The sequence below is a fragment of the Vibrio frigidus genome (genome assembly GCF_042465995.1).
In the GTDB taxonomy this organism is placed as follows: domain Bacteria; phylum Pseudomonadota; class Gammaproteobacteria; order Enterobacterales; family Vibrionaceae; genus Vibrio.
Genome location: NZ_JBCDMC010000002.1, coordinates 1 through 57,671, shown reverse-complemented (window position 1 = coordinate 57,671; position 57,671 = coordinate 1). Strand labels below are relative to the sequence as shown.

The 57,671-nt window shown below is 42.6% G+C and carries 56 protein-coding genes, 1 riboswitch and 1 other annotated feature (1 of these 58 running past the window's edge); of the genes, 37 read left to right on the top strand and 19 right to left on the bottom strand.

The features are described 5' to 3' along the window. A protein-coding gene (dinG, locus tag AACW90_RS03700) for an ATP-dependent DNA helicase DinG (protein WP_390231009.1) crosses the window boundary here: on the bottom strand, window positions 1-1,979 show its 5' portion. Its footprint begins 94 nt before the window's first position; the window shows 1,979 of its 2,073 coding nt (coding positions 1-1,979); it begins with the start codon at window positions 1,977-1,979; its stop codon lies off the left edge, out of view. Window positions 1,980-2,619: 640 nt separating this feature from the next. Between dinG and AACW90_RS03695 the strand changes: the two genes are divergently transcribed. The 3 genes from AACW90_RS03695 to AACW90_RS03685 all read left to right on the top strand — a co-directional run bounded on the left by AACW90_RS03695 (window position 2,620) and on the right by AACW90_RS03685 (window position 5,824). Then, complete coding sequence (locus tag AACW90_RS03695; RefSeq protein ID WP_390231006.1) at window positions 2,620-3,528, top strand: porin; 909 nt, start codon at window positions 2,620-2,622, stop codon at window positions 3,526-3,528. A 159-nt stretch (window positions 3,529-3,687) separates the two neighbouring features. Next, window positions 3,688-4,356 carry a DUF2057 family protein gene (locus AACW90_RS03690; protein ID WP_390231003.1) on the top strand — a complete coding sequence of 223 codons (669 nt, stop codon included), beginning with the start codon at window positions 3,688-3,690 and terminating at the stop codon, window positions 4,354-4,356. Window positions 4,357-4,519: 163 nt separating this feature from the next. Continuing rightward, window positions 4,520-5,824, top strand: a complete 1,305-nt coding sequence (locus AACW90_RS03685; protein ID WP_390231000.1) for an inosine/guanosine kinase — start codon at window positions 4,520-4,522, stop codon at window positions 5,822-5,824. A gap of 75 nt (window positions 5,825-5,899) precedes the next feature. Here the strand turns inward: AACW90_RS03685 and AACW90_RS03680 are convergent, their stop codons facing one another. After that, complete coding sequence (locus AACW90_RS03680) at window positions 5,900-6,307, bottom strand: H-NS family histone-like protein (protein WP_390230997.1); 408 nt, start codon at window positions 6,305-6,307, stop codon at window positions 5,900-5,902. Window positions 6,308-6,672: 365 nt separating this feature from the next. After that, a riboswitch (Lysine riboswitch) is annotated at window positions 6,673-6,852 on the top strand. Between the two features lie 96 nt (window positions 6,853-6,948). On the opposite strand from AACW90_RS03680, the gene AACW90_RS03675 reads away from it, so the two are divergent. The 9 genes from AACW90_RS03675 (at window position 6,949) to hisIE (ending at window position 16,023) form a co-directional block, all read left to right on the top strand. After that, complete coding sequence (locus tag AACW90_RS03675; RefSeq protein WP_390230994.1) at window positions 6,949-8,544, top strand: Na+/H+ antiporter NhaC family protein; 1,596 nt, start codon at window positions 6,949-6,951, stop codon at window positions 8,542-8,544. Between the two features lie 97 nt (window positions 8,545-8,641). Beyond that, window positions 8,642-8,763: a sequence feature (His leader region), on the top strand. A 109-nt stretch (window positions 8,764-8,872) separates the two neighbouring features. Next, the gene (gene hisG / locus AACW90_RS03670) at window positions 8,873-9,769 is read left to right on the top strand and encodes an ATP phosphoribosyltransferase (RefSeq protein ID WP_195703729.1); all 897 of its coding nucleotides are present in this window, start codon (window positions 8,873-8,875) and stop codon (window positions 9,767-9,769) included. Window positions 9,770-9,772: 3 nt separating this feature from the next. Next, window positions 9,773-11,068: a histidinol dehydrogenase gene (gene hisD / locus AACW90_RS03665; protein ID WP_390230990.1), complete on the top strand. Its 1,296-nt coding sequence runs from the start codon at window positions 9,773-9,775 to the stop codon at window positions 11,066-11,068. Window positions 11,069-11,071: 3 nt separating this feature from the next. Then, window positions 11,072-12,124 carry a histidinol-phosphate transaminase gene (hisC, locus tag AACW90_RS03660; protein ID WP_390230987.1) on the top strand — a complete coding sequence of 351 codons (1,053 nt, stop codon included), beginning with the start codon at window positions 11,072-11,074 and terminating at the stop codon, window positions 12,122-12,124. Between the two features lie 10 nt (window positions 12,125-12,134). After that, window positions 12,135-13,208, top strand: coding sequence for a bifunctional histidinol-phosphatase/imidazoleglycerol-phosphate dehydratase HisB (gene hisB / locus AACW90_RS03655; RefSeq protein ID WP_390230984.1), 1,074 nt, complete (start codon window positions 12,135-12,137; stop codon window positions 13,206-13,208). Between the two features lie 14 nt (window positions 13,209-13,222). Beyond that, window positions 13,223-13,843, top strand: coding sequence for an imidazole glycerol phosphate synthase subunit HisH (hisH, locus tag AACW90_RS03650; protein WP_390232047.1), 621 nt, complete (start codon window positions 13,223-13,225; stop codon window positions 13,841-13,843). Between the two features lie 52 nt (window positions 13,844-13,895). Beyond that, on the top strand, window positions 13,896-14,633 hold the full coding sequence (hisA, locus tag AACW90_RS03645) for a 1-(5-phosphoribosyl)-5-[(5-phosphoribosylamino)methylideneamino]imidazole-4-carboxamide isomerase (RefSeq protein ID WP_390230981.1): 738 nt from the start codon (window positions 13,896-13,898) through the stop codon (window positions 14,631-14,633). Further along, window positions 14,615-15,388 (top strand): imidazole glycerol phosphate synthase subunit HisF, encoded by a 774-nt coding sequence (hisF, locus tag AACW90_RS03640; protein WP_195703724.1) that lies wholly within the window; start codon window positions 14,615-14,617, stop codon window positions 15,386-15,388. The genes hisA and hisF overlap by 19 nt, the downstream gene beginning before the upstream one ends. After that, entirely contained in the window at window positions 15,385-16,023 is a 639-nt protein-coding gene (hisIE, locus tag AACW90_RS03635) for a bifunctional phosphoribosyl-AMP cyclohydrolase/phosphoribosyl-ATP diphosphatase HisIE (protein ID WP_390230978.1), read from the top strand. Before hisF ends, hisIE begins: the two co-directional genes overlap by 4 nt. Before the next feature lie 123 nt (window positions 16,024-16,146). Here hisIE and AACW90_RS03630 read toward each other — a convergent pair whose 3' ends face one another. The 4 genes from AACW90_RS03630 to AACW90_RS03615 form a co-directional block, all read right to left on the bottom strand. Beyond that, window positions 16,147-16,608: a YchJ family metal-binding protein gene (locus AACW90_RS03630; protein WP_390230975.1), complete on the bottom strand. Its 462-nt coding sequence runs from the start codon at window positions 16,606-16,608 to the stop codon at window positions 16,147-16,149. A gap of 242 nt (window positions 16,609-16,850) precedes the next feature. Continuing rightward, a complete protein-coding gene (locus AACW90_RS03625; protein ID WP_390230972.1) occupies window positions 16,851-18,065 on the bottom strand; it encodes an EAL and HDOD domain-containing protein in 1,215 nt (404 codons plus the stop codon). A 145-nt stretch (window positions 18,066-18,210) separates the two neighbouring features. Beyond that, the gene (lpxH, locus tag AACW90_RS03620; protein ID WP_390230968.1) at window positions 18,211-18,942 is read right to left on the bottom strand and encodes a UDP-2,3-diacylglucosamine diphosphatase; all 732 of its coding nucleotides are present in this window, start codon (window positions 18,940-18,942) and stop codon (window positions 18,211-18,213) included. 161 nt (window positions 18,943-19,103) lie between these two features. Then, window positions 19,104-19,598, bottom strand: a complete 495-nt coding sequence (locus tag AACW90_RS03615; RefSeq protein WP_195703719.1) for a peptidylprolyl isomerase — start codon at window positions 19,596-19,598, stop codon at window positions 19,104-19,106. Between the two features lie 241 nt (window positions 19,599-19,839). Here AACW90_RS03615 and cysS point away from each other — a divergent pair, with 241 nt between their 5' ends. Next, on the top strand, window positions 19,840-21,222 hold the full coding sequence (gene cysS / locus AACW90_RS03610) for a cysteine--tRNA ligase (protein WP_390230964.1): 1,383 nt from the start codon (window positions 19,840-19,842) through the stop codon (window positions 21,220-21,222). A 119-nt stretch (window positions 21,223-21,341) separates the two neighbouring features. Continuing rightward, window positions 21,342-21,920, top strand: coding sequence for a thymidine kinase (locus AACW90_RS03605; RefSeq protein WP_390230961.1), 579 nt, complete (start codon window positions 21,342-21,344; stop codon window positions 21,918-21,920). Between the two features lie 91 nt (window positions 21,921-22,011). On the opposite strand, the gene AACW90_RS03600 is transcribed toward AACW90_RS03605, so the two are convergent. The 5 genes from AACW90_RS03600 to cmoA form a co-directional block, all read right to left on the bottom strand. Continuing rightward, window positions 22,012-22,971 (bottom strand): alpha-L-glutamate ligase-like protein, encoded by a 960-nt coding sequence (locus AACW90_RS03600; RefSeq protein WP_390230958.1) that lies wholly within the window; start codon window positions 22,969-22,971, stop codon window positions 22,012-22,014. Between the two features lie 4 nt (window positions 22,972-22,975). Continuing rightward, complete coding sequence (locus tag AACW90_RS03595) at window positions 22,976-24,484, bottom strand: inactive transglutaminase family protein (RefSeq protein ID WP_390230955.1); 1,509 nt, start codon at window positions 24,482-24,484, stop codon at window positions 22,976-22,978. A gap of 8 nt (window positions 24,485-24,492) precedes the next feature. Further along, window positions 24,493-25,260, bottom strand: a complete 768-nt coding sequence (locus AACW90_RS03590; protein ID WP_390230952.1) for an ATP-dependent zinc protease family protein — start codon at window positions 25,258-25,260, stop codon at window positions 24,493-24,495. A 138-nt stretch (window positions 25,261-25,398) separates the two neighbouring features. Next, window positions 25,399-26,373 carry a tRNA 5-methoxyuridine(34)/uridine 5-oxyacetic acid(34) synthase CmoB gene (gene cmoB / locus AACW90_RS03585; RefSeq protein WP_390230949.1) on the bottom strand — a complete coding sequence of 325 codons (975 nt, stop codon included), beginning with the start codon at window positions 26,371-26,373 and terminating at the stop codon, window positions 25,399-25,401. Window positions 26,374-26,468: 95 nt separating this feature from the next. Beyond that, on the bottom strand, window positions 26,469-27,197 hold the full coding sequence (gene cmoA / locus AACW90_RS03580; RefSeq protein WP_390230946.1) for a carboxy-S-adenosyl-L-methionine synthase CmoA: 729 nt from the start codon (window positions 27,195-27,197) through the stop codon (window positions 26,469-26,471). A 269-nt stretch (window positions 27,198-27,466) separates the two neighbouring features. Between cmoA and aspS the strand changes: the two genes are divergently transcribed. The 17 genes from aspS (at window position 27,467) to nadA (ending at window position 42,820) form a co-directional block, all read left to right on the top strand. Then, window positions 27,467-29,242: an aspartate--tRNA ligase gene (aspS, locus tag AACW90_RS03575; protein ID WP_390230942.1), complete on the top strand. Its 1,776-nt coding sequence runs from the start codon at window positions 27,467-27,469 to the stop codon at window positions 29,240-29,242. A gap of 167 nt (window positions 29,243-29,409) precedes the next feature. After that, window positions 29,410-30,096, top strand: coding sequence for a hypothetical protein (locus AACW90_RS03570; RefSeq protein WP_390230939.1), 687 nt, complete (start codon window positions 29,410-29,412; stop codon window positions 30,094-30,096). Window positions 30,097-30,159: 63 nt separating this feature from the next. Continuing rightward, entirely contained in the window at window positions 30,160-30,678 is a 519-nt protein-coding gene (gene ruvC / locus AACW90_RS03565; RefSeq protein WP_390230936.1) for a crossover junction endodeoxyribonuclease RuvC, read from the top strand. 94 nt (window positions 30,679-30,772) lie between these two features. Further along, window positions 30,773-31,393 carry a Holliday junction branch migration protein RuvA gene (gene ruvA, locus AACW90_RS03560; protein ID WP_390230933.1) on the top strand — a complete coding sequence of 207 codons (621 nt, stop codon included), beginning with the start codon at window positions 30,773-30,775 and terminating at the stop codon, window positions 31,391-31,393. An 82-nt stretch (window positions 31,394-31,475) separates the two neighbouring features. Further along, window positions 31,476-32,486 (top strand): Holliday junction branch migration DNA helicase RuvB, encoded by a 1,011-nt coding sequence (ruvB, locus tag AACW90_RS03555; protein WP_195703708.1) that lies wholly within the window; start codon window positions 31,476-31,478, stop codon window positions 32,484-32,486. Between the two features lie 466 nt (window positions 32,487-32,952). Next, window positions 32,953-34,539, top strand: a complete 1,587-nt coding sequence (locus AACW90_RS03550) for a cytochrome ubiquinol oxidase subunit I (protein ID WP_275134166.1) — start codon at window positions 32,953-32,955, stop codon at window positions 34,537-34,539. A gap of 13 nt (window positions 34,540-34,552) precedes the next feature. Further along, window positions 34,553-35,689 (top strand): cytochrome d ubiquinol oxidase subunit II, encoded by a 1,137-nt coding sequence (gene cydB / locus AACW90_RS03545; protein WP_390230928.1) that lies wholly within the window; start codon window positions 34,553-34,555, stop codon window positions 35,687-35,689. A gap of 12 nt (window positions 35,690-35,701) precedes the next feature. Beyond that, entirely contained in the window at window positions 35,702-35,809 is a 108-nt protein-coding gene (gene cydX / locus AACW90_RS03540) for a cytochrome bd-I oxidase subunit CydX (protein ID WP_000270284.1), read from the top strand. Further along, the gene (ybgE, locus tag AACW90_RS03535) at window positions 35,802-36,107 is read left to right on the top strand and encodes a cyd operon protein YbgE (RefSeq protein WP_390230925.1); all 306 of its coding nucleotides are present in this window, start codon (window positions 35,802-35,804) and stop codon (window positions 36,105-36,107) included. Before cydX ends, ybgE begins: the two co-directional genes overlap by 8 nt. A 150-nt stretch (window positions 36,108-36,257) precedes the next feature. Then, window positions 36,258-36,671, top strand: a complete 414-nt coding sequence (ybgC, locus tag AACW90_RS03530) for a tol-pal system-associated acyl-CoA thioesterase (RefSeq protein ID WP_390230922.1) — start codon at window positions 36,258-36,260, stop codon at window positions 36,669-36,671. Further along, complete coding sequence (gene tolQ / locus AACW90_RS03525; RefSeq protein WP_275134162.1) at window positions 36,661-37,344, top strand: protein TolQ; 684 nt, start codon at window positions 36,661-36,663, stop codon at window positions 37,342-37,344. The genes ybgC and tolQ overlap by 11 nt, the downstream gene beginning before the upstream one ends. A gap of 2 nt (window positions 37,345-37,346) precedes the next feature. Further along, window positions 37,347-37,790 carry an ExbD/TolR family protein gene (locus AACW90_RS03520; protein ID WP_347998276.1) on the top strand — a complete coding sequence of 148 codons (444 nt, stop codon included), beginning with the start codon at window positions 37,347-37,349 and terminating at the stop codon, window positions 37,788-37,790. A 12-nt stretch (window positions 37,791-37,802) separates the two neighbouring features. Further along, a complete protein-coding gene (gene tolA, locus AACW90_RS03515) occupies window positions 37,803-38,858 on the top strand; it encodes a cell envelope integrity protein TolA (protein WP_390230919.1) in 1,056 nt (351 codons plus the stop codon). 73 nt (window positions 38,859-38,931) lie between these two features. Next, window positions 38,932-40,230 carry a Tol-Pal system beta propeller repeat protein TolB gene (gene tolB, locus AACW90_RS03510; protein ID WP_390232044.1) on the top strand — a complete coding sequence of 433 codons (1,299 nt, stop codon included), beginning with the start codon at window positions 38,932-38,934 and terminating at the stop codon, window positions 40,228-40,230. 34 nt (window positions 40,231-40,264) lie between these two features. Then, window positions 40,265-40,786, top strand: coding sequence for a peptidoglycan-associated lipoprotein Pal (gene pal / locus AACW90_RS03505; protein ID WP_195703698.1), 522 nt, complete (start codon window positions 40,265-40,267; stop codon window positions 40,784-40,786). A gap of 15 nt (window positions 40,787-40,801) precedes the next feature. Then, window positions 40,802-41,569 (top strand): tol-pal system protein YbgF, encoded by a 768-nt coding sequence (gene ybgF, locus AACW90_RS03500; protein ID WP_390230915.1) that lies wholly within the window; start codon window positions 40,802-40,804, stop codon window positions 41,567-41,569. A gap of 204 nt (window positions 41,570-41,773) precedes the next feature. Further along, a complete protein-coding gene (gene nadA, locus AACW90_RS03495) occupies window positions 41,774-42,820 on the top strand; it encodes a quinolinate synthase NadA (RefSeq protein ID WP_390230912.1) in 1,047 nt (348 codons plus the stop codon). A 283-nt stretch (window positions 42,821-43,103) separates the two neighbouring features. Here the strand turns inward: nadA and AACW90_RS03490 are convergent, their stop codons facing one another. Then, a complete protein-coding gene (locus tag AACW90_RS03490) occupies window positions 43,104-43,673 on the bottom strand; it encodes a UPF0149 family protein (RefSeq protein ID WP_390230909.1) in 570 nt (189 codons plus the stop codon). 320 nt (window positions 43,674-43,993) lie between these two features. On the opposite strand from AACW90_RS03490, the gene AACW90_RS03485 reads away from it, so the two are divergent. Together AACW90_RS03485 and AACW90_RS03480 are read left to right on the top strand one after the other, a co-directional pair. Further along, window positions 43,994-44,443, top strand: coding sequence for an L-alanine exporter AlaE (locus AACW90_RS03485; protein ID WP_390230906.1), 450 nt, complete (start codon window positions 43,994-43,996; stop codon window positions 44,441-44,443). Window positions 44,444-44,646: 203 nt separating this feature from the next. Next, the gene (locus AACW90_RS03480) at window positions 44,647-45,414 is read left to right on the top strand and encodes a DeoR/GlpR family transcriptional regulator (RefSeq protein ID WP_390230904.1); all 768 of its coding nucleotides are present in this window, start codon (window positions 44,647-44,649) and stop codon (window positions 45,412-45,414) included. Window positions 45,415-45,548: 134 nt separating this feature from the next. Here the strand turns inward: AACW90_RS03480 and glpT are convergent, their stop codons facing one another. Next, entirely contained in the window at window positions 45,549-46,928 is a 1,380-nt protein-coding gene (gene glpT, locus AACW90_RS03475) for a glycerol-3-phosphate transporter (protein WP_390230902.1), read from the bottom strand. 316 nt (window positions 46,929-47,244) lie between these two features. On the opposite strand from glpT, the gene glpA reads away from it, so the two are divergent. The 3 genes from glpA to glpC are packed head-to-tail and all read left to right on the top strand — an operon-like array spanning window position 47,245 to window position 51,439. Next, a complete protein-coding gene (gene glpA / locus AACW90_RS03470) occupies window positions 47,245-48,891 on the top strand; it encodes an anaerobic glycerol-3-phosphate dehydrogenase subunit A (RefSeq protein WP_390230899.1) in 1,647 nt (548 codons plus the stop codon). Continuing rightward, the gene (glpB, locus tag AACW90_RS03465) at window positions 48,891-50,219 is read left to right on the top strand and encodes a glycerol-3-phosphate dehydrogenase subunit GlpB (RefSeq protein WP_390230896.1); all 1,329 of its coding nucleotides are present in this window, start codon (window positions 48,891-48,893) and stop codon (window positions 50,217-50,219) included. The genes glpA and glpB overlap by 1 nt, the downstream gene beginning before the upstream one ends. Then, window positions 50,213-51,439: an anaerobic glycerol-3-phosphate dehydrogenase subunit GlpC gene (gene glpC, locus AACW90_RS03460; protein WP_390230893.1), complete on the top strand. Its 1,227-nt coding sequence runs from the start codon at window positions 50,213-50,215 to the stop codon at window positions 51,437-51,439. Before glpB ends, glpC begins: the two co-directional genes overlap by 7 nt. An 82-nt stretch (window positions 51,440-51,521) precedes the next feature. On the opposite strand, the gene AACW90_RS03455 is transcribed toward glpC, so the two are convergent. After that, complete coding sequence (locus tag AACW90_RS03455; RefSeq protein WP_390230890.1) at window positions 51,522-51,734, bottom strand: acetyltransferase; 213 nt, start codon at window positions 51,732-51,734, stop codon at window positions 51,522-51,524. Between the two features lie 133 nt (window positions 51,735-51,867). Between AACW90_RS03455 and AACW90_RS03450 the strand changes: the two genes are divergently transcribed. Beyond that, window positions 51,868-52,926: a cysteine synthase A gene (locus tag AACW90_RS03450; protein WP_390230887.1), complete on the top strand. Its 1,059-nt coding sequence runs from the start codon at window positions 51,868-51,870 to the stop codon at window positions 52,924-52,926. Between the two features lie 6 nt (window positions 52,927-52,932). On the opposite strand, the gene AACW90_RS03445 is transcribed toward AACW90_RS03450, so the two are convergent. From AACW90_RS03445 to AACW90_RS03425, 5 genes are all read right to left on the bottom strand, one after another. Continuing rightward, window positions 52,933-53,724: a slipin family protein gene (locus tag AACW90_RS03445; RefSeq protein WP_390230884.1), complete on the bottom strand. Its 792-nt coding sequence runs from the start codon at window positions 53,722-53,724 to the stop codon at window positions 52,933-52,935. Further along, window positions 53,721-55,079 (bottom strand): NfeD family protein, encoded by a 1,359-nt coding sequence (locus AACW90_RS03440; protein ID WP_390230881.1) that lies wholly within the window; start codon window positions 55,077-55,079, stop codon window positions 53,721-53,723. Before AACW90_RS03440 ends, AACW90_RS03445 begins: the two co-directional genes overlap by 4 nt. Window positions 55,080-55,171: 92 nt before the next feature. Continuing rightward, window positions 55,172-56,029, bottom strand: coding sequence for a hypothetical protein (locus AACW90_RS03435; protein ID WP_390230877.1), 858 nt, complete (start codon window positions 56,027-56,029; stop codon window positions 55,172-55,174). After that, complete coding sequence (locus tag AACW90_RS03430; RefSeq protein ID WP_390230874.1) at window positions 56,029-56,901, bottom strand: ABC transporter ATP-binding protein; 873 nt, start codon at window positions 56,899-56,901, stop codon at window positions 56,029-56,031. The genes AACW90_RS03435 and AACW90_RS03430 overlap by 1 nt, the downstream gene beginning before the upstream one ends. Then, entirely contained in the window at window positions 56,898-57,287 is a 390-nt protein-coding gene (locus AACW90_RS03425; protein WP_347998218.1) for a GntR family transcriptional regulator, read from the bottom strand. The genes AACW90_RS03430 and AACW90_RS03425 overlap by 4 nt, the downstream gene beginning before the upstream one ends. Between the last annotated feature and the right edge of the window lie 384 nt (window positions 57,288-57,671).

The window sequence follows — 57,671 nt, the reverse complement described above, 5'->3', positions numbered from 1 at the left end:
CCAGAATCTTGCTCTTTACGCAGTAAACGGCCAACGGATTGAATGAGTTTTTTGCTGGCTTCTGGCACGGATATCTGCATAAAAGGATTACCACCCCGACTTTCAATATATTCTGAATGGGCTTGCTCCACCGGCGAGGTTGGAACCGCGAAGGGAATCTTGGTAATGATAAGGTTTTCAAGCAGGTTACCAGGTAAATCGAGACCTTCTGAAAAACTGCTTGTACCAAACAACACACTTGTTTTTCCGCACTGTATCAGTGTTTTATGTTTATTTAGAATCTCTGTTCTTGATGACTGTCCCTGAACCTGCAGCGTCCAACCCTTCTTTTTAAATTGAGCGGAGACAATTTCAGTGACTTGTTTCATCTGCCAGTATGAAGCAAATAGAATTAGGTTCGCTTTGTCTTCTAATATTAGGCTTGGCAGAAGCTCCGCTAAGTACTCGGTAAACTCTGGAGCTTGCGGTTCATATTTCATCGCAGGTATAAGTAGTACCGCATTATCTTGATAATTAAACGGCGAAGCCAAAGCTAAAAACTGCACTCCATCTTCTTTCTTTGCGCTTACCCCCGCTTGACGACAGAAAAAATCAAAAGAGTTCAGCGCGCGGATTGTAGCTGAAGTCAGTACTGCACCAACACATCGACTCCATATTTGTTGATCTAATTGCCAGCCGACCTCCAACGGTGAAACGTTTACAATGAAGTCTCCCTCTCTATCTGGGCTTAGTTCTAACCACTTAACTAATGGCGCGCCTTTTTCTTTTTTAGGTTCGGCCATTAAATGCCATACCTTAGCCAAGTTTTCTAATCGTTGACTATAGAAGCCGATCTCCGCTAATGTCGGTTCCGCAATTTTATTAGAAAGCTCACCGTCTTTAAGCCTTTCGGCTATAAGGTCGGCTATTTTTCCAATGGCTAGGCTGGCCTTACCCGACAAAAGCTTCAATTCCTTGGATTGCAGTTCTAACCATTGAGGTAAGTCACCGTGTTCAAATCGATAAGCTTTGTCTTCGAATTGAGTCGCATCAAACTGTTTACTTAATTGCGTTAAAGCAGGTACTAGCTCTTGTATTGAATCTTGCAATTCATTACGAAAGCGATTGACGCGCTTTTCATCGGCCAAGCTGGTAAATTTGCTTGAAGACTGATTCAGTTTTTCTAACCAAATGGCCGCACCTTTCAAACTTGCGGCGGCAGACGAGTGGTCTCTAGCCACTTTTGGTAGGTGGTGGGCTTCATCGAAGATATAAATAGTATTGTCAGGTTCTGAAAGAATGACACCCCCACCAAGCTCGATATCCGCCATGACCAAACTATGGTTTGCGATAATGACGTCATTCTTGTCAAGTTCAGCACGCGCTTTTTGAAATGGACATCCCCTATGGACAGGTAAACCGTTATTGCAGCTATGCTTATCGCTGACAATGGTCAGCCAAAGTTCATCCTTAATCGGCTTGGGCCACGCATCTCTATCACCGTCCCACTTACCTTCCATCAGCGCTCGATGCATGGTTTCTAGCAATTCAATGTCTTTTTTCTTTGGCTTGGTTTCAAAAATAGCCAGTTGTCCGCCGTCTGCGCCACACGCCGTGGCCAGTTTTTCTGCACAGCAATAACGTTGTCTGCCTTTTGCGAGGACAAATGAGAACTCTAAGTTGGTAATGCGTCTAAAAAGAGGTAAGTCTTTGTCTAAAAGTTGTTCCTGCAGCGCCACAGTTGCAGTAGAGATAACTATCTTTCGATTGTTCAACACAGCGCATGGGATCGCTGCCATCAAATAGGCGAGGGACTTGCCTATTCCCGTTCCCGCTTCCGCCACTATTATACGATTTTTTTTATGGTAGTCCCCTGACAACGTTTTCGCTATTTCTGCAACCAAATAATTTTGTGCTCGTCTAGGAACGAAATCATCTAATTGGTGTTGTAGGTTTTGATAGCTATCGCGAATCGATTTTTGGACTTTAGGATTATGCATAACACGGCCAACTTTTGAGAATGGCGCAGTCTAGCACAGCAAAGTCCTGCGCTCTATTGCTCGAGAATATGTGAGTACTATCACGAAGCATATTAATGTGACGTTATTATTACCCATTTTATTTAGATAAGAATTTATTTTTATTGGCTATTTATCGTGTTTATCAGGAGATTTGAATCACAAATTTAGTTCTTTTATAACTAAAACTAGATCAAGCTCACAAAAAAAAACTGAACCTTCTTGGATGCTACGTTAGAAGAACATGATGTAATATAAATATCTTTTTAAAATTGTTTTGTCGGGATTTAATTCTAATATTGGCTTATTTTTTAATTAAAGTCGATATTATCAACCATATCCATCCTTTCGGAATAGGTGTGATTTTAGTGCGAATGGTGGTGTAAATAATTACTTTACTAAATGAAATTAATTCTAACTTATTGTTTTATAATAATTTATGTATTTTTATTTTTATTTTTTTAGGTGTTTGACATGAGGCGATTTCTTTTGCAATCTAGGTTCGAAATTTAGTGGTGATGACGGATAGCCAATTTGGTAAAACGTTGTCACCAATAAAATAAAAAAAAGGAAACCAAAAAAGGATTTCCTAAATTTTCTTAAGAAAAGGCAGTGGTTTACTATGAAAAAGACTCTATTAGCATTATCAGTACTTCTTGCGTCAACGGCAGCTAACGCAGGCATCGAAGTTTACAACAAAGACGGCGCTTCAGTTAACATCGGCGGCGACCTAGAAGTTGTTTATGTTAAAGGTACTGCAGACGGTTCACACGTTGAACAACAAATTCAAGATGCTGACATCAAATTTGATGTTCGCTACGCAGTAAGTGATGAGCTTTCTGTTGGTGGTTACTGGGAATTCCAAGGTGACACTGGCAATACTACTCAGAACGGTAGCTCAGCAATGGGTGACGTTTACTTTGCATTCTATACTGCATCTGCTGGTTCTTTCAAAGTTGGTGACCTATGTAGCATCGGTGATGATCTAGGTCTTGGTAATGACTTCCAGTTCGGTGTTACTGCAGCAGTTGACCAAGCTGACGTTTGTGGCGACGAAACTGTACGTTGGGATTACTCTAGCGACATGTTCTACGTATCAGCTGCATACCGTGATGACCAACGTTCTGATGACACAAAACCTGACCTTGCAGACATTAAAGCTGGACTAACAATGGCTGGCTTTAACCTAATGGGTTACTACGGCACTTCAAACAAAGCTGAGCAAGATACTTTTGCTCTAGAAGCAAGCTACGCATTCTCTGCTGCTAACATCGGTCTTGGCTACTACGACGTTGAAGACAAAGGCAACGTAATCGCTCTAACAGGTGACTACACTATCCAGAAAGTAACACTTTCTGCAGGTGTTGATTTGGTTGACCCAGAAGCAGCGGGTTCTGACGACATCACTAACTACTTTGTTAACGCAGGCTACGCAATTGCTCCAGCTACAACGCTTTATGCTGAAATTGGCGGCAACGACGAAGACGATAGCGAAGTTGGCTATGCTGTAGGCGCTAAAGTAGAATTCTAATCTGAAACTTTAGTTTCAAATAGAATCCAAAAAAACCACCCGTAGGGTGGTTTTTTTATTGCGTGAATAAATACCATCTATGGGCTTGGCTCTACTACGTAGAATCGGTATCATGAAGCGGAATGACAATTTTAGTGTTTGAATAAATTAAGGAATAATATGAAACGCATATTCTATGTGCTAATTGGTTTAGTGCTATCAGGTGCAGTATCGTCAGCTGAATTGATACCAGGTAAAAATATACGGATTTTGGTAATAAATGAACAAGAACCTGAATCTTGGAGTGGCCCCTATGAGTTAAAGGATGGGTTTACTCAGGTGGTAGTAAAAGTATCTGCACGACTTGGAAAAGGTTCAAGTAAGAAAGTTTTTGACTCTGCCCCATTCATAATGATGTTTGAAACTAATGGACAAGACTTAGAAATTATTACACCTCAAATGAACAATTATGAGTGGGCAACTCGACATTTTGAAGGCGTACCAAAAATGAGATTGGTCGATTCGAATGGGGATGTAGAATATACCTACCAGAAACTCGAAGGCAAGGATGGCTTTATGCCGTACCAAGATGTTGATGAACTTGTTATAGAGCACAACGAGAACAACGCCATCTTCTTCGGTAGCGAGGCTGAAATTACCGCAAAAGCGGAATTAGCGGCAGTTGCAGCAACAGCGGTTGCGGCAGGAAGTTCTGTTGGGAATGAGAGCGCTTCAAAAGGAAGTTTATCTGGCGGTAGTGTTAACCTCGATCAACTAAAAGCTTGGTATCTAAAAGCCTCTAAAGCCGAGCGTAAAGAATTCCGTAGATGGATGATTGACCAAGAATAATCCTCTGTTTATACCAAACCGCCAATAATTTGTTATTGGCGGTTTTTCGTTGTCTGAATATTATTCCCAATACGAAAACGTTTGCTTTTTACCGTCATATTGCTGTTATAAATAACAAAGGCTAGAATTGGACATACGCCCTTACTAGCAGCAGAATCTTTCTATGAAATTTCCCGGTCAACGCAAATCTAAACACTACTTTCCCGTTAATGCGCGCGATCCTTTAGTGACTCAAGTACAAACCAATAAAAGGATGACAAGAACGCATATCATTGGGATCGATCAAACATTAGTGGATATTGAAGCTCGAGTGCCCGATCATTTCATCGAAAAATACAGCCTCAGTAAAGGTCATTCGCTGGTTATTGATGACGAAACAGCGGAAGCACTTTATCAGCAACTAAAGCGAGATGAGCTGATAAGCAATGAATTTGCAGGTGGAACCATAGGAAATACGCTACATAATTATTCCGTGCTTGCTGATGATAAGTCGACCTTGTTAGGTGTGATGAGCAAAGACATTGAGATTGGCAGCTATGGTTATCGCTATTTGTGTAACACCTCTAGTCGCATGGACCTTAACTACCTTCAATCAGTCACTGGTGCAATTGGACGTTGTTTTGCGTTGATATCGGACAACGGCGAAAGAACCTTCGCCATTAGTGAAGGACAGATGAATCAGCTACGTCCTGATAGTATCCCTGAATCGATTTTTAAAAATGCTTCTGCTTTGGTGTTAACGGCGTATCTGGTTCGTTGTAAAGAAGGCGACCCGATGCCGGATGCAACAATGCGAGCGATAGATTATGCCAAAAAATATAATGTCCCTGTGGTGCTCACTCTTGGTACAAAATTTGTTATTCAAGATGACCCACTGTTTTGGCAACAGTTTTTAAACGACCATGTATCCGTTGTGGCGATGAACGAAGACGAAGCAGAAGCGCTCACCGGTAATGGAGACCCTTTGTTAGCCGCAGACAAGGCATTGGATTGGGTTGATTTAGTATTGTGTACTGCGGGCCCTGTGGGACTGTTTATGGCTGGTTATACTGAAGAGAGTGCTAAGAGACCAACTACGTTGCCGCTACTGCCTGGTGCTATCGCTGAGTTCAATGAATACGAGTTTAGTCGACCAACCATTAAGGATGCGTGTGAGTCACCAATCAAGGTGTATTCCCATATTGCGCCTTATATGGGAGGACCTGAAAAAATTAAAAATACCAATGGAGCAGGGGATGCCGCACTTTCTGCGTTATTGCATGATATGGCCGCAAATAGATACCACAAAGAAAATGTGCCAAATTCAAGCAAGCATCAATACCCTTATTTAACGTATTCCTCGTTCTCTCAAGTGTGTAAATATTCAAACAGAGCGAGCTATGAAGTATTGGTACAACATTCCCCCCGATTATCAAGAGGATTACCTGAGCGCGAAGATAGTTTAGAGGAAGCGTATTGGGAGAGATAATAGTTGTTGTATTAATAGGATGATAAAAAAGAGCTCCTTAGGGAGCTCTTAATAATTTAATGCATTTACTTTATATTAGATTAGGAAATCATCTAAAGGTTTGCCAGCATCAAGCTGCGATTGGATAGTAGAAGGTGTTCTACCTTGACCTGTCCAAGTTTTTTCTTCGCCATTTGTATCAACATATTTATATTTAGCTGGGCGAGGTTCGCGCTTCTTGCGAGTTTTTGTTTTTGTTTCGCCAGATAATGCAGAAATTAAATCTTCAACATCAATGCCATCTTTCGCAATCATCTGAGCATATTCAGCTAGCTTAGCTTCTCTTTCTGCTAAAGCTGCTTTTTCTTCGTCTGCTGCTGAACGACGTTCTTCAACAACGATGGTAAGTTTTTCTAGGGCTTCTTCTAATTGCTCAAAAGTTAATTCGCGAGCAAAGGCACGCAGACTACGAATATTGAGCAGCGTTTTTGTAAGTTCTGACATGTTTACTTCCATTTGATTATTATTAAACACCACAATAATAACAGTCAAATTAAATAATACCAAATTATTTAGAATTAAATTATATATAGCGCACTAATCTCGCGACAGAATAATATAAATTTTTGTAAATTGACCTCATATTTCCAATTCGATGAACTGATATTTTGACAATTCTCTGACATTATTACGTAACCTTTTAAAAAGCAGTGTATATCAACCGTATTGGATTCTATGGACATATCTATCGAATGAAATGAATTGTGACGGCTTTTTATGTTGCAAAAGATGGTCAAATCCGTACAATTGCGCGCACCTTATTCAGTTTCTAGGTTTATATAAGAGTTTTTCTTTATATCCTAGCTGTTTACTGAGGTAGAGGAGCAATAACTATCAGTACATTCTATTGGGGTGATGCCAATGAATAGTCTAGAAAGGAGTTATTGCCGAAGTGAGTGCGTTTATCAAGCCGCTTGCTGGGGTCGTATTTAATAATTACGACACTGCCATAGTGTATTTTTTATTAACTATGGAGCGCTACTGTGGGTTGGGAAACTGTTGGTTTTCTTTCACTTATCATTAACATATCCACATTTTACATGTTAATTCTGCAGTAGATCTCTAACCAATCGGTTTTGTAGATCATGAATTTAGTAGACTTTGCTTCGTCACCCTTATCGTTATTACCACCTTTAATGGCTTTAGGCCTTGCTGTCGTTACCCGCCGTGTATTAGTTTCCTTGGGAATTGGTATCGTTTTAGGCGCCTTACTCCTTGCGGACTATTCCATATCAAACTCCTTTAGCTATATAGGCACTACGGTTAAAGGTGTATTTGTCGAGGATGGAGGTATCAATACTTGGAATATGAGTATAGTTGCCTTTTTAGTCATCCTTGGAATGATGACCGCGTTATTAACTCTATCTGGAGGCACTAGAGCGTTCGCTCTTTGGGCTCAGACACGAGTGAAAAGTAAACGTGGTTCACAATTGCTCGCGGCCTTTTTAGGCGTATTTATATTTGTCGATGATTATTTCAATAGCCTTGCTGTTGGTGCGATCTCACGCCCTGTCACCGATCGTTACAATGTGTCACGGGCAAAATTGGCCTATATTTTAGATTCAACCGCTGCGCCTATGTGTGTATTAATGCCAGTCTCTAGTTGGGGCGCGTATATAATGACTATTATTAGCGGTATTCTAGTCAGCCATGGGCTAACTGAATATTCAGCGTTGGGTGCCTATTTACGTTTAGTTCCAATGAATTTTTATGCGGTATTTGCATTATTGATGGTGTTTGCTGTTGCATGGTTTCAATTAGACATTGGTGCGATGAGTAAACATGAACATGAAGCGTCCCTAAACAATAAATGCACTTCTGATGAAAGCAGTCCTGAAGCTCTAGAATTAAATGAAGAGCTCGATATCGTAGAAAGTGAATATGGAAAAGTGTCTGATTTAGTCCTTCCTATTCTATTTTTGATTATCGCAACGGTTGTGTCGATGATATATACCGGAAGCACGGCATTAGAATCTGACGGCAAAATATTTTCATTGCTAGGAGCATTTGAAAATACCGATGTTGGTCGCTCGCTCGTATATGGTGGCTTAGCCGGACTAATTATTGCGTTATTTACCGTCTTCAAACAAAAATTACCGATAGCCGATATTGCCAATACAGTTTGGATTGGTGCTAAATCTATGTTTAGCGCTATATTAATATTGATTTTTGCATGGTCGATAGGCTCGGTTATCGGTGACATGAAAACAGGGGCCTATTTGTCTTCTCTGATTCAAGGTAATATTAGCGTCCATTGGTTACCTGTCATTTTATTTTTATTGTCAGGCTTAATGGCGTTCTCTACAGGAACATCATGGGGAACGTTTGGAATAATGTTACCAATAGCGGGCGATATGGCCGGTGCGACAGATTTAACAATGATGTTACCTATGCTGAGTGCTGTTTTGGCTGGTTCAGTTTTCGGTGATCATTGTTCACCGATTTCGGATACGACGATATTGTCATCTACGGGGGCTCGTTGTAATCATATCGATCACGTTGCGACTCAGTTGCCGTATGCCATTACTGTCGCGCTTGTCTCTAGTATCGGTTTTGTCGTTCTTGGGTTGACGAATTCTGTCGCGACGTCATTCGCTACCGCCTTTATTGCATTCGTGATTGCTTGCTTTGTATTGTCGACAATATCTAAAGCAAAAAGCCTACAGATGCAAAATGCGTAAAAAAACGAATTTTTAGGTTGAAAATTGAATCGAGCTTAGTTAGTGTGTTTATAAGCGAAAGGAACTAAGAAATTATGCGTATATCTGTAATGAACATTCATCACCACCATCATCCTGAGTAGTCTTTCGGGCGATGTACGCATACCCGGGAGATAATAAATCCCGGAGGTCAAATCAAAGATTCGAACCCTCGGGAAATAAAAGCCCCGAGGGTTTTTTGGTTTTAGATGTTTCAATGTATTTATGCACAAAATCGCGCCAGTAATTTGTAATACAAAGCGAAATTAGAATTTAAAAAATAACGAATATTCAGACAGGGAATAGAATAATGCAAACACAACGACTCAGAATCGCCATCCAGAAAAAAGGCCGCCTAAGCAAAGAATGCCAAGAACTGCTTAAAAAGTGTGGTGCTAAGTTCAATTTGATGGGGGAGCGTTTAGTTGTCCATACAGAAAATATGCCTATCGATCTACTACTGGTGCGTGATGATGATATCCCTGGGTTGGTCATGGATGGAGTGGTTGACCTTGGTTTTATCGGTGAAAATGAGCTAGAAGAGGTTCGCTTAGACAGAGTCGCTTTAGGTGAACCTAGTGAATTTGTAGCACTTCGTCGTTTAGATTTTGGCGGTTGTCGTTTGTCCATTGCTATTAATCAAGATGAGCAATACAACGGTCCGCAAGACCTTAACGGAAAGCGTATTGCTACTACCTACCCACACCTTCTAAAAGCCTTTATGGATGAGCAGGGTGTTGAGTTCAGTACTTGTAATTTACAAGGGTCTGTAGAAGTGGCCCCTCGAGCGGGTTTAGCGGATGCGATTGCTGATCTTGTTTCAACGGGAGCAACGTTAGAAGCGAATGGACTGAAAGAAGCCGAAGTTATTTTCCGCTCTAAAGCGACATTGATTCAACGTGCCGGTGAGTTTGATGAAGATAAAGAAGCACTTATCAATAAGCTACTCACTCGTATGCAAGGTGTGATTCAAGCAAAAGAGTCGAAATACATCATGCTACATGCGCCTACCGATCAGTTAGAAGCGATAAAAGCACTTTTACCCGGAGCGGAAAACCCAACGGTGTTACCCCTTGCCGCAGAAACAAACCGAGTAGCCGTACACTTAGTGAGTACAGAAAATCTATTTTGGGAAACGATGGAGCAGCTTAAAGAACTCGGCGCGAGTTCAATTCTTGTTCTTCCAATCGAAAAAATGATGGAGTAAGTGATGAAGACTGTTGTTTGGCAATCTTTAAGTGAATCGCAGCAAGACTCAGTTTTAGAGCGTCCGGCAATTGCCGAAGGCGCAAATATTACGGCGACAGTGCAGGGCGTTATCAAAAAAGTCCGTTCTGAGGGTGATAAAGCACTGATAGAACTTACGCAAAAATTTGATGGCGTGACGCCAGCGTCGATTCGTGTTTCTAGCGAAGAAATAGAGGCGGCCTCGGAGAGGCTTTCAGAGAAAATGAAAGAAGCGCTTGGACAAGCGTATAATAATATTTCTGTTTTCCATAAAGCACAAAAGTCAGTCCCACTCAAGGTTGAAACACAACCGGGCGTCGTTTGTGAGTTGTTAACAAGGCCAATCAATAAGGTTGGTTTGTATATCCCAGGTGGAAGTGCTCCATTGCCTTCGACGGTACTTATGTTGGGCGTTCCTTCACAAATCGCGGGTTGTCGTCAGGTTGTACTCTGCTCACCACCACCTATTGCCGACGAAATTTTATACGTTGCTAAGTTGTGTAAAATAGATGAAGTGTACAATGTAGGCGGCGGCCAAGCGATTGCGGCAATGGCTTATGGAACCGAAACGGTTTCAAAAGTAGAGAAGATTTTTGGCCCCGGCAATGCTTATGTTACTGAGGCAAAACGCCAAGTTAGTAATGATTTCCGTGGAGCCGCCATTGATATGCCAGCGGGGCCCTCTGAAGTACTTGTTATCGCCGATGAGACGGCCAATCCAGAGTTTGTCGCGGCGGATTTATTGAGCCAAGCAGAACATGGCCCGGATTCTCAGGTTATATTGCTGACACCTTCACCGGTTATAGCGGATAAAGTGGCCGATGCTGTACAGGCTCAGTTAAAACAGCTTTCGCGAGCCGATATTGCGGAAAAAGCACTCGGTTCCAGCGTCATTGTTATTGCAGATTCGATTCCGCAGTGTGTGTCAATCTCAAATGCTTATGGCCCTGAACACCTTATCGTTCAAACCCGATACCCAAGAGAGCTTTTGCCTCTATTAGATAATGCGGGCTCGATCTTCTTAGGAGATTGGTCTCCAGAGTCTGTGGGTGATTATGCCTCTGGTACTAACCATGTTCTACCGACTTATGGTTATACCCGCACGTATTCCAGTTTGGGACTGGCCGATTTTTCTAAGCGGATGACCGTTCAGGAGCTTTCGGCAGACGGATTAAAGGGACTCGCATCTACGGTTGTCACAATGGCCGAAGCTGAAGGGCTAGATGCCCATAAACGTGCAGTGACGATTCGTGTAGAAGCGCTAGCGAAAGGAGAGTAATGGATGGAAAAGCTCGCGAGAAAGCAGGTTCAAGAACTTACCCCTTATCTTTCAGCCAGAAAAATAGGTGGGAGTGGTGATGTTTGGTTAAACGCCAACGAATCGCCGTTTGATAACCAGTACCAGACTACATTTGATCGGCTTAATCGCTATAGCAGCTGTCAGCCACAAGAATTGATTGACGCTTACGCGGGCTATGCGGGTGTTCATCCCGAACAGGTATTAACATCACGAGGTGCTGACGAAGGTATCGAGTTGCTGGTTAGGGCTTTTTGTGAGCCGGGAGAGGATGCAATCTTGTATTGTCCACCGACTTATGGAATGTATGCGATCAGTGCAGAAACGATTGGCGTTGAACGGAAAATTGTCCCATCAAAATCTAATTGGCAGCTAGATTTGGATGGTATAAAGGCAAATCTAGATGGTGTAAAACTTGTCTTTGTATGCAGCCCCAATAATCCAACAGGTAATCTGATTGATCGCGAAGATATCATTGCGCTGCTTGAAATGACGAAAGATAAGTCCATTGTCGTGATGGACGAAGCTTATATCGATTTCTGTCCAGAAGCTTCAACCAAAGATCTACTCAACAAATATGAACATCTTGCCATTCTGCGGACATTGTCAAAAGCGTTTGCTCTCGCTGGGTTAAGATGTGGTTTTACGCTGGCTAATAAGCCACTCATTGATGTGTTATTGAAAGTTATTGCTCCATACCCTGTTCCCATCCCTGTCGCTGACATCGCGTGTCAGGCTCTTTCTGAGGCGGGCCTAATTAGAGCTCGAGATCAGGTGAGTGAACTCAATGATAACCGGACATATTTAGAAAAAGTATTGTCTTCTATAGAAGGGATGACTGTCTACCAAGGTTTGGGTAATTATTTACTCGTTCAGTGCTCAGACGGCGACACGCTGTTTAAGAGTGCGTGGGATAACGGCATTATTCTGCGTAACTCGCCAATTAAAGACTGCATCAGAGTAAGCGTTGGCAATAGGGAAGAGTGCGAAAAAACCGCCAACTTCATTAAAAAACAACTGGAAGAAAGCACTGTATAAGGATAGCGAAGTGAGTAACCAACAAAAAATATTATTTATTGATCGTGACGGTACGCTAATTGTTGAACCACCAACTGATTTTCAGGTTGACCGGTTAGACAAATTGAAATTCGAGCCGTATGTCATCCCGAGTCTTTTGGCTCTGCAAGACGCAGGATATCGATTAGTGATGGTAACCAATCAAGACGGGTTGGGGACAGTAAGTTACCCTCAAGAAGAATTTGACGCACCGCATAACATGATGATGGAGATCTTTGAATCTCAAGGCGTGAAATTCGACGATGTATTGCTCTGCCCGCACTTTGAAGAAGATAACTGTACGTGCCGTAAACCGAAATTGGGCATGGTTAAAGAGTACCTGCAAGCGGGAAAAGTGAATTTTAAAACGTCGGCCGTAATAGGTGATCGTGAGACCGACCTTCAACTTGCTGAGAATATGGCTATTCGCGGAATCCAATATAATCCCAACACGATGGGCTGGCTCGACATTCTGCGTGATTTAACCGTGAATGAGCGTGTAGCTAAAGTGGTTCGAACGACAAAAGAAACCGATATTTCAGTCGCGGTTAATCTTGATGTCCAAGGCGGGAATAAGATCTCGACAGGACTTGGGTTCTTTGACCATATGCTAGACCAAATTGCGACCCATGGTGCCTTCCAAATGCAAGTAAGTGTGGATGGTGATTTGCATATCGACGACCATCATTCCGTCGAAGATACGGCGTTAGCATTGGGCCAAGCATTGAAAGAAGCGCTTGGAGAAAAACGTGGAATTGGTCGTTTCGGATTTAGCCTGCCTATGGATGAGTGTTTGGCGCAATGTGCGCTAGACCTTTCAGGAAGACCTTATCTAAAATTTGAAGCGGAATTTGGTCGTGAACTGGTCGGAGACCTTTCAACAGAAATGGTCGAGCATTTCTTCCGTTCATTAACCGACACTCTAGCATGCACACTCCATCTGTCGTCTTCTGGTGACAATGATCACCACATTATAGAAAGCTTGTTTAAAGCGTTTGGACGGACTCTACGCCAGGCTATTAAGGTGGAAGGTAATGAACTTCCTAGTAGTAAAGGCGTACTCTGATGGAGAAGGAGGCTTTGATGAGCCAGAAAGTAGTGATTATCGACACCGGATGTGCGAACGTATCATCGGTTAAGTTTGCGATTGAACGCCTAGGTTATCCTGTGACGATTTCAAAGGATCCTAGTGTCGTTTTAGCGGCAGATAAGCTGTTTCTACCCGGAGTAGGGACGGCAAGCGAAGCAATGAAAAACCTCGCCGAACGAGATTTAATTACCCTTGTGAAACAAGTTGAGAAACCTTTACTTGGAATCTGCCTAGGTATGCAATTACTTGGCAAACTCTCCTACGAAAAGGGTTCTGTTGGCAACGAGATAGTAGAGTGCTTATCGCTTTGCGACGGTGAAGTCCGCTTAATGGATACTGGTGATCTTCCACTACCGCATATGGGGTGGAATACCGTGACGGCCCCAAAAGATAATCCTCTGTTCGATGGTATTGAAGAAGATGAATATTTCTATTTTGTGCACAGCTACGCCATGCCTGTCGGTGAAGACACGATTGCTTGTTGTGATTACGGTAACCCATTTACCGCGGCAGTACAAAATGGCAATTACTACGGTGTGCAGTTTCATCCGGAACGTTCTAGTAAAGCAGGTTCTCGATTAATAAAGAATTTCTTAGAACTTATCTTTTAGAGAAACGTAGATTCTAAATGTTAGAAACAGATAAAAAGAAAAGGATTTTGTTGTGATTATTCCAGCACTCGATTTAATTGAAGGCCAAGTGGTTCGGCTATTTCAAGGGGACTATGGTCAGGTAACTGAATATAAGGTTGATCCTGCAGAACAGTTCAATCTTTACCATCAAGCTGGGGCGAACTGGTTACACCTTGTTGACCTTACTGGTGCCAAAGATATTAATGCACGTCAACTCGATCTCATTGCGACCTTGATTGCAAGTACACCCGCCAATGTACAAATTGGTGGTGGCGTTAGAACGGAAAAAGATGTTGTTGGTTTACTGGATGCTGGCGCACAGCGTGTGGTTGTGGGTTCTACCGCAGTAAAACAACCAGAGATGGTTAAAGGGTGGATGGAGAAATATGGTGCCGAGAAAATCGTTCTCGCATTAGATATTAATATCGACCAAGAAGGCACGCGTAAAGTGGCGATATCCGGATGGCAGGAAGATTCGGGTGTCACGATTGAAGCTCTGATTGACGACTATCTAACGGTTGGATTGAAGCATGTACTCTGTACTGATATATCTCGTGACGGAACCTTAGCGGGTTCTAACGTTGAACTGTATGTTGATCTATGCAAACTTTATCCGCAGGTTCAATTCCAATCCTCAGGTGGTATAGGAAGTTTAGCCGATATTGAAGCACTAAAAGGCACCGGTGTTGCCGGTGTTATTGTTGGTCGTGCACTACTAGATGGTAAGTTTACTGCTGGGGAGGCGTTTCAATGTTGGCAAAGCGAATAATTCCTTGTTTAGATGTTCGGGATGGTCAAGTGGTTAAAGGGGTTCAATTCCGTAACCATGAAATTATTGGCGATATTGTCCCTCTTGCTCAGCGGTATGCTGAAGAAGGAGCAGATGAATTGGTATTCTATGATATTACCGCCTCTTCTGACGGTCGTGTCGTTGACAAAAGTTGGGTAGCAAGGGTTGCGGAAGTGATCGATATTCCGTTTTGCGTGGCTGGTGGTATTAAGTCCGCAGAAGATGCTTCTCGTATACTTGAATATGGTGCCGACAAAGTTTCTATTAACTCGCCAGCATTAGCCAATCCGGAGCTTATCACCAACCTAGCAGACAAATTTGGTGTTCAGTGTATTGTGGTTGGTATTGACTCTTATTTCGATGCTGAAACGGGTAAGTATCAGGTTTATCAGTTTACGGGTGATGAAGAGCGCACAAAAGCAACGCATTGGGAAACACGTGATTGGGTACAAGAAGTACAAAAACGTGGTGCGGGCGAAATCGTATTGAATATGATGAATCAAGATGGTGTTCGCAACGGGTATGATATCGATCAGCTTAATATGGTCCGTGAAGTCTGCCATGTCCCTCTTATCGCGTCTGGTGGTGCGGGTACGATGGCGCATTTTGCTGAGGCCTATAAGAAAACCAATGTAGATGGAGCGTTAGCGGCCTCTGTGTTCCACAAACAAGTCATCAATATTGGTGAGCTAAAAAAATATCTAAAACAAGAAGGCGTGGAGATACGATTATGAGCAGTGCAGTAGAGAACAAACCGAAAAGCTTGGTTGATCGAATTGATTGGGAAAAGGTAGAAGGGTTAGTACCCGCTATTGTGCAAGATTTTCAATCTAGCCAAGTGCTCATGATGGGGTACATGAATCCAGACGCGCTAGAGAAAACGTTGGAGACTGAACAGGTTACTTTTTTCTCCAGAACGAAATCTCGCCTTTGGACCAAAGGTGAAACATCAGGTAACGTACTGCAGCTTAAGACTATCTCATTAGACTGTGATAACGATACCTTGCTTGTGTTGGTGGACCCTATTGGGCCTACATGCCATACGGGCACGACGACATGCTTTGACGCGGATCAGCAAGAGGCGTCACAGTTGGTGTGGCTTCATCAACTTGAATCTCTGTTGGCTGCTCGTAAAGACGCGGATCCTGATTCTTCGTATACCGCCAGTTTGTATGCCAGTGGTACCAAACGTATATCGCAGAAAGTGGGCGAAGAAGGCGTTGAAGTCGCGCTTGCGGCAACGTCGGGTGACAAGGCAGAATTAGTCTGTGAATCAGCCGATCTTATCTATCATTTGTTGGTGCTCTTACAAGACCAAGGTTTATCTATGAATGATGTGATTAATAAGCTGAAAGAAAGACATAAATAGCGCTACGTCTACGGATTTCGCTTTTAAAAAGAGATTTATGCCCGTATCCCTAAATGACGAGCTCGTTATCTGGGGATACTGGAGCGGATATTGACTAAGATTAGTATTCGCTAGACGGGCTCATTATCCACAACACTTCTTGAATTTTTTACCACTACCACAGACACAGGGGTCATTACGGCCCACTTTCTCAATATGTTCTGCTGGAAACTCACCATCAATATAATACCAGTAGCCTTGCTCCCTTATGAAACGAGAGCGTTCGTGCATACAGTGTTCTGTACTTTGCTCTAAGAGATAGGCTTTAAACTCGACGAATCCCGTGTCATCTTTTGGATGGGGCGCTTCAATTACTTCTAACCTTTGCCAGTCCATATTCACCGACGCCACAATGCCTTTTTTTTCATCTTCGGCGTTGCAGCTTGAATGATAAGTTTTAATAATAAAATCAATCAGCTTAAGTACGTGAGCACTAAATCGTGCGCGCATAAGTTGTTCAGGTAAGACCGCTAAAGCATGGTTGTCGTGTATCAGTTTACAACAATTACCATAAGGCTTGGTGCTTCCACAAGGGCAGTGAGACATATGTAGTCCTAAATAAAAAAGCCTCTTTAATGCAAGATAATGCTGTTCGGTTAGTGCTAAATACTTCGTCATTACCGTGAAAACGGGAATCTTGGTGATATTAGATCCCCATTTTCATGGGGATGACGTCTGTTTTCGTGAAAATAGGCCAGTTTCTGCCTGGATGACAGGTTTAAATAACCTAGAGCGAACAGCATTAATTTAATACAAGAGGCTTTTAGAAAAATAAAATAGTGTAATAATTAACTAGGCTTACTAAATAGCTCTTCAGTCCATTCTATTGCTTGCCCATAACTCTCTGCAAGGCACTCTTTATCAATCTGTAAGAGATCACTTATTTCATTTACAGTTTCCCAATCAGCGTGCTCATAAGCAATAGCGAGTTTTAGTATATTGCCTAGTTCACCTTCTTGAGATAACAGCGCGTTTTTAATGGCATCATCAATTGGTATGGAATCAACAATCGTTTCTAAAGTCTGATCGAGCAAAGAGTCGAGTAGTGAGAATATACCCGTTAAAAAAGCTTGGCTAGATTGATCTTTTCTGTCTGCACATAGAGTGATAAGTTCACAATATCTAGCACGTTGTATAGATAAACTATATAACGACTCAGGTTTGGATGCTTCTGTTGAAGCAATCGCAACAAGCGAAACAAATTTTCTTAATTTCCCTTCACCCAAATACGCGAGTGCTTGTCGAAACGATTGAATCTGAGAAGACAGAAGGGCGGAAGAGTTAACATAACGTAGCAGCTTGTAAGATAGCGTCACATCTGCGGCCACAATTCGCTCTATTTCAGCGTAGTTGACTTCTTCTGTGGCAATGGCCTTGCAAAGTTGGACTACCGTCAGAAACGAAGGCTTGATCGATTTCTGCTGGATCATCTCTGGCCGACTAAAGAAATAGCCTTGAAAATAGGTAAAACCGGCCGCTATTGCGTCTTGATATTCCTGGTATGTTTCGACCTTTTCTGCGAGAAACTCTATCTTTGAGCCTTTTAGACGTTCAATGAATTTTTTTGCTTTAATGATAGGAACAATCTGAATATCAAATTTTATAATCTGAATATGAGGAAGAAAACGCTTCCAAGCGGGGCTAGGGACAAAGTCATCTAACGCAAGTTTGTACCCTTTATTTTTAAGTGCAATAATAGCCGTAAGTAATTCATCCGTTGGCTCACAACTTTCTAATATCTCTACAACAATCTTATCTTTTGGAAAAAGAGTGGGTACTTGATTAATCAAGCTTTCGTAAGGGAAATTAACAAAGCCTAGCTTATCACCAATCGCACGATACTCTGAGCCTAAGAACTGATCTGAAAGCAGTCTATTGGTCGCTTTTTCTGGTTCAATTTCAGGAAAGGAGTTTCTAGGGCCATCCCGAAAAAGAAGCTCATAAGCGACGGTATTTTTTTCAGTGTCTAATATTGGTTGACGAGCAACGTATGAGTATTCCATATCTAGGTTTTTGACTTATTGACCTTTTTAATTATGTCTTTAAATCTTACGTCCTTTTTTCATAAAAAGCATTATTACTCTTTAGCTTTAAAACATTATTACGTTATAACATATTATTATCGTTTAGATTCGATACGTTTCTACGTTAGTTTTTCATATGCAATCTATTTTGTAGAGAATAGGCGCCTTTGTCAAAACTCAAAATGGAGCTCTGTGTATACCAGTCACCCAATACAATTCGAGTGTATTTTGACCCTTCAACAGAAAAATTATGTATGTCTGGTCTATGCGTGTGGCCGTGAATCATTAGGTTGGTGCCATACTGTTTTAATACCGCTTCAACAGCGTCTTGGTTTACATCCATGATAGCCAAAGATTTCTCTTTTTTCTCTTCACCAATATCGGATTGAACTTTAGAGACAATCTTTTTCTTAACAAACAGTGGAAGGTGGTTATACACCCACTGGAGCCAAGGTTGGTGTACCTTTTCTCTATAAGCTTGGTACTTAACATCATCCGTGCATAACGTATCACCGTGAAGAATGACCACTCGTTCGCCATAAAGGTTGATGGTACAAACCTCGTCTAATAGCGTCATTCCCGTTTCTTTTTCAAAGCGTTTACCGATTAGGAAGTCGCGATTTCCTTGAATGAAAAAGCAAGGAACACCAGAGTTCACCAGTGTTTTAAATAGCGCCTTAATAGAGCAGCTAAAGTCACTGTCATCATCGTCACCTATCCAAAACTCAAACAGGTCACCTAATACATATAAGGCATCGGCTTTTACGGCTTGTGTCGTCATGAAAGTCGTAAAACTTTCAGTAATGTCAGGTCGAGAAGGGGTGAGGTGGAGATCAGATATAAATAAAGTAGTCATAATTTTAGGGGGGAGTGATACCAATCATACTTAAAGTTACCGTTGCCTTTAGAGCCATCATTAGTCATCCAATCACTTAGTGTACTTAAGTGATTGGATGGATTCACTCGTTTATTGCTTTTCAGTAACTTCAATTACTTAGGGTGTGTTGCTCCCCTTTTTTACTCTTCGATTGTTGTGCCAGTGATAAGGACTTCTTCTAACGGTACGTCTTGATGCATACCCATAGTACCAGTGCTTACCGCTTTTATTTTATTAACGATATCCATGCCATCGACCACTTCAGCAAATACGCAGTAACCCCAACCGTCCATGCTTTCTGATTTAAAATCCAAAAACGTGTTGTTGTTAACGTTGATAAAAAACTGAGAACTTGCAGAATGCGGTTCCATCGTACGGGCCATTGCTAATGTACCAATGTTATTGGTTAGGCCATTGCTCGCTTCATTTTTAATTGTCGCACGAGTCGGTTTTTCTTTTAAACCAGATGTCATGCCTCCGCCTTGAACCATGAAACCATCAATTACGCGGTGAAAAAGAGTGTTATCGTAAAAACCATCACGACAATATTGTAGGAAATTCGCGCTAGTTTCTGGTGCTTTTTCTTCGTTAAGCTGTACTTTGATGTCACCAAAATTAGTGTGAAGGATGATCATGAGTTTTACCTTATTCATTGTATTGTTTTGAAGTATGGATTCTAGCTTAACACAGCAAACAAGCAAATATGCTTCACATTGCGTATCTTGACGGCTTCTATCGTCATGACAACTTGTTTATCGCCATTTTATTAGAATCGGGGCCACATGACTTGAAAGCAAAGACAAAAACGGTTACCTAATCAAACTGGAATTGATATACTCACGCTCTATTTAATTTCAATAAGACCAGATAGAGATCATGTTAAAAATATATAACACACTCACACGTAAAAAAGAGGAATTCAAACCAATCACTGCCGGGAAAATTGGCATGTATGTGTGTGGGGTAACCATTTATGATCTCTGTCACATCGGTCACGGTCGTACATTTGTCTCATTTGATGTGATCTCTCGATATCTACGATTTTTAGGATACGACCTTAATTTTGTACGTAATATTACCGATATTGATGACAAAATCATTAAACGCGCTGCCGAAAATGGCGAAAGTTGTGACTCGTTGACAGAGCGCTTGATTCAAGACATGCATCAAGATTTTGACGCGCTAAATATGAAGCGTCCTGATGTCGAGCCAAGAGCAACGCATTATATTCAAGAAATAATTGACCTAGTAGAACGATTGATTGAGCGTGGATTCGCTTACGTTGCCAGTAACGGTGACGTCATGTTTGAGGTTAAGAAATTTAGTGAATACGGCAAGCTATCAAAACAAGATTTAGATCAATTGCAAGCGGGTGCGCGTGTTGATATTGATAACGCGAAACGCAGCCCATTAGATTTTGTGCTTTGGAAAATGTCGAAGCCCGGTGAACCTACCTGGATATCACCTTGGGGCGACGGCCGACCAGGCTGGCATATTGAGTGTTCAGCCATGAATTCATCCATTTTGGGTAACCATTTTGATATCCATGGTGGTGGTTCTGATTTGCAATTTCCGCACCATGAAAACGAAATTGCCCAGTCTTGCTGCGCACACGATTCAAAGTACGTAAATACGTGGATGCACAGTGGCATGGTAATGATAGACAAAGAAAAAATGTCTAAATCATTAGGTAATTTCTTCACGATACGTGATGTGTTGAGTCACTATGATGCTGAAACGGTGCGTTACTTTTTGATGTCTGGTCATTATCGAAGCCAGCTAAATTACAGTGAAGAGAATCTTAGCCAAGCTCGTTCAGCATTAGAGCGCTTGTATACTTCATTGCGCGGGCTAGACATTAATGCGGAACCCGCAGCAGGTGACCATTATGTAAGCCGTTTCTCTGATGCGATGAATGACGACTTCAATACGCCTGAAGCCTATTCAGTACTTTTTGATATGGCTCGAGAAGTGAACCGAATTAAGAGTGAAGACATTCAACTTGCCTCTAAGCTTGGAGCACTGATGCGTGAGTTAGCCGACGTTATTGGTATTCTTCATCAAGACCCAGATACTTTTTTGAAAGGTGATTCTGGAAATGATAGTGAGGTTGCCGAAATTGAAGCGCTTATCAAGTTGCGCAATGACTCACGTGCGTCTAAAGATTGGGCAAATGCAGATGTTGCACGCGATAAGTTAGCACAGTTGGGTATTGTTTTAGAAGATGGCCCTGAAGGCACAACATGGCGTAAAGGTTAGGCCTTGTTTAACCATTAATATAGGCGGTCACTCATAACGTATTTTCTCGGTTCATGCGTTAACAGAGTAACTGCCGATATTCAGTTTGATGAACCGAGAATCAGAACCGAGAATCAATAATGGCTCAGATGTATTTTTATTACTCGTCAATGAATGCGGGTAAGTCGACAACACTTCTTCAATCTTCATTCAACTATCAAGAACGCGGTATGAATCCGGTGATTTTCACTGCAGCTTTTGACGACCGATATGGTGTAGGTAAGGTTAGTTCTAGGATTGGTTTACAATCAGATGCTCACCTATTTCGTCAAGACACGGATCTGTATGCAGAAATTGAGAAACTGAACAACGAGCAAAAACTGCATTGTATCTTGGTAGATGAATGTCAGTTCCTTTCAAAAGAACAGGTGTATCAATTAACAGAGGTGGTCGATAAGCTAAATATTCCTGCACTTTGTTATGGGTTGCGTACGGATTTTCAAGGTGAGTTATTTGAAGGAAGCAAATATCTACTTTCGTGGGCAGACAAATTGGTTGAGTTAAAAACCATCTGTCACTGTGGTCGTAAGGCGAATATGGTTATTCGTACTGATGCAAGCGGAGAGCCAATTGCAGAAGGTAATCAAGTGGCTATTGGCGGTAATGACTTGTATGTTTCTATGTGTCGACTGCATTACAAAGAAGCACTAGGTAAATAGCGTTATATCGAGTTCATGCTGAACTGAGTATTAACAATGCCAGCATGAACCCGTTACCTATTTTTATTAAGTGATATCTTGTACTGCTTAATCAACTCACTCCAAACTGCTTGGCTGCGTAGAGAACCCTTTCTAGTGGCTTGGGATATTCAGCGGGCATGCCTAAACTTTCAATATGTTGAAGCCGAGGTATCAAACCAGCACCATTGGCAATTTGAATGGCTAAACCAGGTCGAGCGTTTAGTTCAAGTACCATAGGGCCTTCTTCCTTGTCTAATACCATATCCGTACCCATGTACCCAAGCCCAGTCATCTCCCATGCACTCGATGCCAAAACGAGTAGCTTTTCCCAATGAGGAACCTGTAACGTAAGAAGTTCTTTTCCGGTATCGGGATGAAGTGTCACGGGTTGATCGTATTGCACAGCACGAACCGCTTTCCCGGTGGCAATATCCACACCGACACCAACCGCACCTTGGTGAAGGTTTGCCTTACCATCAGAAGCACTTGTCGATAGACGCATCATTGCCATTACTGGGTAGCCCTTAAACACGATAATACGAACGTCGGGTACCCCTTCATAACTAAAGCCTTCAAAGCAGTCATCAAACTTGATCAAATTCTCGACTACCGCCACGTCGTTTTTTCCACCTAATGAGAAAAGACCCGCTAAGGTATTACTTATGTGTCTTTCAACATCTTGTTTGTTACACGTTGCACCGGAAGGTTTAGTATAGACGCCATCTTTGTGTGAGACGACGACGAGTATGCCTTTACCACCACTGCCTTGGGCGGGCTTGATAACGAATCCCGGCCAATTTTCAACCATGGCATGGACCTTCTTAACCGCGGCTTGTTGTCTAATGACCCCAATCAGTGCTGGTGTAGTGGCACCGGCTTGCTCGGCGATAACCTTTGTTTTTAGTTTGTCATCAACCAAAGGATATTTAGAACGGTCGTTATATCTACCGATATAACTGTGGTTCCTTGTGTTCATTCCCATGATGCCTTTATCTTTTAACTTAAAAGGGGAAGTGAAGCTTCCGAACATAGGCTTAATCCTCCGCTAATGGCTTAAAGCGACGCAATTCCGTTAGGCGATAACCAGTGTAATTACCTAACGCCAAGATAGCCGCGAGAATAAGCAGCTGTACACCAATGAAATTAAAGGTCATGTGTTGGATATAACCATTGGTCATAGCTAAGTAAACGATAACCGATGTAAGCAAGGAACCACCACCTTGCAAGAATACCTCTTTTGCCCCTTCTTCTTCCCATAGAATCGACATGCGCTCAATCGTCCACGAAAGAATGATCATAGGGAAGAAGGTAATGCTTAATCCTTCAGTTAAACCGATGCGGAAAGCAACCACCGTGAATACTGAAATGATCAATATTACTGTAATGATTACCGCGGATATTCGAGCGACCAAGAGTAAATTGAGTTTGGACAAATAACTGCGGATAATTAAACCGGTTCCTACAATCAGTAAAAACCCGACAATACCTGTTATCAGTTGTGTCTGAACAAATGCGACAGCAATCAGAACGGGCATAAAGGTGCCGGATGTCTTAAGGCCGATGATGACCCTTAAAAAAACCACGATTAAAGCGCCAATCGGAATCAGCATTATGGTTTTAAACATAGATTGCTCTTCCAATGGAAGACTATGGATAGAGAAGTTTAATAGATTGTCAGCACTTACTTTGCTCTCAGTTGCCGCTTTAGGTGAGATGTCTTGTGCAATCATAGAGAAGTGTACTTGACTGTTTTTTCCGCCAACGACATCAAGTAAAGACACGTTAGATTCGTCCCAGATGAGCGCATCTTCTGCTTTGCCCTGCATGCCAGACTCTGGGTCAAACAGCATCCAGTCCTGACCATCCCACACTTGTACCATCTTACTGATGTTCTGACGACGACGACCATCTTCTAAATAGACGACGCCCACGGTCTTATTATGAACCCCTGCAAAAGACAAAAGCTTCGAAATGATTTGAGCTTTACTTGACTGGTCGAGCAATAGGGCGGCACTTTGACTATCGCTGTCGTTAAGTCTTTTGATAAGTTCACGTGTAAAAGTGACATCATCAGCACTACGCAATGAAGCCTGCTCTATGATCGATTTAACCGCAGCCTCTTGCGGACCATCGAAAGTAGGCTTCAAAATAGGTTCACTTGAAGGTGGCAACGGCTCAACCTTCGCTTGATCATCGACAAGAAATTGTGTCTTGTAGTAAATAGTCTGTGACCCATCTGCTTGACGTATCGACCATTCAGCGCGTCTACCCGTATCAGAATGGATGTAGGCAATTCCGTAGCCCGGAGATGAGGCGGACTCATCGATTAACGTATAGCCAGATTGTGTATTTGGTGCAGCAAGAGAAACCTTGGCAGGTTCGCCCATACCGCTAAACTCGATTCTAGCCTCTATATCCCATACTTGGCGCTTTTCCCCTGGTGTCCACGGTACTCCATAGTTGTCATGTCGCATAACATTTAGCCAAATGCCACCGATAACAAGCAACCCGATAAGGAAATAAAAAGGAATTCTTGACGTCATAATTGTCCCTAATTTTTATATGATTTTCTTGGTTTTGAGAGAAGAAATGTTTTACTAACATCAACTAAAGCAATATCTTGAATAAACTCTCTTCCTAGTAAAACAGGGTGGCTCATTTGTGAGCGATTCGCCAGTGTAAATTCAGATTTTTCGTTAATTGTGCCTATTTTTACCCATAATTCGATCACGGCACGTTTTTCTACTGCTTCTGAGTTCGGTTGCCTAATATTGGCATACCTAACAATAGGGGCCTCAATTTGGTTTTTTCCTTCAATATCAGTATTCAGTTCACCGAGATTGAATCTAACCCATCTTTTGCCTTCACGCTCGAACTCTTTGATGTTGATAGCATTGAGAGAAGAGGTTGTTGATCCAGTGTCGATTCGAGCACTGTAACGTTGATCAATTTTTTCTAGCTGAATGTTTTCAATCGCACCAAGAACAACCAAGTTGTTAGTAGGAGAGGTTGGATTGATTCTCAATTGAGTGTCATTAGCATGTTCGTTTGATGGCGCTTTTTGAGTGCTTTTGCGCTTCGTTTCGGTATGCTGTAGCGCATTAACCTTGCTTTGCAGCCCGATGACTTCAGTCTCTAAACTGGCAATGTAGTCAGATTGGTTGCTGAGACCTAATTTTAAGGTTTCAATTTCATTGGCAATGTTTGATTCCGATTGTTTAATTGCGTCTAGAGTGAGTTGGTTCTGCTTTTCGCTGCTTGTTGATGCGCATCCTGCGAGCAAGCTCATTGCGACGAGAGAAAAAGCAATTTTTAGCATTTTTTACCTTAATTTCAGTAGGATAATTTAATTATACGCCGCGGATTTTAGCCCACAACAAAGGGCGCGAGAAGCGCCCTTATGTCAGTATTTGGTTAGCATTTACGAATACCTAAAAGTAATAGGTAATCGTTGCAATTAAGAAGGGTTTTTCGCGACTAAAATTGCTCGTCTAGGGGCGGGGTAGCCTTCAACGGTTTTAGTTGGATCTTGTGGGTTTAAATAATCAGGTAAAGAATTGTGCTTCATCCAGTCGGTTGCTCTTTGTTCGTCTGTCGTTGTGATATTTTCATCCACTATTCGTACGTCTTCGAACCCACATTTTTCTAGCCATTTCTTTAATGCTTTTGCAGAGGGGAAAAAATAGACGTTACGCATTTGAGCGTATCGGTCTGTTGGCACCAGAACTGCATTCTCATCGCCATCAATAACCAAGGTTTCAAGAACGAGTTCTCCACCTGCAACGAGTTGGTGTTTTAACTGAAGAATATGGTCAAGGGGGGAGCGACGATGATAAAGAACACCCATACTAAATACGGTATCAAAGGCCTTTAGCTCAGGCAGTTGTTCGATGCCTAGAGGAAGTAGGTGAACTCGTTGGTCATTACCCATCAGTTTACGTATGGCTTCAAATTGAACGAGAAACAGGTGAGAAGGGTCGACGCCTACACATAAACGCGCACCCTCTCCAAGCATACGCCACATGTGGTAACCATTCCCACACCCTACATCTAATACCGAACGATGCTTAAGTGAAGAGATATGCGGTAGAACCCGATCCCATTTCCAATCTGAACGCCATTCAGTGTCAATATGTATATCGTGAGTCGTATAAGGCCCCTTGCGCCATGGGTGGAAAGTACGCAATAGGTTGTCGAGTTTTTTCTTTTCACCATCGGGTATAGGTTGGTTATTAGAAAGAGAAACAGATGTTTTTAGGTCGATATTATCAGGTGAACCTTCAGGGAGTTTTTTAAGTGCTTTAAGCCAGCGTTCAAAATCGCCATGTTCAGCATTCTGCCAGTCCGTTAACTGTTGAGGAAGAATCGTTAGCCAAGGCTGCAATGCAGTATCTTGAGCAATGAGTTTGTAGAAATTAGCAAAATTGAACATGGTTTGAATGATCTTTTATGTAGTGAAATGTGTAATTAGACCGAATATATCGGGTTCTCTTATTTTTAACGAACAAGCTTTATGACCAACCGTACTTATTTTATCGCAAACATCGACCCGAAATTAAAGCATTGAAACCAGACTTCTACATTCGTAAAGCCGATTTTTTGTAGTCTCTCTTTGTGCTTTGGAATTGAGTCAGGGATCAGAACATTTTCAATAGCACTGCGTTTTTGACTGACTTCTAATTCGCTGTAGCCATTTGCGCGTTTGAAATCATGGTGTAAATCTATCAAAAGACTATTTGAGTTTTGGTCTTCAAAAACGTACTTCTCTGACAGGATCAATATGCCCCCCGGACGTAGCCCAGCATATATATTCTCGAGCAAGTTCTGACGGTCATCAGGAGACAGAAACTGCAAAGTAAAATTTAGCACCACCATACTGGCGTTCTCTATCGTGATATCTCGAATATCAGCCTCAAGCACCTCTACAGGCGTGTCAGAGCGGTAAGCATTAACATGTAATTTGCAACGCTCAACCATCGCCTTCGAGTTGTCAACAGAGATAATTTTGCAGCCTTCTTGATCTATATTTCTTCTGATAGATAAAGTAGAAGCACCAAGGGAGCATCCTAGGTCATAGATGACAGTATTTGGTTTGACGAAGCGTTCTGCCAGCATACCAATAGCAGACACAATATTACTGTAGCCAGGGACTGACCTTTGGATCATGTCTGGGAAGACCTCTACTACATTTTCATCAAAACTAAAGTTACCGATGTTATCGATAGGAGATGAGAAAATATTATCTTTATTATTCATGTCTGCCTGTTAGTAAACATACAAAATTGGGTGGCGTATTTTAAGAGAAAAAACCGATGGTGTCACCATTCATTATATGACGATAGTTGGGTTAAAACGTCTAAAATTGCTGTTTTTATCATCTGTTGGTTCTAAGTCGGGGCGAAATACGAGAAAAAGTCCTTTCAAAGGTCGATTTTCAAGCGCTTTGCAGGTATAAATGTGGGTTTGAGTTGACAGTATAATCTGTCAAAAAGTTAATAACTAATTAAGAGTTTGGGAATTTCATTATGCGTACCCAGTATTGCGGTCAACTGAACAAGTCCCTTGTGGGACAAACTGTAGAACTTTGCGGATGGGTTAACCGTCGCCGCGATTTAGGCGGTCTTATCTTTGTTGATATGCGAGATCGTGAAGGTATTGTTCAGGTAGTAGTCGACCCAGATATGAAAGACGTATTTGAAGTTGCGAACCTACTAAGAAATGAATTTTGTATCAAATTCACTGGTGAGGTTCGTGCTCGTCCGGAAAGCCAAATCAATAAAGAGTTGGCGACGGGTGAAGTAGAAGTCCTTGCTACAGGGCTAGAAATCATTAATCGTTCTGAAGCGTTACCATTGGATTCTAAGCAGAATAATTCGGAAGAACAGCGCCTGAAGTATCGATACCTTGATCTACGCCGTACAGAAATGAGCGATAACATTAAGCTGCGTGCGAGAGCATCTAGCTTTGTTCGTCGCTTTTTAGACAGCAATGATTTTCTAGACATAGAAACCCCGGTATTAACAAAGGCAACACCAGAAGGTGCACGTGATTATTTGGTACCAAGCCGTGTTCATAAAGGCAGTTTTTACGCGCTTCCTCAATCACCACAGTTATTCAAACAGCTTTTGATGATGTCTGGCTTTGATCGCTATTATCAAATCGTAAAATGTTTCCGAGATGAAGATTTACGTGCTGATCGTCAACCTGAATTTACTCAAATAGATATCGAAACGTCCTTCATGACCGCTGATCAAGTGCGTGAAGTGACCGAAAAAATGATCCGTGAGATGTGGCTTGAGCTGCTTAATGTTGATCTTGGTGCGTTTCCTGTTATGAGTTTTGAAGAAGCGATTCGTCGCTTTGGTTCAGATAAGCCAGATCTCCGTAACCCGTTAGAATTAGTTGATGTTGCCGACCTCGTTAAAGATGTCGAGTTCAAAGTATTCTCTGGTCCTGCAAATGACGAGAAAGGTCGTGTGGCCGTATTATGTGTACCAGGCGGTGCAAAACTGAGTCGCAAACAAATTGACGAATACGGTAAATTTGTTGGTATCTACGGTGCGAAAGGTCTTGCATGGATGAAAGTGAATGATAAAGCCGCTGGACTCGAAGGTATTCAGTCTCCAGTTGCTAAGTTCCTTTCTGAAGATGTAATTAACGGTATTCTGGAGCGAACAGCTGCTGAATCTGGCGACATTATTCTCTTTGGTGCTGATAAAGCCAATGTTGTTTCTGAAGCATTGGGTGCGCTTCGCTTGAAAGTTGGTAATGATTTGGAGCTGCCTCATACCGCAGCTTGGACGCCATTATGGGTAATCGATTTCCCAATGTTTGAAGAGGATGGTGAAGGTAACTTACATGCTATGCATCACCCGTTTACCTCGCCATTAGGGGTTACTGCTCAAGAGCTTAAGGAAAACCCTGCCGCTGCGAATTCGAATGCTTATGACATGGTTATCAATGGCTATGAAGTTGGTGGTGGTTCCGTTCGTATTCACAGTGCTGAAATGCAAGCAACGGTATTTGAAATATTAGGCATTGAAGATAAAGAACAACAGCTTAAATTTGGCTTTTTGCTAGAAGCGCTCAAGTACGGTACGCCTCCACATGCCGGTTTGGCATTTGGTCTCGATCGATTGGCAATGCTTTTATGTGGTACAGAAAATATCCGTGACGTCATTGCCTTCCCTAAGACAACGGCAGCAGCGTGTTTGCTAACAGACGCACCAAGTTTGGCTAACCCTGCATCGCTTGAAGAGCTGGCAATTGTAGTGAAAAAAGCGAAAGAAAAAGAAGCCTAAACGTTTCGGCTAGGCTAATCTATTGAAAAGCTAGGGATCTCCCTAGCTTTTTTGATCCAAACCAACAGAAAACCCCTTAACTTCTTTTGTTTTATTAAATGCCTGAATAGAATGTAACTTGTCCAGAGTTCAAGCTAATCCAATCATTTTAAATAAAGGGTAAGTGAATGCGTTTTATAATGACCGTGCTTCTTATATTTACGCTCACAGCATGCGCCGGAAAAGACAATCGCCCCTTCGACATAAAAAACCTCGCTAAATCGGATATTGACCTTGTTACCGATATTCATATCGAACAAATACGAAAACTCACTCGACGACTCATTATTAAGCTTTATAAAAGAAACCCGAGGGAGTTGAAAAAGAACTCAGGAATGACAATAGATGCGCGTCTTTCTCAATTAATGACGGTAGATAGACCTAAATACGGTTTCCAAGAGTTGGGAAATATGGATGGTGTAGAAGCGCTTCCGCTCGCTTTCTCAAAAGAGTTCGAAGGGGATCGTGTCTTTGCTTTGATGGCAGGTATCACCGGAATGTTAAGTGCCTCCTACAATAACCAATTGGAGTTCTACATTCTGGACGAAATAAGTCAGCAAAAACTGTATAACAGCGCTCGAAACCTCGAAACAATAACGTGGCAGCTTAATAATCGTCGCTACGACAATGGTGAGTTACTGCTACTAACCAACGGTATCGATGCGAATGGTGTACCAAATTATAGTTATGAGCGGGTTCTGGGCCAGATGATCCTTGTACAAGACATGATGGCCATATTGGTTTCAGATAGTACCAATCGAACCATCAATAAGGTGGTGCAAAGTGTTGCATCTATGACCTTCATACCGATATAGATGCTGGCTTTTGTTAGTTAAAATCGGTTAGCATCTCTGAAAATTAAACTATTTGGGCAATAAATGATAATTCTTGGCATTGATCCAGGTTCGAGGATAACCGGCTATGGTGTGATACGACAAGAAGGTCGGCATCTCTCTTACTTAGGCAGTGGTTGTATCCGAATGTCAGATTCTGATTTAGCAGGCAAATTGAAGCAAATATACGCAGGGGTAACAGAGCTGATTATTCAGTTTCAACCTGACGAGTTTGCGATTGAACAAGTCTTCATGTCAAAAAATGCGGATTCTGCACTGAAACTTGGGCAAGCCAGAGGTAGCGCCATTGTTGCTGCCGCGAACACTGACTTACCGGTTTTTGAATATTCCGCACGTTCAATTAAACAGGCTGTTGTGGGTACCGGTGGTGCCGATAAAGCACAGGTTCAACATATGGTAAAAAGCATTTTAAAGTTGCCTGCGAAACCTCAAGCGGATGCTGCGGATGCGCTGGGTGTCGCCATCTGTCACGCTAACACCAATAAAACGTTAATGGCATTAGCAGGTAAAGCGACGGGCGCGAAGAAAGGGCGTTATAGATAGTTGTGATTAAAGCCGCCCTCAAATGAGACACTGGTTATTCATCCAGTAATATATTATCATCCTGACATATTACCTGTTTCAAAGGATATTCTCTGTGATTGGACGCCTTCGTGGAATTTTGATTGAAAAACAACCACCTGAACTGCTCATCGAAGTGAGTGGTATTGGTTATGAAGTACAGATGCCAATGAGTTGTTTTTATGAGCTCCCTGAAATTGGTGCAGAAGCGATCGTGTATACCCATTTCGTTGTTCGAGAAGATGCCCAATTACTGTATGGTTTCAACACAGTAAAAGAACGTGCACTTTTTAGAGAAGTTATCAAAGCGAATGGAGTGGGACCGAAACTAGGGTTGGCAATATTGTCGGGTATGACGGCAGCTCAGTTTGTTTCTTGTGTAGAACGGGAAGATATTTCAACGCTTGTTAAGCTACCGGGTGTGGGTAAAAAAACCGCCGAACGATTAGTTGTTGAGATGAAAGATCGACTTAAAGGGTGGGGAGCCGGCGATTTATTTACGCCCGCCACCGATGCGGCGCCGAGTGAAAACCAATTAGCTTCGCATGGTAAACAAAGTGCAAAAGATGAAGCGATTAGTGCGTTAATTGCTCTTGGTTACAAACCGCAACAAGCGTCAAAGGTGATTTCTCAAGTCGCTAAACCAGATATGACAAGCGAATCTATTATTCGTGAAGCCTTGAAATCTATGGTGTGATTGAGATACTTAAATTAAATGCTCAATATAGTGTTCGCCGATTTATCGGCAACCACAGTAAAATGAATAAGAGAAAAAACCGATGATCGAAGCAGATCGCTTGATAGCACCGGATAATCCGGTATTTAAAGATGAAGAAGTCATTGACCGTGCTATACGGCCGAAGAAACTTGCCGATTATAGAGGGCAAGATCACGTGCGCAACCAGATGGAAATCTTCATTAAAGCGGCTCAGCAGCGTAATGAACCACTGGATCATCTATTGATTTTCGGCCCACCAGGTTTAGGCAAAACGACATTAGCCAACATCGTTGCTAACGAAATGGAAGTAAACATTCGTACGACCTCCGGCCCCGTGTTGGAAAAGGCGGGCGACCTAGCTGCGCTATTAACCAATTTGGAAGAAAACGATGTTCTTTTCATCGATGAAATTCATCGACTGAGTCCAATGGTCGAGGAGATACTTTATCCAGCAATGGAGGATTATCAATTAGACATCATGATAGGTGAAGGGCCAGCGGCTCGTTCTATCAAAATAGATCTTCCCCCTTTTACTCTGATTGGTGCGACGACTCGTGCAGGGTCACTGACATCCCCTTTACGTGACCGATTCGGAATCGTACAGAGGTTAGAGTACTACAACGTTCCTGATTTACAGTTTATCGTTCAGCGTAGTGCAAGCTGCCTTAACCTTTCAATGGAAGAGGACGGGGCGTTAGAGGTTGCTCGACGAGCACGTGGTACACCTCGTATTGCTAACAGGTTGCTGCGCCGGGTAAGAGATTATGCAGAAGTTAAAGGTAATGGCCACATCTGTTCTGATATAGCGGACAAAGCATTGGATATGCTTGATGTTGACCATAAAGGTTTTGATTACATGGATAGAAAGCTGCTTCTTGCCATTATGGAGAAGTTTTCTGGTGGCCCAGTAGGTTTAGACAACTTAGCCGCCGCGATAGGTGAAGAAAAAGAAACCATCGAAGATGTTTTGGAACCTTTTCTCATTCAACAAGGGTATCTACAAAGAACCCCAAGAGGTCGGATTGCTACTGAGAGAGCGTATTTGCATTTCGGTCTCGAAACAAGTAATTAACAATTAACACAATAAGATGGCCGTTTAAAACTCGAGCATATTAAGCGGCCATTTTTTTCATTTCTCTACTCATAAAGTGGAATAGGTCACATAAATTTAAATCTAATATCCTGCCCTTTTATTACCAATCGTTATATATAACCTTTTATAGTATCTCGTTAGAGTATTTAAATGGCCATTAAAACTGATCTAAGTCAATTAAAGGGCCGTATATTAATATTCACGAGATCTATTTGATTCAAATCAAAGCTAAAGCTTTTCAAAAATATTTTGTATCGAAACCAATAAACCGTTAATATTAGCCCTAGCTATATTAGAGCTTACTTAACAATTATCTAACCTAAAATGCACAAGCCATTAACAACTGAGTTCGTTTTATAATCGGACAATGTTATTTAATATAAAAAGTGCTTATGCATGATGCAAAAAGTACCAGTGTCACTCAGCCGACACAAAAGGAGCTAACATGATTGACATAGTTGATCTATCGCGGTTGCAATTTGCCTTCACAGCGATGTATCACTTCCTCTTCGTTCCATTGACTTTAGGTATGGCTTTCTTGCTCGCCATAATGGAGTCTCTCTATGTAATGACCGACAAACAAATCTATAAGGACATGACAAAGTTCTGGGGTAAGTTATTCGGTATAAACTTCGCTCTTGGTGTGGCTACTGGCCTTACCATGGAATTTCAATTCGGTACTAACTGGTCCTACTACTCACACTATGTAGGCGATATATTTGGTGCTCCACTCGCAATCGAAGCCCTCGTCGCATTTTTCCTAGAATCCACGTTTGTGGGGCTGTTTTTCTTTGGTTGGGAACGGTTATCTAAGCGCCAGCATTTGGCGGTAACGTGGTTAGTGGCTCTCGGTTCAAATTTTTCAGCGCTCTGGATTTTAGTCGCCAACGGTTGGATGCAAAACCCAGTCGGGTCGGAATTCAATTTTGAATCGATGCGAATGGAAATGGTGAGCTTTGCGGAACTTGTCTTAAACCCCGTTGCACAGGTTAAATTTGTTCATACGGTAGCATCAGGTTATACGACCGGTGCAATGTTTGTTCTGGGTATTAGCTCTTATTATTTGCTGAAAGGTCGAGACGTTGCTTTCGCTCGTCGTTCATTCGCTATTGCCGCATCATTCGGTATGGCAGCTATCCTGTCCGTTATCATATTGGGTGATGAATCTGGTTACGAGTTGGGGGATGTTCAAAGAGTGAAGCTCGCGGCAATTGAAGCGGAATGGCACACGGAAGAAGCACCCGCTGCATTCACGTTGTTTGGTTTCCCAAATCAAGAGACACAGCATACGGATTACGCCATTAAGATCCCTTATCTCATGGGTATTATTGCCACACGTTCTCTTGACACCGAAGTGACGGGTATTTCTGATCTTAAAATTGAGCACGAAGAGCGCATTCGTAGCGGCATACTCGCGTATGACCTTCTCCAAAAACTGCGTTCAGGTGATAAGTCCCAAGAAAACCTGGATGCCTTTGATGAACTAAAGCACGACCTTGGTTATGGGTTGCTGCTTAAGCGATACACCGATGATGTTGTAGACGCAACAGAAGAACAAATTAAAGCCGCAGCAGATGACTCAATTCCTACGGTTTGGCCTCTGTTCTGGTCTTTCCGAGTGATGGTTGCTGTCGGTTTCATTATGCTATTCGTATTCGGTGCCGCGTTTGTACAGACGTGTCGTCAGAAAATAGAACAGAAATCATGGGTTCTCAAGGCCGCTCTATTCAGCATTCCTTTGCCGTGGCTTGCAATAGAAATGGGTTGGTTTGTTGCAGAATATGGCCGTCAACCGTGGGCCGTGGGTGAAATATTACCTGTCGATGTTGCGGTATCTGCTTTAACCGAAGGTCAGTTATGGGCATCGCTACTTGCAATCATGGCTCTCTATACCGTATTCCTGATAGTTGAAGTCTATCTTATGGTGACATTTGCACGTAAAGGGCCTAGTAGCTTGAAGACAGGCCGCTACCACTTTGAACAGAGCGGTGATTCCGTACAAGATAAAGTTAACCGCCAAGTAGAAGCGTAAGGGAGATTAAAAAATGTTTGATTATGAAGCATTGCGATTTATTTGGTGGCTACTAGTAGGTGTTCTACTAATTGGTTTCGCCATTGCCGACGGGTTTGATTTAGGTGTCTGTGCCCTTGTACCTGTTATCGGTAAAACGGACAACGAACGTCGAGTGATGATTAACTCGATCGCGCCTCACTGGGACGGCAACCAAGTCTGGTTAGTTTCTGCTGGTGGTGCACTATTTGCTGCATGGCCAACCGTATATGCTGTGTCATTTTCTGGTTTTTACTTTGCCATGATCTTGACGTTAGCAGGGCTTTGGTTACGCCCAATTGGTCTGGATTATCGTTCTAAGATTGAGTCACCTAAATGGCGAAATAACTGGGACATTGCTATCAGTATTAGCGGGTTTGTTCCTTCTCTTATTTTTGGTGTTGCATTCGGGAACCTACTACAAGGCATACCATTTACGTTAAGCGACTTTATGATGCCAACGTATCACGGGTCATTCTTTGGACTACTTAATCCATTTGCACTGCTCTGTGGTTTAATCAGCCTTACTATGTTCTTAGTGATGGGGACAACGTGGTTGCAAATGAAAACCACTGCCGCTGTGAGAGATCGCGCTCGCGCCGTTTCTCAAGCCGGTGCATTAACTATTACCGTCCTTTTTGTCGCCGCTGGTTTTTGGATTCAATCCATTGACGGCTATGCGTTGAAGAGTGAAATTGATACGTTTGCTGCATCAAACCCACTGAACAAAGAAGTGGCTCGTGAGGCCGGATCTTGGATGGCGAACTACGCCAGTTATCCGCTTATGTGGATTGCCCCTATACTCGGTACGGTAATGCCACTTGTGGTTATTCTCGCAACGCGCATTAATAGTGGTGGGCTTGCATTCTTAGCTTCTAGTTTGACCTCTGCAGGTATTATCTTAACGGCTGGGTTCAGTATGTTCCCGTTTGTTATGCCTTCGAGCTTAAACCCAAGTCAAAGCCTTACAATGTGGGATTCGACATCGAGTGAGCTGACACTTCAAATAATGACGGTTGTCGCGGCTATCTTCATACCGATTATTTTGAGTTATACCGCTTGGTCTTACTACAAAATGTATGGTCGTATTGATGACAAGTTTATCGAAGAAAACAAGAATTCACTTTACTAAGGAGCCGTTGATATGTGGTATTTTGCATGGATTTTAGGCGTTCTACTTGCCTGCGCTTTTGGCATTATTAATGCGCTTTGGTTAGAGCACTCAGAAATGATGGACAAAGATAGTGAATAAATTGGCTATTCAAATAGCCAATTTGCACCGTCCTATTGATAAGGCCCTGTTTAGGGCGTTATCTTTTCTATTGGCAATCGGTCACGCTGGGCTGTTAATGTGGGATCCTAACCAATACAGTAATGCGATTGGGGGATTTAACGCAGTAATCGGTCCGCTGTTTCTTTGGGCTATCTGCTCAGGCGTAATATTTGGTGTAGGCTTTACCCCTATCCATATTGTGTGGAAAGCCTTTTTCTCGCCCTATATTTCTTTCGTTATCCTTATTTATCTAACAATCGCTTATCTATTTGTTTGATTTTTATCCAAAATGACGCTGTTCTTTCTGTACAGCGTCACTTTTTCGTCAATTTTGTGAAAAAAAGACAACTCCTCAATACTATTGCCATAACGATAGGGTATAGTTAGTAATTAATTTAATTATTATTAGCAATAGGTTGTGCAAAACGTGACAACTTCTCCATTCAAATGGCCCGTTACTATCTATTACGAAGATACTGACGCAGGTGGTGTTGTATACCATTCTAACTACCTGAAGTATTTCGAAAGAGCAAGGACGGAACTACTTCGACATATTGGGGTCTCTCAACAGGTGCTATTAGTAGAAAACATAGGCTTTGTTGTTCGACATATTGATATCGACTTTTTACAAGGTGCAAGGCTAGATGACCAATTGACAGTTGTCACCACTGTGTCTGAATTGAAGAAAGCGTCAATAGTGTTTTGTCAGGAAATCGTCAATCTTGAAGGCCGCACATTGTGTAAAGCCCTAGTTAAGGTAGCATGCGTGAACATTCAAAAAATGAAACCTCAAGCTATCCCAAGCTCATTAATTGCGGAGTTGAATCAGAGTGAACGCTGAAATTTCAATCTTAGATCTATTTTTACAGGCGAGCTTACTCGTTAAGTTTGTTATGTTGATATTACTTGGTATGTCGGTTGTTTCGTGGGCGATGATTATTCAACGCAGTAAAGTGTTGAGAACCGCATCAAAAGACGCCACTGAATTTGAAGACAAATTTTGGTCTACCCAAGACTTATCGAAGCTATATCAAGAAGTGAAAGAAAATAAAGACGATCTGTCGGGTAGCCGAGAGATTTTTTATTCTGGTTTTACCGAGTTTGCTCGTTTAAGAAGAACCTACGGTTCATCAAGTGAATCTGTGATGGACGGAACAGGCCGCGCAATGCGCGTTACCGTTTCACGAGAAGTAGAATCGCTAGAGACAAGCCTGCCGTTTTTGGCGACAGTTGGTTCTATCAGCCCGTATATTGGCTTGTTTGGTACGGTGTGGGGCATTATGCATGCCTTTATTGCGCTAGGGCAGGTTAAGCAAGCGACGCTAGCGATGGTTGCGCCAGGTATTGCTGAAGCCTTAGTCGCGACAGCGATGGGTTTATTCGCGGCTATACCCGCCGTAATGGCTTACAACAGTTTAAGCCATCGCGTGAGTAAGTTAGAGCACTCTTACGCAACGTTTTCTGAAGAGTTTCATAGTATTCTCCATCGCCAAGCGATGAGTGATAAGGATTAATCATGGCAGGTTATCAACCTAAAAAAAGGAAGCTAACCGCTGAAATCAATGTTGTACCATACATTGACGTAATGTTGGTGCTTTTGATTATTTTTATGGTGACCTCTCCTTTTATTACTCAAGGAGTGGATGTAGAACTGCCGCAAGCCTCTACGGCAAAACCGGCTTCTGATATCGCTGGTGATTCTGACGCAAGCTTTATCATTGTAGAGATAGATGCCGAAGGCAACCTAGGACTGAGCGTGAATAATGAAGACGTACAGCGGGGCCTTTCTTTACAAGATGTCATTGTGCGGGTAAAGGCAGAATTATCGATATCACCCACGTCACCAGTGGCAGTAGGTGGTGATGCAGCAACACCCTATGCTGAAATTGTTTTAGTACTGGATGAGTTAAGTCAGGCAGGGGTTCCCAAAGTTGGGCTCTTGACCGATATCAAGGAATAGCGTTAGCTGTAGATGAAAAATAACAAGAACCTAACATCGGCAATCATTATCTCAATTATCCTGCACCTATTATTGGTGGCAGCGTTGCTTTGGGGAACAGATTTTAATATGTCAAAACCAAAGCCGACGGGGAATCTGATTCATGCTGTCGTTATCGATCCTGCGATGGTACAAAAGCAGGCTAAAGAGATAAGAGAGAAACGCAAATCTGCAGCGAACACAGAACAAGAACGTCTGAATAAGCTTCGTAAGCAGAGTGAACAGTTAGAAAAAAACCGTAAGGTTGAAGAAGCGAGAATTCGTAAACTCAAAGAAGATAAAGCGAAAGCCGATAAAGCGACCCGTACAGCAGAAAAAAATAGAAAAGTCGCCCAAGAAAAGGTTCGAGTAGAAGAAGAAAAAATTCGAGAACAAAAACGGTTAACGGCGAACGCCGAAGCTGAGCGTATTAAGAAACAAGAGCAGGTCAAAAAAGCAGAGAAAGAACGTGTAGTCAAAGAGGCGGCAATTGCGGCAGCGGAAGTCGAACGATTAAGCCAAGAAAAAGCGGTAAAAGAAGCTCAAGAAAAAGCGAAAAAAGAAATAGAACTAGCTGAAAAAGCAGAAAAACAACGAGTGGCAAGCGAGAAAGCAGCAACAGAAGCAAAAGAGAAAGCCAAGAAAGAACAGGAACGGCTGAAGCAGCTCGAAAGAGAACGTAAAGAGCAGGAAGCAGCTTTGGGTGATATATTCGCTGGCCTAGAAGAAGAGGCTGCTCAAAATAGCTCAGCAAAACAACAGTTTGTAGCGTCAGAAACCGACAGGTACGCGGCAATATATACACAACTTATTCAGAGTAAGCTGCTTGTGGAGGACTCCTACAGGGGAAAGTCTTGTGTAGTTAACTTAAAGCTAATACCTGCAGGTAATGGTGCTATTTTGAGTAGTGTTAAGGTGCTCCGCGGTGATGCGCGTTTATGTGCGGCATCAAAAAGCGCCGTTACGCAAGTAGGCACGTTTCCGTTGCCAACAGATAAAGATGTGGCAAGTAAACTTCGTGATATTAACTTAACCGTTGCTCCAGAGTAGTCAGAAAAAGGGAAGTGTTTTGATTAAAAAACTTATCACAGGATTATTAATATTAAGTGCAAGTTTGAGCCCTATGGCCAATGCCGCACTGGAATTGGTAATAACAGAAGGTATCGATTCGGCTAGACCCATTGGTATCGTACCTTTTAAGTGGGAAGGCACAACTAAGCTTCCACATGATGTATCAAAAGTGATCGCGTCGGATCTACAACGCAGTGGCAAATTTAGCCCCGTTCCTGTCAATAAAATGCCACAAACGCCTTATGAAGACAGCCAAATCAAGTTTGAAGAGTGGACTAACTTGGGTGTCGATTCACTACTAACGGGCTCTATTACTCAGAACGCGGCTGGTGACTATGTCGTTAGGTATCAATTAGTCGATGTTATTCGAGGCCAATTGACGAAAGGGCAAAGTAAAACACTTAGTGCCGATGGCGAACTGGTACTTTCTAAAGACCATATTTTATTTAATAAGCGAGCAACGGTACCTGGTGAACGCCTAAGAGAATATGCGCACCGTATTTCCGACCTTGTTTACGAGCAATTAACCGGTGAAAAAGGGGCGTTTGTCACGCGTATTGCTTACGTGGTTATCAATGAAAAAGACCAGTACCAGTATCAACTGAGAATTGCCGATTACGACGGCTTTAACGAACGTCTCGTATTGCGCTCAAAGCAGCCACTTATGTCACCATCTTGGTCACCAGATGGACGCCAACTTGTTTATGTTAGCTTCCAAAATAACCAAGCAGAAATATTTCTAATGGACATCTATACGGGTAAAAGGGAGAAACTAACGTCATTCCCTCGCCACAATGGCGCTCCAAAATTCTCCCCTGATGGAAAAACGTTATCGATTGTGCTGTCAAAAACCGGCAGCCTTCAGGTCTATACACTTGATCTTGCAACACGCAAGTTACGCCAAATAACGCGGGGTAGATCAAATAATACAGAACCGTTCTGGTATCCTGACGGACAATCGTTAATATTTACATCGGATCGGGGTGGTAAACCTCAGATTTATCGAGTAAATTTGGTAAACGGCACGACTAACCGTTTAACTTGGCAGGGTAGCCAGAACTTGGGCGGGCAGATTACCCCTGATGGAAGATTCTTAATTATGGTGAATCGATCCAATTCAGGTTTTAATCTTGCAAAACAAGATCTGGAGACAGGAGCCGTTCAAGTGTTAACTAATACACTTTTGGACGAATCTCCAAGCATTGCCCCAAATGGTAGTATGGTCATTTATAGCTCTATTTATAGAAAGAAAAATGTGCTCTCTATGGTTTCTATAGATGGTCGATTTAAAGCTAGGTTACCAGCAACAAATGGGCGTGTTAGAGCTCCCGCTTGGTCACCGTTTTTGTAGCAACGAAGTTTTGACAAACAAAGGAATATAAAAGATGCAACTTAATAAGGTTTTTAAAGGGCTCTTAATTGCGCTACCTATTCTAGCAGTAACAGCTTGTAGCTCAAGTGACGAAGCTGCTGATGCCGCTTCTCAACAAACGAACAACCAAGAGCAGACAACGACTGTTGCTACTCCGGTTGATCAAAATGCTCAACTTTCAGAGCAAGAAATGAAAGAGCAAGCTCTTCGCGAAAACAGCACTGTTTATTTTGCGTTTGACAACGCAACCGTTTCTGGCAATTACGAAGAAATGCTAGCAGCACACGCGGCATTCTTAAGCAAAGACCCTGCAATTAAAGTAACTGTAGAAGGTCACGCTGACGAACGTGGTACTCCTGAGTACAACATCGCTCTTGGTGAATACCGTGCAGAAGCTGTTTCAAAATATCTTCAAGCACTAGGTGTTCAGTCTGACCAAATCTCTATCATGAGCTACGGTGAGGAAAAACCTCTAGTTCTAGGTCAATCTGAAGATGCCTATGCGAAAAACCGTCGCGCGGTTATCGTATACTAATCGAGGATAGACCTCATGTTCAGTAACTTTAAGCGAGTTGTTTCGCTTGCGTTGCTGGCCAGTGCAGCGAACCTCGTGTTCGCTGCACCAGCTCCAGTATCTGATGTAAGCAACGCATCTTCTTCCGTTAGCGCCATGCCTGAAACCGATGTTCAGCGACTTGAACGTTTGTTGAATAATCGATCTCGAGTGCAACTGCAAATGCAGCAGCAAATCGATGATATGGCACGAGAACTTAGCGAAATGAGAGGGATGGTAGAACGAAATAGCTACGATATGAAGCAGATGTTAGAACGTCAGCGAGAATTATTTATCGAGTTGGACCGTTTGAGAAATGAAAAACAGCAACCTGTTGATAATGTAACCCCTGCGACTAGTGGTGGTACAGAAGCCAACGGTGGTGTGTATGCTGCCAATGTGAACGAAGAAGCTGCTTATAAAAAAGCCGTTTACCTCGTCCAAGTGGATAAAGATTACACGGGTGCACTAGCGGCATTTGCTAAGTTTCAAAAAGACTTCCCTAATTCGTCTTACGCAGCCAACTCTCATTACTGGGTTGGGCAATTGAATTACGCTCTAAAAAAAGATGTTGATGCAGCAAAAAGTTTTGCTTCTGTCGTCTCTTATGAAAAATCAAACAAGCGCGCTGATTCACTTGTAAAGCTTGGTGATATTGCAGCCCGCAATGGTAAACCTGCGGTAGCAAATAAGTATTATCAACAGGCGATTGATGGATACCCTGGTTCAGCCTCCGCTAAGATGGCCAAATCAAAACTTAAATAAAAAATAGACCATTTAATGGTCTATTTTTTTGTCTCATTTAGACCCGTATCTCTTCATTAGCATTTCTGTTTACCCTATTGAGTATCTCTATATGACTAATCATTTAGTCGTAGTAGCAATAGCAATTGTTCAACAGTGGTAGAAAATGGGGCCTCATCAGGTGTACAATGATCGGATTCACTGACGTTGCATAGAGCAAAAGCAATGAGCCACATATTAGATCTAATAGAAACCACCGTTTATCCATTTCCACCCAAACCAACGCCATTGACCGATGAGCAAAAGCAGACGCATCTTGAAAGTATAAAACGCCTGTTAAAACAGAAAGACGCGGTATTAATTGCCCATTATTACACTGATCCAGAGATTCAGGCTCTTGCGGAAGAAACCGGAGGGTTTGTTGGCGATTCATTAGAAATGGCAAAATTTGGTAATCGTCACTCGGCGAGCACGCTAATTATTGCTGGCGTTCGTTTTATGGGTGAGTCTGCGAAAATACTTACCCCAGAAAAAACCATCTTAATGCCAACCTTAGAAGCAGAATGCTCCTTAGATTTAGGTTGCCCAGCAGATAAATTCACAGAATTTTGCGATGCACATCCAGATCATACAGTTGTGGTTTACGCCAATACATCAGCAGCAGTTAAAGCGCGCGCAGATTGGGTTGTTACCTCAAGTATTGCATTAGAAATTGTTGAGCATCTCGATGATGAAGGCGCGAAAATTATCTGGGGACCTGATCGTCATTTAGGTTCTTATATTGCCAATAAAACAGGTGCAGAGATGCTTCTGTGGCAAGGCGAATGCGTTGTACACGACGAGTTTTCCGCTAAAGCACTAAAGGAGATGAAAGCCGTTTATCCAGAAGCCGCCGTTTTAGTGCACCCTGAATCTCCAGCATCGGTTGTTGAGTTGGCTGACGCAGTCGGTTCTACCAGTCAACTTATTAAGTCAGCAAAAGAACTACCGAATAAGCAGCTCATTGTTGCAACAGATAAAGGTATCTTCTTTAAAATGCAGCAGTTGGTTCCTGAGAAGGAGCTTATGGAAGCGCCAACCGCCGGTGCAGGCGCGACATGTCGAAGCTGCGCTCATTGTCCTTGGATGGCCATGAATGGTTTAGCCGCGATAGAAAGTGCCTTAACGGGGTCGTCAGACAAGCATGAAATCTTTGTAGATGAAGAGATTCGTGTCAAGTCACTCATACCATTAAATCGTATGCTGGATTTTGCCGAGCAGTTACAAAGCTAGTTTAGGTATGAACACAGGTCATTAGGCATTGCTTTCGCAAAAATGATCGTCATCCCCATGAAAAGCTATCGTCATCCCCATGAAAAGCAACGTCATCCCCATGAAAATGGGGATCTAAACTTACCAAGATTCCCGTTTTCACGGAAATGACGAAGTATTTAGCACTAACCGAACATCATTATACGAACGTGGGGAACCGATGTGTTCTGTGTACCTTGTGAATAACAAGGACGCCCGTTTTCATGGGAATGTCAGGAGCGATGACAATAATGTTTAGTCTCTGTTATTGCGACTCTGCGAGTTCCACACCGCGCTGAGTCAAGCCACACAACATGACCGGAATGGCATTGTAGATCTCCTCAAATTGCTCAAGCCCTTCAACGCCATGTTCTTTTAACGTCTCAATGGCGGTTTCTGGATCATAAAGCAGGCTTAAAGAAAGCAGTACACCCCCAAGCAGTGCATTGTCTTCGCTATGCTCAGGCATTAAGGTTTCCCAATCATCTCTGGCGAGTTGCCAGCCCTGAAGTGCCCCTTCAGTAAACGCGCGCGCCTCTTCAGAAATAATCTCTTTTTCGTCAAGCGTATAACCCGTCGGCCATTGCCATGTGCCGTCGAGTAGAGCAGGGCGAGTTGTATTCCAAAGTGCGATCAGCAAATCTGCGTATTGCTCAAATTGTACCCCATCGGTAAAAGGCGCAACTTCTTCTCCGCCCCAAAGGAATGGGATCCACTCTGTTGGGTCAAGTACATTGGGCGCGGCAGCCATAGCCGTTATGAAGCCATAGGTTTGTGCTTCACCGAGTAGTTTGCCTTCAAGTTCAGGTTGTTGAAGTAATTCTTTTAGTGTCACGGTATCTTCTCAGAAAAATTTGATGAACTATACTAACACAGCTCTGAATCCCTCTTCATCATCCCTAACTGCATGTGGTTATTCTTTGTACCTTATTTTCCTAACTGACTAAAAAAAGCGCGATCTATATCACGCTAGCGAATCATGCTAATTTTTTTTAAAAAAATAGTACAATATTCAAAACATAATTTTAAAAACAGTATATAAGTTTAGTTAAGATCTGTTCTAATAGCACGATAAACTGGTATGGAATCATATAGCCAGTGTTAAATTGATGTTATTTATTATTTTGGCAGTTTATTGTTTTGTAGGAAAAGAAAATGAAATCACGTGGTCCTTTTTGCCTTAGGAACGTAGCAGCGGACACCTTTGCTATGGTGGTATTTTGTTTCATCTCAGGAATGATGATTGAAATTTTTGTGTCTGGAATATCTTTTGAAACATCACTCGCTTCGCGTCTGGTGTCGATACCCGTGAATATCGCGATAGCGCTTCCGTATGGTATTTTTCGGGACTGGGTACTGAAGCAAGGGGCGAGGTTATCGCTGTCCTCTTTTATGAAAAATAGTTCTGATCTCATCGCGTTTGTTGCATTTCAATCTCCTGTCTATATTGGCATTTTACTTTTCGTTGGCGCTTCGACAGACCAAATTATCACCGCGGTCTCAACCAATGCGGTAATATCGTGTGGTATGGGGGTTCTTTACGGGTATTTTCTTGATATATGCCGTAAGTGGTTTCGTGTGCCAGGGTATGTACCACAGGTTTAGGTTTGTCATTCCTGCCATTTGTCGGATATTTCTACTGCGTTATCAATTTTAAAGGTAGAGCCACTACCTTTAAAATCTGTGTCTATCATAAATTCCCAGCGATGCGCTGAAAAATAGCCTCTAAAAATCAACGGACCCTAGGGTTATTGGTTATTTTTAATTATACTAGCTGACGTTATATTCAAATAAGAAAAGGAACGGACGTGAAAGCAGAACAGCGGCACCAAGAGATTATTCGATTGGTTGAATCGAATGGAGAAGTTAACACAGACGAACTTGTCGAACTGTTTAATGTCAGTCCTCAAACGATTCGCAGAGATCTGAATGAGCTTGCAGAACTCAATAATCTTCGCCGGACCCACGGTGGCGCGACCAACCTTTCTAGCTCTGAAAACTCCAGCTATAGCAATCGTAAAGTCATGCATCCACGACAAAAAGAGTTGATAGCGGCAACGATGGCAAAGCACATCCCTAATGGTTCAACGTTATTTATTGACATCGGTACTACTCCAGAGGCCTTCGCAAGGGCTTTGACCGTAGGACATAGTGATCTTCGTATTGTGACCAACAATATTAATGTGGCGATGATATTAATGGAACGCCCTGATTTTAAGGTAATTCTTGCCGGTGGTGAAGTGCGGAATATCGATGGTGGCGTAACAGGTGAGGCGACGTTAGACTTTATTTCACAGTTCAGACTTGATTTCGGTGTGCTTGGTATAAGTGGGATCGATAACGATGGCTCGTTACTCGACTTTGACTATCACGAGGTACGAGTTAAGAAAGCTATAATAGAGAATAGTCGTCAAACTCTATTGGGCGTTGACCATTCCAAATTTGGACGCAATGCCATGGTAAAGCTTGGTAATTTGAGTGAAATAGATTTAGTGGTCACGGATCAATTACCACCAGAACCATTGGCCTCTATCCTTGCCGAGAGTGAAACACAAATAGAGGTCGTTACCTTATAGCGGTGCGTCGACTAGGTTGAACCCATCAAACAAATAAAAGGGCCACAATAGCAAACTATTGTGGCCCTTTTTGATCGTAAGTAATATTTCGTATTGGAACCTAATTACACATCTAAGATTTTATCGAACAAACCTTATGCAGACGCTTCTGCGGCTTCCAATCTTTCTTTTTCATCTTTTTCTTTGTGGAATTTCTTCTCACCAAAGTACGCATATGCTAAGCAAAGGATAGATAAGCCACAAGACACGGTAAGTAATGTGAAACCACCATCCCAACCAAAGTGGTCAACGGTATAACCTAGAACCGCATTTGCCGCGACAGCACCACCAAGGTAACCGAATAGACCGGTGAGACCAGCTGCAGTACCCGCCGCCTTTTTAGGCGCAAGTTCAAGTGCATATAAACCAATCAACATTACTGGGCCATAAATTAGGAAGCCGATAGCAACAAGAGCTGCCATGTCGATGCCTGGGTTACCTGGAGGGTTGAACCAGTATACAAATACGGCAATAGTCACAAGAAGCATGAATAAGATACCTGCCGGAGCACGACGTCCCTTAAACATTTTATCCGAAATCCAGCCACACAAAAGCGTTCCTGGAATACCAGCCCACTCGTACAAGAAGTACGCCCAAGATGATTTATCGACACTAAATCCTTTTGCTTCTGAAAGATAGGTAGGAGCCCAGTCAAGAACACCATAACGGATCATATAAACAAAGGCGTTCGCGATAGCAATAGACCAAAGAAGCTTGTTGTTTAATACATACTTAAAGAAAATTTCTTTTGCCGTCATTTCTTTTTCGTTTGATTCATCGTAGCTATCTGGATAGTCATCCTTAAACTCTTCAATCGGGGGTAAGCCACAAGACTGAGGAGTATCGCGCATGGTAAACCAGACGAAGACAGCAACAAGAGACGCGAAGAAGGCCGGAACATAAAAAGCGGTATGCCAATCGTCGTTAAATAGCCACAAGCCCAGTATGAACAAAGGACCAATTAAACCACCACCGACATTGTGGGCTACATTCCATACAGAAACTAAGCTTCCACGTTCTTTACGAGACCACCAATGCACCATTGTTCGGCCACAAGCTGGCCAGCCCATACCTTGAAACCAACCGTTCAAGAATAGAAGAATAAACATTGCAGTTACGCTGCTTGTTGCCCATGGCATAAAGCCAAAGCAGAACATAACAGCGGCGGACATGAGCAGACCGAAACTCAAGAAGTACCTTGGGTTGGATCGGTCTGAAACGCTACCCATTAGAAATTTGGACAACCCGTATGCAATTGAAACAGCAGATAATGCCACACCCAATTGTCCACGGGTAAACCCTTGTTCGATCAAAAATGGCATTGCAAGGCTAAAGTTTTTTCGTACAAGGTAGTACCCAGCGTAACCAAAGAAGATACCCATAAACAGTTGCCATCTATGTCGGTTATAGCTGGCACCTATCTGGTCGTCAGGTAGACGCTCTATATGTGTTTTAGGTTTAAATACACCAAACATTATTATTTACCTATATTTTGAGTTATTAGACTTAAACGAACGTAAAATGTTCGAACGAGCAGATTATGGACAAATACAAAATAAAAGATGAGAGGTAGATTCACTTTATTTAATTCGCGCTTAAAAATAATAAAACTCTAGATACTGGTTCAATTCTTAGTGTTAACGACTAGTTTATCTATGATTAAAGTTATTAAAATCGTTACGGAAATATTACAAGGATAATAGTTGCAATGTTCACTCCTCTTTCATTAGAATGTAAACGAAAATAAAAAATGTTCGTTTAAACCATTGTTAACTTAATTTTGAGCGCGTTATGAATTCATATGTTCGATTTGAAACAGAAGTCGTTATCATCGGCGGAGGAGCAACAGGCACGGGCATCATGCGGGACTGTGCTTTACGCGGAATAAATTGCATATTATTAGAGAAAGACGATATCGCATCCGGTACCACAGGTAGAAACCATGGATTACTTCATTCTGGGGCACGATATGCGGTAACAGACCCTCATTCTGCAAAAGAGTGCATCCAGGAAAATCGAATCCTAAAATCTATCGCCCGACACTGTGTAGAGGATACGAGTGGTCTTTTTATCACTCTTCCAGAAGATGACATTGATTTTCAACAAACATTCATACGTGCATGTAGTGAAGCAGGAATAGAAACAGAACAGTTAACCACCCAAAAAGCGCTTCAGTTGGAGCCGCACGCCAACCCTAAAATGCTGGGGGCGGTAAAAGTGCCAGACGGCACACTTGATCCCTTCAGATTATGTGCCTCCAATGTGTTGGATGCTAAAGAGCATGGCGCTCAATTGTTCACTCATACCACGGTGACATCTCTGATTATTAAGGGCGACAGAGTAGTTGGTGTACGCTGTTTTAATTCGCAAAAACATGTTGCGTATGAAGTGTATGCAAACGAAGTCGTCAACGCGGCTGGCATATGGGGGCAGAACATATGTGAATACGCGGATCTTGGGATAAAAATGTTTCCGGCAAAAGGCTCGTTGCTTATCCTAGATTACAGGATTAACAATCTAGTCATTAACCGTTGTCGAAAGCCGTCAGACGCCGATATTTTGGTGCCGGGAGATACCATTTCCTTAATTGGAACAACGTCGGAACGTATTGATTATGACCAAATTGATAACCTTTCGATTAGGCCAGATGAAATAGACAGGCTTTTAGTTGAAGGAACAAAGCTTGCCCCTATCATGCAAAATACCCGTGTGTTAAGAGCTTACGCTGGCGTTCGTCCATTGGTTTCTCTAGACGGGGACGAGTCTGGACGAAATATCAGTCGTGGTATCGTGTTATTAGATCACGCGGAAAAAGACGGCTTAAACGGTTTTACTACCATCACTGGTGGCAAATTAATGACCTATCGCTTAATGGCTGAGCAAGTCACCGATGTCGTGGCGAAAAAATTAGGCAATACCAATACCTGTATTACAGCGAGTCGCCCGTTACCCGGTTCCAATACCACACCAAAACCAATCAAACGTAGTGCCAGCATTGCAAAACCAGTTTATGAGTCAGCGGTTTATCGTCACGGTGAAAGGGCTCACGCGTTTTTAAAGCCAGACAGTAAAAGCCAAGCCGTAATTTGTGAATGCGAAATGGTCACCGTTAGCGAGGTGGAATATGCAATTAAACAGCTTGATTGTAAGAATATAGAAGATCTACGCCGTCGCACCCGTTTGGGTATGGGACCATGTCAAGGTGAGCTATGTACCTACCGAGCGGCTGGATTATTTAATGAGTTTGGCGGTCTTAATGGCGTCGATAGTAGTCAACTATTGGTCGATTTTATGGAAGAGCGCTGGAAAGGAACAAAACCAATATTGTGGGGAGATGCATTGCGAGAAGCCGAATTCAGCTACTGGATCTATGAAGGTTTACTTGGCGCATCAGAGTTGACGTCTACTCACAACCCAGTTAAATCGGGAGAGTCATAATGAATTATGATGTCATCGTAATCGGTGGAGGAATGGCAGGGTACACCTCGGCTATTCATTGTTTAGAGCAAGGGTTGAAAACCGCGCTGGTGAATAACGGCCGAAGTGCATTGCATTTTTCATCTGGTTCGGTGGATTTACTCTCTGCTACGCCATCGGGCATCCCTGTACGTTTTCCTTATCCAACAATAGCCAATTTTCCATCAGAATACCCAGAGCACCCTTATGCAAAAATAGGACAAGAACACGTCTCTGGTGCCGTTGATTGGTTTACCGAGATGATGAACCGTGCAGGCGTATTGCTTAACCAAACAGAAAACAATGAAAATCATCAACGTATTACCACGTTGGGAACCTTAAAAAGTACCTTTCTTTCTCAACAATTCGTCGAACAGATTGGTTTTAATCAATCTCAAAATAGCTTCGATCGAATTGTATTGGTGGCGATTGAGTCGTTTCGTGATTTCCAGACTCAGGTTGTTGCAGACAACCTGCTTTCGACCCCAATGTTTAGTCGCACGCCTATTGTTCAATTACCCGTCGATGTATCGAACCACCTTAAAGGGGAAGGGTCGATAAACAACTATAGGTCGACAGATTTCGCCAAGCTGCTTAACAACGAAGCAAGCTTCAACGATTTCGCTAATCAGATAAAGGCAGGTGCGACCGACCGAGATCTTGTTATCATGCCGTCCATATTTGGCGCAATGCAAGGCGTGGAATTATTGCAGAAATTGAAAGCACGCACGGGCCTTACGTTTCATGAAGTAGCGACGATGCCGCCGTCATTAATGGGAATTCGACTAGAAGAAACGCTGGAAAGACATTTTGTCAAACTGGGTGGCGTGCAATTAAAAGGAGACAGCGTTGTTCGAGGCGAGTTCTCACAATCAGACCACGGTTTTCAGTTAGAAAAAGTGTGGACAAGAAACTTACGCGATTACGCACTAACCGCAGAGGCATTTGTTTTAGCGAGTGGAAGCTTTTTCAGTAATGGATTACAGGCCCAGCGAAACCGAATTATTGAACCGGTGTTTGGATTAGAGGTTTGTAATACCGGTCCAAGAGCAGATTGGCACAGCGACGCCTTTTTCTCACCGAGCTCTCATGAGTTCGTCTCATTTGGTGTAGAAACCGATCGTCATTTTCGACCGCGAATGACGAACGGTACCGTTGAGAATTTGTATTGCTGTGGGTCAATTTTGGCGCATTACAATCCGATATTAGAGGGGTCTGGTGGTGGGGTAGCGATAACTACTGCACATGCTGTCTCTAGTCAAATTATCTACAATAATAACCACGCTAAACTGGAGAAAACGGTATGTTAGAAGTAGCCAATGACACCAGTTTTGATCAATGTATTAAATGTACCGTTTGTACGGTGTACTGCCCGGTAGCAAAGGCAAACCCGTTGTTTCCTGGCCCCAAACAAGCCGGGCCAGATGGGGAACGGTTGCGACTTAAAGATCCTCAATACTTTGATGATGTACTTAAGTATTGCACCAACTGTAAACGGTGCGAAACCGCTTGTCCTTCTAATGTGCGAATAGGCGATATCATTGCCGTTGCCAGAGGGAAGTATGGAAAACTGTCAGCCAGCCCTAAAACAGTGAGAGATTTTGTTTTAAGTCATACCGACTTATTTGGTTCAATAGCCACCCCTTTTGCTCCTCTTGTTAACGCCGCAACAAGCATGCCCATCGTTAAGAAAGTTATGCACAAAACGGTTGGCGTACATGACCACAAATCACTTCCCAAATATTCTCATGGCACTTTTCGTCGTTGGTATAAAAAGCAGTGCCCTGACCAATCATCCTTTAAGCGTGGCGTCAGCTTTTTTCATGGTTGTTATGTCAACTACAACCATCCACAGCTGGGTAAAGATCTGATCACCGTTTTGAATGCGATGGATATCGGACTTCATCTGCTCGACGATGAAAAATGTTGCGGTGTGCCTTTGATTGCCAATGGTTTCCATAAAAAGGCACAGAAGAATGCTCAATTTAACGTTAAGCAGCTAGAAAACTCGGTTGAAACATATCAACGAGACATTGTTTCTACCTCATCTACCTGTGCATTTACACTTCAAAATGAGTATCCCCATGTATTGGGTGTCAACAATGAACGAGTGGTAGACCGTATACAGTTTATTACACGCTATTTATTGAAGGAATTTATGAATGGGAATACCCCAAAAATGAATCCCGTAAATAAGAAGGTGGTTTATCACACTCCGTGTCATCTCGAACGCAGTGGAAATACAATATTCACGATTGAACTACTTAGGGCGATACCGGGCTTAGAACTGATAGTATTGAACAGCGAATGTTGTGGTTCTGCTGGTACTTATGGGTTTAAAGAAGAAAACTACGAGGCATCTATGGAGATAGGCAGTGGGTTGTTCAACCAGATAGCCACTGCGGATGCCGATCTCGCTATCACTGATTGTGAAACCTGCAAATGGCAGATAGAAGAAAATACGGACTTAGAGTGTATTCACCCGGTATCGTTAATTGCCCAAGCGATAAAAGATGTGTCGCTATCTTGAGCTAGAAACGCCAAATTAACTTGCGTCCTATTGGGACGGTGAATAAATACCAAGCCTCTGAATCAGTGGCTTGGTATGATACTTATTTTGTTGCTCGGTAATTGGGATCAGTCCAGCAGCGAGGCAGTTCCTCACCAGACATAAACACCAAATCAGACTTTTTAAAAAATTCGGGGTCTTGCTCTTCCTGACCCGCTTGATACTGACCGACGACATTTTCGTGAAACAAACTCGTCAGATCTTTCGTTTCGACGATATCTATTAAATCGCCGCTGGCTCTTTCCTTCAAAAACATGTCATGCCCTCCTTTGAAAGCTATCACCTTTAAGTATATTACCCAAAGTGAGAATGTGTTCTATTATTATTTACCTTGACTAAATAAGCCGTAGATCTACGCTTATAATGAGTAAAATTAAAATGGAACCATTATGTCAATTGCCTCAATAGCAAATAGTGTTAGCGAACTGATTGGTAATACTGATCTTGTCAGAATTAATAGCCTTTCGGATATATCAGGTTGCGAGATTCTTTTAAAATGCGAACAACAGAACCCGGGAGGTTCAATTAAAGACAGAGCCGCACTGCAATTGGTTAAGGATGCGGTTGAGTCGGGGAAGTTAACACCGGGAATGACCATTGTTGAAGGGACGGCGGGCAATACGGGGATTGGTTTAGCACTGGTGGCTAAATCTCTTGGTTACTCTATGTTGGTGGTTATGCCCAAAGGACAGGCACAAGAAAAAGAACGGATGATTAAGCTGTATGGTGCCGAGCTGTTGTTGGTTGATCCTTGTCCATTCGCGGATCCAAACCATTTTTATCACACAGCAAAGCGATTAGGCGAAAAACATGACAATTATTGGTGGGCCGATCAGTTTGAGAACCTAAGCAATTATCGAGCGCATTACCTAAATACAGGGCCTGAAATATGGCGTCAAACGGCAGGGAAAATAGATGCGTTAGTGTCTGTGGTTGGAACGGGTGGAACGTTAGCCGGAAATTCTCATTACCTATCTGAACAGAACCCAAATTTGAAAACATGGTTAGTCGATCCAGACGGTTCCGGTATCTATTCCTTTCTGAAACATGGCCAATATACATCGAAGGGCAGCTCATTCACGGAAGGAATAGGGATCATGAGAACCGTGGAAAACTTTAGACAAGCAAAAATTAACCACGCCATCACCTTACCCGATCAAGACCTTGTCACCATCTCTCGTTTAGTGAGTCAACATGACGGTATTCTATTAGGCAGTAGCTCTGCACTCAATGTCGCCGGCGCGCTCTACGCGGCCGCTAAAATGGGAACGGGTAAGACAATCGTTACTTTTTGCTGTGACCTTGCCGAACGGTCATATTCAAAGTTATTTAACGAGGATTTTTTAAGTGAAAAGAAAATCGAGTTAAATAACGAGAATTTGCACGAGATATTTGCGCGGTATCGTGAGCACGACTTAAATCATATCGTCGATGTCGCAAAACCTTAGCGCGTGTTATTTCTTATCTTTATCCGACGAGTTACCTTTCTTAAACAAGCTGTCCATAAGGTCCATTGGCATTGGGAACAAAATGGTGGAGTTTTTCTCACTCGCAATCTCGGTTAACGTTTGTAAATAACGTAACAAAATAGCGTTGGGCTCGGCGGCGAGCTTAGTTGCTGCTTCGACCAATTTTTCAGACGCTTCCATTTCGCCAGATGCATGAATCACTTTTGCCCGCCGGGTTCTTTCGGCTTCGGCTTGTCTTGCGATAGCTCTTACCATGGTTTCATTTATATCGACATGCTTAATTTCAACGTTCGATACTTTTATTCCCCAGCCATCTGTTCTTGCATCCAGTATGGCTTGGATGTCGGTATTGAGCATCTCTCGATTCGCTAACATTTCATCCAGTTCATGCTGGCCCAATACCGACCTCAGGGTGGTTTGAGCGAGTTGAGAGGTCGCCTGCAAGAAATCTTCCACGTTGATAATGGCCTTTTGTGGGTCGACAACTCGAAAGTAGAGTACTGCGTTGACCCGAACAGATACGTTGTCCCTGCTGATGACATCTTGACTAGGAACATCCATCACAACGGTTCTTAGATCAACCCGTACAATTTGTTGAATGATCGGGATGACGATAATTAATCCTGGTCCTTTTACCTTTTCAAATCGACCCAGAAAGAAAATAACGCCTCTCTCATACTCCCGAAGCACATGAAATAAGTTAAAAGCAATGAAAGCAATTAATACAACAATAATAGCGGGGATTATCAATCCACTACTGAGTAGAGATTCCATCATTTTTTCTCCCTCCTTTGATCTTTTGTCACCAACAAAGTCAGACCATCTACGGCATTTATCGTGACTGTGTCACCTTTATGTAGCAGGTTGTCGGATTGGGCGGCCCATCGTTCGCCTCCGAATTGGACAAAGCCGTTACCATCAAAATTATCTTCTATCTCCACCTGGCTTCCAATCATAGATTCTAGGCCACTCACTACTTTTTTAGTTCTAAGTTTCCACAGTCGTTGCAGTACAAACAAGATAAGAATGGCGGTAGTAAATGCAATGCTGAAGATTAATTTTAATGAAATTTTAAGGTGCGGAACGTCACTATCAATAAGAAATACCGAGCCAAGAGTAAAGGCAATAATCCCACCAAAACCCAATAGACCAAAGCTTGGTATTAACGATTCGGCGATCATCAGAGCGATGCCAACTAGCATGAGGCCCATACCAACATAGTTAACCGGCAACATCTGAAATGCATACAGTGCTATCAGCAATGAGATAGCACCAGTAATCCCCGCAATACCAAATCCGGGGCTATAAAACTCCAGTAATATCCCATAAATACCAATGAGCATTAATATATAAGCGACGTTAGGATTAGTGATAGTGGAAAGAAACTGATTTCGCCAGTCCGGTTTTCTCTCTTCTAAAGTTGCTCCGGTCAAGTCCATAGTTTGTTGTTGTTTATTGACTTCTATCGTTTGGCCATCTAACCGTGTGATCAATGACGCCGGGCTATCGGCAATCAGGTTTATGACATTAAGTTCAAGCGCTTCTGTCGAGGAAAGCGTGGCGGCTTCTCTGACGGCTTTCTCTGCCCATTCAACGTTTCGGCCTCTTAGCTGCGCTAATGAGCGTATGTAAGCGATTGAATCATTTAGTACTTTTTTCTCCATCGCCGTTGGTTCACTCGGTTTGTCATCCGGTTCCTTCTTTCCCGTTGGCGCGCCGCCCATCATTACCGGAGTAGCGGCACCAAGTGTCGTTGCAGAAGACATGGCGGCGATATGGCAGGCATAAAGGATATAGGTCCCTGCACTTGCTGCGCGAGCACCAGACGGATAAACAAGACATAAAACAGGAATGTTCGACGAAAGGATTTGTTGGTTGATATCTCTTAAACTCGATACCAGCCCACCGGGGGTATCGATGACAATAATGACGGCAGGAGACGGGGTTTGATGGTTGGCGCGGCGAATTTCACTTGTGACATATTCACTTACAGCGGGACCGATAGCTCCACTGATTGTTATAACAGGAATTGTCTTTGCCAACACATCATTTGATTCAACAGTGTCAGCAAAAGACAAGTACGTAAACCCCAATAAACAACTCAAGGTTACTCTAATCACCCAACGACACATTTGACTTTTCCACAAAGAGAGTCATTAAAAGTGTAGTTCAACTATGGTTAAGTTGTAAATGTGATGACACAAATAGGGCGATAAGCTCGCGTTTATCGTTGGAAAAAAAGGCCTCTTAAAGATACTTCATTGGTTTTACTCAAAGATAAACTGGCGGCTAATGCCACCGCACCAAGTACGTAATAGATAGTGAGATGTACGACGCCAGCATTCAAAAAGCCAGACAACGGCTCCGGAGTAAATATCCTACCAGGTATCGCTAGAATGGTGTTGAAAAACGAGCTGACGCCATAAAACCCAAGAACGTACACAGACAGAAAATTGACCGCGAACCCAGCCAAGCCCATCACTAATAACGGTGAACTAACAAGCTGAGATGTCATTAGCGCCATTGTGGCGAGCGGTAAGAGTGCCAATGCGACTAATGTCATCCGAGCAAGGAAACTTAACCAATTAACAAGTGCATTGAAAATGGACTCTTGGCTGACCAATACAGCCAGTTGATTATCCGTAGCGATATTGAGTAACCACAACAGCAGGTTTGCATTGAGCACTAATACAGAACAGATAAGCGGGATAACTAATAAGCCAAAACCCAGTTTAACCGCGTGAGTCATTAGGTGAGAGACAGGCATACTACGCCAAAACATAGCGCTGCCTTCTTGACGCTCTTTTCGCAGAGTTTTTGGTAGGTAAAGCGTTGAAAGAAGCACCGAAATAACCCAAACCGAAGAAGCAATACCTAGGTTCAGATTAGACGAAAAATCAACCAGCATATCGCTTGATTGCCCACCAAATTGGACCTGATATGAGAGATTACCTTGTAAGTCAGAATTGGTCAGTAGCCCAACAAAAATCAATACAGTGCAAATGAGAATAAATATAGGTACACGAGTTACCAATTTATGCTCAATTAATTCTTTTTCCAGCATATAAATACTTGAATGCATTACGCTGTCTCCCTTTGTAGAGCAATAAAGATGTCGGCAAGGCTAGCACGATGAACGTCACCTAACCCGTTGACTTCTGGTAATCGGTCGCTTTTTAGCAACCACTTCACTGAACCTAATCCGATTTGGTGACTTAAAGGGTTTAGGGTAGAAATTTTATCGCTATGGATGTTGGCCGCATCAAGAATAAAGTAGGCCTCGCTGATGTTATCCATACTGTCTTGGAGTACGTTTTTGCCTTTCTTCAGGATAAGCACATCAGTCAGTAGATGTTCTATTTCTGATACCTCGTGGCTGGCAATAATCAGTGTGCGTTCGCCATCGTGAAACCATTCTAAGAGATGACGGTAGAAGGTATCTCGATAAAGAAGATCTAAGCCCAATGTTGGTTCATCCAAGATAAGGACGCTGGTGTTAGTGGCAATAACCACCGCCAGATGCAATTGCACCTTCATCCCTTTAGAGAGGCTTTCTATTTTGCTTGATAGCTCAATATTGGTATTCGATAGCGTCAGTTTGGCTTTTTCAATATCAAAACTTGGGTGGACACCGGATGTGTACTTAAGCAGTTGAGCGACACTCATCCAGCCCGGAAGTACATTTACATCAGAGATATAAGACAGATGTTCCATCAACTTCGCATGTTGGTTGATAGGTTGGCAGTCGTTTATGGTGATCTCACCTTTGTAGCGGTGTGCACCTAATAGGGCATTGATTAGCGTCGATTTTCCTGCGCCATTGTGACCAAGTAACCCCAATACTTGCCCCGCACAAAGCTCGAAACTGATATCGTGCAATGCGTCTTGTTGACCATCACTTTTTGGCTGATGGTAGTTTTTAGAAACGTGTTTAACACTGACTAAAGGTTTCATTTTTCACCTGTTGTATCTTGTTGTAATTTTTGAATACGCTGTAGCTGTTGGACAAACTCGTCGAGCGGCATGTCTATCTGCTGTAATGTTTGTGCAATTAGGGGCATTTGGCGTGTCATAAAATCAGATTTCTGTTTATTCTGTAGCATCTTCAAGGCGCCTTTTGCTACAAACATGCCTTGGCCTCGTTTCTTCTCAACTAAGCCGTCATCAACTAAAAGCTGATAGCCCTTCATAACAGTTAAGTGGTTAATCTTTAGCTCTGCAGCGACTGTCCTCACTGATGGCAGCGGTTGCTCTTCTAACCAGATTCCTTGCAAAATCTGCTCGGTAATCTGTTCACTTAACTGACGAAAAATAGGCTGATTATCTTGCCAATCGGTCATCATTACCTCTACGTGTGATTTTGGTTGGTGCTATATATGTGTATAACACTATACTTCCGAAAAATAATTGCAAGTATTTTGAGGTTTTTATTTGTGAATACTTATTGAGATACTGGAAAATCAGTAATTTATGTGGCCGGTCAGTATTCGTCGTTCCCGTGACAACGGGAATCTTGGTGAGTTTAGATCCCCATTTTCATGGGGATGACGAGCGGGAGCAAGGATGATAAATGGGAGCGAGGGTGATAAATGGGAGAGAGGATGATAAATGGCAGGGAGGATGATGAATCAAAGTGGGGGATTGCGAAAGTGGGGGGTGACAAAGGCAGTAAGGAAACACTCGTTGAGACTAAGGCAAATTTCCGTCGTTCCCGTGACAACGGG

What these genes read in the sequence shown, in the direction of transcription:
- AACW90_RS03675 (WP_390230994.1), top strand. Translation starts at nt 6,949, where the DNA reads ATGAATTTAGTAGACTTTGCTTCGTCACCCTTATCGTTATTACCACCT.
- AACW90_RS03450 (WP_390230887.1), top strand. Translation starts at nt 51,868, where the DNA reads ATGTCAATTGCCTCAATAGCAAATAGTGTTAGCGAACTGATTGGTAAT.
- hisIE (WP_390230978.1), top strand. Translation starts at nt 15,385, where the DNA reads ATGAGCAGTGCAGTAGAGAACAAACCGAAAAGCTTGGTTGATCGAATT.
- AACW90_RS03615 (WP_195703719.1), bottom strand. Translation starts at nt 19,598, where the DNA reads ATGATCATCCTTCACACTAATTTTGGTGACATCAAAGTACAGCTTAAC.
- glpB (WP_390230896.1), top strand. Translation starts at nt 48,891, where the DNA reads ATGAATTATGATGTCATCGTAATCGGTGGAGGAATGGCAGGGTACACC.
- aspS (WP_390230942.1), top strand. Translation starts at nt 27,467, where the DNA reads ATGCGTACCCAGTATTGCGGTCAACTGAACAAGTCCCTTGTGGGACAA.
- AACW90_RS03435 (WP_390230877.1), bottom strand. Translation starts at nt 56,029, where the DNA reads ATGCATTCAAGTATTTATATGCTGGAAAAAGAATTAATTGAGCATAAA.
- glpA (WP_390230899.1), top strand. Translation starts at nt 47,245, where the DNA reads ATGAATTCATATGTTCGATTTGAAACAGAAGTCGTTATCATCGGCGGA.
- hisC (WP_390230987.1), top strand. Translation starts at nt 11,072, where the DNA reads ATGGAAAAGCTCGCGAGAAAGCAGGTTCAAGAACTTACCCCTTATCTT.
- nadA (WP_390230912.1), top strand. Translation starts at nt 41,774, where the DNA reads ATGAGCCACATATTAGATCTAATAGAAACCACCGTTTATCCATTTCCA.
- AACW90_RS03440 (WP_390230881.1), bottom strand. Translation starts at nt 55,079, where the DNA reads ATGTGTCGTTGGGTGATTAGAGTAACCTTGAGTTGTTTATTGGGGTTT.
- AACW90_RS03430 (WP_390230874.1), bottom strand. Translation starts at nt 56,901, where the DNA reads ATGAAACCTTTAGTCAGTGTTAAACACGTTTCTAAAAACTACCATCAG.
- hisD (WP_390230990.1), top strand. Translation starts at nt 9,773, where the DNA reads ATGAAGACTGTTGTTTGGCAATCTTTAAGTGAATCGCAGCAAGACTCA.
- glpC (WP_390230893.1), top strand. Translation starts at nt 50,213, where the DNA reads ATGTTAGAAGTAGCCAATGACACCAGTTTTGATCAATGTATTAAATGT.
- AACW90_RS03680 (WP_390230997.1), bottom strand. Translation starts at nt 6,307, where the DNA reads ATGTCAGAACTTACAAAAACGCTGCTCAATATTCGTAGTCTGCGTGCC.
- AACW90_RS03625 (WP_390230972.1), bottom strand. Translation starts at nt 18,065, where the DNA reads ATGGAATACTCATACGTTGCTCGTCAACCAATATTAGACACTGAAAAA.
- ybgF (WP_390230915.1), top strand. Translation starts at nt 40,802, where the DNA reads ATGTTCAGTAACTTTAAGCGAGTTGTTTCGCTTGCGTTGCTGGCCAGT.
- AACW90_RS03445 (WP_390230884.1), bottom strand. Translation starts at nt 53,724, where the DNA reads ATGATGGAATCTCTACTCAGTAGTGGATTGATAATCCCCGCTATTATT.
- AACW90_RS03520 (WP_347998276.1), top strand. Translation starts at nt 37,347, where the DNA reads ATGGCAGGTTATCAACCTAAAAAAAGGAAGCTAACCGCTGAAATCAAT.
- AACW90_RS03685 (WP_390231000.1), top strand. Translation starts at nt 4,520, where the DNA reads ATGAAATTTCCCGGTCAACGCAAATCTAAACACTACTTTCCCGTTAAT.
- AACW90_RS03485 (WP_390230906.1), top strand. Translation starts at nt 43,994, where the DNA reads ATGAAATCACGTGGTCCTTTTTGCCTTAGGAACGTAGCAGCGGACACC.
- cydX (WP_000270284.1), top strand. Translation starts at nt 35,702, where the DNA reads ATGTGGTATTTTGCATGGATTTTAGGCGTTCTACTTGCCTGCGCTTTT.
- hisF (WP_195703724.1), top strand. Translation starts at nt 14,615, where the DNA reads ATGTTGGCAAAGCGAATAATTCCTTGTTTAGATGTTCGGGATGGTCAA.
- cysS (WP_390230964.1), top strand. Translation starts at nt 19,840, where the DNA reads ATGTTAAAAATATATAACACACTCACACGTAAAAAAGAGGAATTCAAA.
- cmoB (WP_390230949.1), bottom strand. Translation starts at nt 26,373, where the DNA reads ATGTTCAATTTTGCTAATTTCTACAAACTCATTGCTCAAGATACTGCA.
- AACW90_RS03605 (WP_390230961.1), top strand. Translation starts at nt 21,342, where the DNA reads ATGGCTCAGATGTATTTTTATTACTCGTCAATGAATGCGGGTAAGTCG.
- tolA (WP_390230919.1), top strand. Translation starts at nt 37,803, where the DNA reads ATGAAAAATAACAAGAACCTAACATCGGCAATCATTATCTCAATTATC.
- ruvC (WP_390230936.1), top strand. Translation starts at nt 30,160, where the DNA reads ATGATAATTCTTGGCATTGATCCAGGTTCGAGGATAACCGGCTATGGT.
- AACW90_RS03690 (WP_390231003.1), top strand. Translation starts at nt 3,688, where the DNA reads ATGAAACGCATATTCTATGTGCTAATTGGTTTAGTGCTATCAGGTGCA.
- AACW90_RS03600 (WP_390230958.1), bottom strand. Translation starts at nt 22,971, where the DNA reads ATGTTCGGAAGCTTCACTTCCCCTTTTAAGTTAAAAGATAAAGGCATC.
- AACW90_RS03695 (WP_390231006.1), top strand. Translation starts at nt 2,620, where the DNA reads ATGAAAAAGACTCTATTAGCATTATCAGTACTTCTTGCGTCAACGGCA.
- glpT (WP_390230902.1), bottom strand. Translation starts at nt 46,928, where the DNA reads ATGTTTGGTGTATTTAAACCTAAAACACATATAGAGCGTCTACCTGAC.
- AACW90_RS03570 (WP_390230939.1), top strand. Translation starts at nt 29,410, where the DNA reads ATGCGTTTTATAATGACCGTGCTTCTTATATTTACGCTCACAGCATGC.
- AACW90_RS03455 (WP_390230890.1), bottom strand. Translation starts at nt 51,734, where the DNA reads ATGTTTTTGAAGGAAAGAGCCAGCGGCGATTTAATAGATATCGTCGAA.
- pal (WP_195703698.1), top strand. Translation starts at nt 40,265, where the DNA reads ATGCAACTTAATAAGGTTTTTAAAGGGCTCTTAATTGCGCTACCTATT.
- AACW90_RS03590 (WP_390230952.1), bottom strand. Translation starts at nt 25,260, where the DNA reads ATGCTAAAAATTGCTTTTTCTCTCGTCGCAATGAGCTTGCTCGCAGGA.
- tolB (WP_390232044.1), top strand. Translation starts at nt 38,932, where the DNA reads ATGGCCAATGCCGCACTGGAATTGGTAATAACAGAAGGTATCGATTCG.
- ruvB (WP_195703708.1), top strand. Translation starts at nt 31,476, where the DNA reads ATGATCGAAGCAGATCGCTTGATAGCACCGGATAATCCGGTATTTAAA.
- AACW90_RS03630 (WP_390230975.1), bottom strand. Translation starts at nt 16,608, where the DNA reads ATGTCTCACTGCCCTTGTGGAAGCACCAAGCCTTATGGTAATTGTTGT.
- lpxH (WP_390230968.1), bottom strand. Translation starts at nt 18,942, where the DNA reads ATGACTACTTTATTTATATCTGATCTCCACCTCACCCCTTCTCGACCT.
- cydB (WP_390230928.1), top strand. Translation starts at nt 34,553, where the DNA reads ATGTTTGATTATGAAGCATTGCGATTTATTTGGTGGCTACTAGTAGGT.
- hisG (WP_195703729.1), top strand. Translation starts at nt 8,873, where the DNA reads ATGCAAACACAACGACTCAGAATCGCCATCCAGAAAAAAGGCCGCCTA.
- AACW90_RS03550 (WP_275134166.1), top strand. Translation starts at nt 32,953, where the DNA reads ATGATTGACATAGTTGATCTATCGCGGTTGCAATTTGCCTTCACAGCG.
- AACW90_RS03595 (WP_390230955.1), bottom strand. Translation starts at nt 24,484, where the DNA reads ATGACGTCAAGAATTCCTTTTTATTTCCTTATCGGGTTGCTTGTTATC.
- AACW90_RS03425 (WP_347998218.1), bottom strand. Translation starts at nt 57,287, where the DNA reads ATGACCGATTGGCAAGATAATCAGCCTATTTTTCGTCAGTTAAGTGAA.
- cmoA (WP_390230946.1), bottom strand. Translation starts at nt 27,197, where the DNA reads ATGAATAATAAAGATAATATTTTCTCATCTCCTATCGATAACATCGGT.